The organism is Georgenia soli, from assembly GCF_002563695.1.
Classification (GTDB): Bacteria; Actinomycetota; Actinomycetes; order Actinomycetales; family Actinomycetaceae; genus Georgenia; species Georgenia soli.
This window is the reverse complement of the sequence record NZ_PDJI01000004.1, coordinates 743,270-800,940: the sequence shown is the minus strand read 5'-3', so window position 1 is coordinate 800,940 and position 57,671 is coordinate 743,270. Positions and strand designations below refer to the sequence as shown.

Genomic DNA, 57,671 nt, shown 5'->3' with positions numbered 1-57,671 from the left:
CGAACGCCCGCACCTCGTCGAAGAAGACCTTCGTCGTCACGGGCACGAAGCTCGACCCGAGGGCGGACTGGCGCTCGAAGATCGTGCCGTCGGGCTCCCGGGCGGCGCGGTCGCGCAGGATCTTCGGGATCGACATGTCGGCGGTGAGATTGCCCCGGCCGGGCGTGGAGACCTCGTGCAGCGTGGTGGTCTGGGCCATCGTGTTCCTTCCTTGCGTCGCGTCAGCGGCGCGTGTGCGTCGGTCGGCGCGGGCGGTGCGTGTCAGCGACGCGGTTCGGGCTCGTCCAGCTCGTGGTCGACGACGACGGCCGAGTCACCGGCGGGCGCGCCCAGGATCTCGAGGTCGCCGCGCACCCGGCCGGCCGCCCGCAGGTCCGCCAGGGCCTGCTGGACGAGGGCGATCGACTCCGCGGGCAGCTGCAGGCGCGCCCGCGCGAACGTGGTGCGCTGGGAGACCTTCGCCTCCGACTTCACCTTGCGCAGGGCGGCCAGCGCGTCCCCGGTGGCGCCGATGAGGGCGGGGTCGCCGTCGGCGGCGGCCGCACGCAGCGGGGCCGAGGCCGGCCAGGGGGCCTGGTGCACGGACCCGGTGCGGTACCAGCTCCACACCTCCTCGGTGGCGAACGGCAGCACCGGCGCGAACAGGCGCAGGAACGTGTCGACGGCGATGGCCAGCGCGGCCCGGGCGGAGGCCGCCTCCGCCGGCGGCAGGGCGCCGTCGCGGTTGTACGCACGGTCCTTGACCAGCTCGAGGTAGTCGTCGCAGAACGTCCAGAAGAACGTCTCGGTGGTCTCGAGCGCGCGGGTGTGGTCGTAGGCCTCGAAGGCGGCCGTCGCGGTGTCGACCACGTCCGCCAGGCCCGCGAGCATCGCGCGGTCGATGGGGGCGGTGACCGCGGCCGGGTCGAGGACGAGGTCCTCCTCCCCGCCCATGGTCAGCGCGAACCGCGAGGCGTTGAGGATCTTGATGGCGAGGCGGCGGCCGATCTTCATCTGGCCGACCTCGAATGCGGCGTCCGTGCCCAGGCGGGCGGAGGCCGCCCAGTAGCGCACCGCGTCGGAGCCGTGCTCCTCGAGCAGGCCCATGGGCGTGACCACGTTGCCCTTGGACTTGGACATCTTCTTGCGGTCGGGGTCGAGGATCCAGCCCGAGATGGCGGCGTGCTTCCACGGGAGCGCGCCGAACTCGAGGTGGGCGCGGACCACGGTGGAGAAGAGCCAGGTGCGGATGATGTCCTGGCCCTGCGGGCGCAGGTCCATCGGGTAGACCCGCTCGAAGAGGTCCTGGTCGCGCAGCCAGCCGCCCGCGATCTGGGGGGAGAGCGACGACGTCGCCCACGTGTCCATGATGTCGACCTCGCCCACGAACCCGCCGGCCACGCCGCGCTGGTCCTCGGTGTACCCGGCGGGGACGTCGATGCTCGGGTCGACGGGGAGCTGGGCCTCGTCCGGGGTGAGGACGCGCTCGTAGTCGGGCTCGCCGTCGTCACCGACGGCGTACCAGACCGGGATCGGGACGCCGAAGAAACGCTGACGGGAGATGAGCCAGTCGCTGTTGAGCCCGTTGACCCAGTTCTCGTAGCGCACCCGCATGAAGTCGGGGTGGAAGTCGAGCTCCTTGCCGCGGGCGATGAGGTTCTCCCGCAGCTCCTTGCCGTTGGCCTCCGTGTGCGGGCGCCCGCCGTTGCGGATGTACCACTGGCGCGAGGTGACGATCTCGAGGGGCTTGTCGCCCTTCTCGAAGAAGTTGGTCTTGCGCTGCGTGGGGACCGGCTCGCCGACCAGGTCGCCGGAGGCCTTGAGCGCGTCGACGACCGCGGTCCGGGCCGAGAACGTCGTCTTGCCGGCCATCTCGCCGTAGGCGGCGCGACCGGCCTCGTCGGTGATCCAGTCCGGGGTGTCGGCGAGGATGCGGCCGTTGCGGCCCAGGACGGGGCGCGTCGGCAGGTCCAGCTCGCGCCACCACTGCACGTCCGTGAGGTCGCCGAAGGTGCAGCACATCGCGATGCCGGCGCCCTTGTCCATCTCCGCCGCCGGGTGGGCGAGCACGGGCAGCTCGACGCCGAAGATGGGCGAGGTGACCGTGGTGCCGAAGAGGTCCTGGTAGCGCTCGTCGTCGGGGTGGGCGATCAGCGCCACGCACGCGGGCAGCAGCTCCGGGCGGGTCGTCTCGATGTGGACCGGGGAGCCGTCCGGCTTGTGGAAGGCGACCTTGTGGTAGTGGCCCGGGTAGTCACGGGCCTCCAGCTCGGCCTGGGCGACGGCGGTCTGGAACGTGACGTCCCACAGCCCCGGCGCCTGGGCCTGGTAGGCCTCGCCGCGGGCGAGGTTGCGCAGGAACGCCGCCTGCGCGACGGCCTGGGCGTCCTTCCCGATGGTCTGGTAGTGGTGCTGCCAGTCCACGCTGAGGCCGAGGTGTCGCCACAGCGCCTCGAACTGCTGCTCGTCCTCGGCGGTGAGGCGCTCGCACAGCTCCACGAAGTTCCGGCGGCTGACCGGCTTCTGGTCCGCGGCCTTGACCGACTTGCCCTCGCCGCCTGTGTGCGGCGGGGTGAAGTCGGGCTCGTAGGGCAGCGAGGGGTCGCAGCGGACGCCGAAGTAGTTCTGCACGCGGCGCTCGGTGGGCAGGCCGTTGTCGTCCCAGCCCATCGGGTAGAAGACCGCCTTGCCGCGCATGCGCTGGAAGCGCGCGACGACGTCGGTGTGGGTGTAGCTGAACACGTGGCCGACGTGGAGCGAGCCCGAGACGGTCGGCGGCGGGGTGTCGATGGAGTACACCTGCTCGCGGGTGGCGCTGCGGTCGAAGGTGTAGGTGCCCTCGCTCGTCCACGCGTCGTTCCAGCGGTCCTCGATCCCGTCGAGGCTGACCTTCTCCGGTACCGACGGCGCGGGGAAGGTCTCGACGTCGACGGAGGGGGCCAGGGATGCATCGCTCATGGTGACCGATTCTTCCACGACGGCGGACGTGGCCGTCGTCACGGTCCACGACCTCAGCGGCGGGCCAGGGCGATGAGCCTGTCGAGGATGCGGGCGCCGTCGGTCCGGATGCCGTCGTGGGCGTAGTCGTTGCTCACCCACGGGCGTGCGTCGTGCAGCGCCTCGGCAGTGGCCATGGACAGGTCGAAGGGGACGAACATGTCGTCGAGGTAGACCGCCGCCGCGACCGGCGGGCCGTCTGCCGCGAGGGCCTCCGGGTCGTACAGCACCGGGAAGTCGTCCTTGGCGGCCAGCAGGTCCGCGGCGTCGGCGAGCGGGGCCAGGGCCGGGTCCTCGCGCAGCTGCCACGGGTAGACGTGCTCGCCGGTGAGGAAGAAGGGGATGGAGGTGTCGGCCGGGTCGGCGTCCTCGGCGAAGCCGTCGACGTGCTCCCGCAGCCGGTGCGCCGCCCACCGCGTCGCCCGGCCCTGGGCGTAGATCGCCTCGTGGAGCACCGCGTAGAGCGGGTTGGTGGCGTGGCTGAGGAGGGCACCGACGTCGGCGAGGACCGCCCGGCTGACCCGGCGCGTGCCGCCGACGGTGACGAACGGGTCCTCCAGCACGTAGTGCAGCGCGTCGAACCCCAGGTCGGCGCCGAGCCGGATGCCGATCTGCCGCACCCGGCGCGGGGTGAGCCGTTCACCGGTGGGCAGGAGCTCCACCGTGTCCGCGAGGTGCCGGGCGAGCAGGCGCAGGCTGGCCTCGTCGCCCGGGTAACGGGCGAAGTACTGCCGGTTGCGGCGGGCGGTGAGGGCGTAGGTGCGCCGGTAGACGTCCTCGGCGCCCGCGGTCAGCCCGGGCAGACCACCGGTGACCAGGGCCTCCCTGACCGCGTGCGGGGCGACGGAGAGGTACCGGGTGATGACGAAGCCGCCGAAGGACTGGCCCAGCAGCGACCACGGGGTGCCCCCGAGGAGCGCCTCGCGGAGCCGCTCGGCGTCGTCGACGATGGCGTCGGCGCGGAATTTGGCGAGGTAGTCGGCCTGCGCGCGGGCGTCGCCCCGCGCCGTCACGGTCAGCGCGTCGGCGGGCGTGGACAGCCCGGTGCCGCGCTGGTCCAGGAGGACCACGCGGTAGTCGCGCAGCGCCCGGTCGAGCCACCCCGTCAGCTGGGCCGGCCGGTCCGCCCGCCCCCCGGGGCCGCCCTGGAGGTAGAGCAGGTGCGGGAGGTCCTCGCCGCCGTCGCGGACGATCTCGCGGGCGAAGATCGTGATCCGCTCGCCCGCGGGGTCGGCGTGGTCGAGGGGGACGGCCAGCCGGTGCTCGAGCACGCGGTGACCGTCGCGGCGGTGGTCGGCGGTCTCCAGCGCGCTCACCGGCCGGGCCTCACCGTCGGCGTGGGCACGACGACGTCGGGCATGGCGTCGGAGAAGCGGGCGATGGTGGCCTCCGCGCGGCGGACGCGGGCGAGCGCGTGGCCGGGCAGGACGTCGTCGAGGAAGTCGTAGCTGTCGGCGGTCGCACGCGCTGCGCGGTCCCCGGTGCGGGCGGCCGCGACCGTGGCGTCCCACCAGTCGGCGATGTCGCCCCAGCCGGGAGCGGCGAGCGACCCGCCGAAGTGCTGCACCGCCAGGGCGGAGCACAGGACCGCGAACCGGAGCCGCCGCTCGAGGTCCCACCCCTGCAGGGTCCCGCCGATCAGCGCGGCGGCGAAGACGTCGCCGGCGCCGGTGGCGTCCAGCGCCCGCACCCGCAGGGGGGAGACCTCGACCTGCGAGCCGGTCGCGGAGTCGACGGCCAGCGCCCCCTCCGCCCCGAGCGTCACCACGACCAGGGGGACGTGCTCCGCCAGGGCGCGGGCAGCCGCGACCGGGCTGTCCGTGCGGGTGTAGGCCATGGCCTCGACGGCGTTCGGCGTGAACGCGTGGCAACCGTCCAGGGTGGTGAGACGGTCCGGGTCCCAGGTCTCGGAGGGGTCCCATCCGCCGTCCGCGAAGACGAGCGAGCCGGCGGCCGCGGGGGCGCGCCACCAGGGTTCGCCGTCGTCCCCGGGGTTCGTGATGTCGGCGACGACGGCGCGGGCCGCGGGAGCGGACGCCATCAGCGTGCCGGCCGGCTCGGGGTCGTCATGGCCGTGGCTGACCATGGCGCGGTCCCCGTCGAGGGCGAGGGAGACGGTGACCGAGGTGTGCCAGTGCCGGTAGCGGCGGGACGCGGAGAGGTCTACGCCCTCCTGCTGGGACAGGACCGTCCAGAGCCAGTCGGCGTAGGCGTCGTCACCGAAGCCCGACGCCAGGCCGGTGCGCATGCCGAGGCGTGCGGCGGCGACGGCGAGGTTCGCGATCCCGCCGGGGGCGGTGCCCATGCCCTCCGCCCAGACCTCGGTGCCCGGGACCGGTCCGCTCGGCATGCCGGTGAAGATCAGGTCGAAGAAGACGGGGCCGGTGACCAGCAGGTCGAGGGGGTCTGAGGGGGCGGGGCTCATGGTGCCTACGATCCTGCCATCCCGCTAGCGTGGGCCAGGTGATTCTGACGATCCTCGGCGGGGGCGGCTTCCGCGTCCCGCTGGTCTACGAGGCGGTCGCTGCGGCCAGGGACAGGGTCCCGGTGGACGAGGTCGTCCTGCTCGACGACGATCCGGATCGCCTGGCGGTCATGGCCGACGTCCTGCGTCAGGTCGGCGGGCACGGCCAGGCGGCGGGCGGTGCGTACACGGCGGGAGCGCCGCGGGTCCGGGCGACCACGGACCTCGACGAGGCGCTGACCGGCGCCGACGTCATCTTCTCCGCCGTCCGGGTCGGCGGGACTGCGGGGCGCACCCGGGACGAGCGGGTGGCGCTGGGGGAGGGGCTGCTGGGCCAGGAGACGGTCGGGCCGGGCGGGCTCGCGTACGCGCTGCGCACCGTCCCAGAGGTGGATCGGATCGCGGCCCGGATCGCGGAGCTCGCGCCCCGGGCGTGGACGATCAGCTTCACGAACCCGGCGTCGATCGTCACCGAGGCGATGCGGGCCCGGCTGGGCGACCGGGTGGTGGGCATCTGCGACACCCCCATCTCCCTGGTGCGGCGTGCCCTGCGTGCCGTCGGCCTCGACGCCCGGGCGTTCGACCGCGGCGACGTGACGATCGACTACGCCGGGCTCAACCACCTCGGCTGGCTGCGCGGCATCCGTGCCGGCGGCGAGGACCTGCTGCCCGCCCTGCTCGCCGACGACGCCGCCCTCGGGGGTCTGGAGGAGGCCCGTCTGATGGGGGCCGGCTGGCTGCGGGCGCTGCGCGCCGTGCCCAACGAGTACCTGTACTACTACGACTTCACCCGGGAGGCCGTCGCCGGCATCGCGGCGCAGGAGTCCACGCGCGGGGAGTTCCTGCTCGGCCAGCAGGCCCGGTTCTACGAGGCTGCCGCCGCCGAGCCCGGTCGGGCCGCCGAGCTCTGGCGCACCGCGCTCGCCGAGCGCGAGGCCACGTACATGGCCACCGAGCGCGAGGCCCAGCAGGCGGGGGAGCGGGCCGAGGAGGACCTCGGCGGCGGGTACCACGAGGTCGCCGTCGACCTGATGGCCGCCCTGCTCGGCGGCGAGGAGCACCGCATGATCCTCGACGTCGCCAACACAGGCGCCGACGGCCAACCCCTGGTCGCCGGCCTGCCCGCCGACGCGGTCGTGGAGGTCCCGGTGCACGTGGACGGCGAAGGGGTGCACCCGCTGCCCGTCGAACGCCCCCTGGAGCCGGCGATGCTCGCGCGGGTCCAGGCGGTCAAGGCCTCGGAGCGGCTCGTCATCGAGGCGGCCCGGACGCGTTCGCCGCAGACGGCCTGGCTGGCGTTCGGCATGCACCCGCTCGTCGACTCCGCGGAGGTGGCGCGGCGGCTCGTCGACGCCTACCTCTGACCGCAGTTCGGGGCGATGGTCCCCGGCTCGTCGGGCGGGTACCGCTGACGGTCGCTGCGTGAGGGGTGACGGGAGCCGGGCTGGGCGCTCTGTGGCGGGCACCCTGTCGGGGACGCCGGACGCCGGACGCCGGACGCCGGGCGCTCTGTGGCGGGCACCCTGTCGCGGGACGCCGGACGCCGGACGCCGGACGCCGGGCGCCGGGCGCCGGGCGCCGGATGCCGGGCGCCGGACGCCGGGCGCCGGGCGCCGGACGCGACCGGGACCCAGGTCCCTTTCGTCCCCGTCCTGCACGAGTTGTGCTGGTAGGGAACGGCCGCGGAGTGCGCTCCGCCCCTGGAGCGCCACGCGCGAGGTCAGGGAGGGACCGGCCATGAAGATCGCCTACTACCACGCGTCCCGGTTCGGCAACGGTGCCGCGGTGGCGGCAAGGTTCGCGGAGCTGATGGCCGAGAGAGGCGTCACGGTCGACGTCCAGCACATGCGTGACGCCGACCCGAAGCACCTGCCCGCGGCCGACGTGTACGTCTTCAGCGCGCCTGGGTTCATGGGCAAGCCCCGCCGCACCGCGCGCAGCTTCGTCGGGCGGGTGCGGCTCGAGCCGGGGGCCCGGTACGCCATCCTCACCACCGAGGCCGCGGTGAAGCCGGACAAGAACGGGCAGATGCCAGACCCGGCGAAGCTGGAGCACTGGCAGCAGGTCATGCCGACCATGCGGAAGCTCCTCGAGGGCAAGGGCGTGGAGGTCGCGGAGGGCACCGTCAAGGTCACCGACCTCAAGGGGCCCCTCGAGGACGGCTGGGAGGAGAAGGTGCGCGCCTTCGCCGACCAGATCTCCTCGATCCAGAGCTCGGCGGCCTGAGCTCGGCCCTCACGTGGGGTCCGCCGTCGTCGCTGCCCTCTTCTCCGGCTGCGGGCCGCACGGCGCTGCGAGAAGGTGGGAGGACGGCGCACCGCGCACCACGACTGAGGAGGAGACGCATGACCATTCATCACTGGGCCCGTGACAGCGAGGCTGAGCAGTCCGACGACTTCCGGCGGGTCCTGTGGACGGGGCAGCACAGCCAGCTCGTCACCATGACGATCGAGCCGGGCGGCGAGATCGGTGAGGAGACGCACCCGGACAACGACCAGATCCTCAGCTTCGTCTCCGGGTCGGCCAGGGCCGTGATCGACGGCGAGGAGCAGCTCGTCGCCGCGGGTGACATCGTCGCCGTCCCGGCCGGCGCCCGGCACAACTTCATCAACGTCGGACACAGCCCGCTGGTGCTCTACACGATCTACGGGCCGGCCCACCACGCCGAGGGCGCCGTCCACGCCACCAAGGAGGAGGCGGACGCCAAGGAGGAGGCCGGGGAGGACGAGCCGCCCCAGAAGTAGCCGTCGGAGGGGGAGCACGCGCCGGCCTGCCAAGATGGCCCCATGAGTCTGACGATCGGTTACGCAGCAGCCCTGGAGCAGTTCGCGCCCATGGAGGCCGTCGAGTACTCGGCGCTCGCCGAGGAGCACGGCTTCTCGGGGGTGATGGCGGCCGATCACTTCCAGCCGTGGACGCCGACCCAGGGGCAGGCCGGCTTCGTGTGGAACGTGCTGACCGCCGTGGCGGAGCGCACCCGCGGAGACCTGGGCCCGGGCGTCACGGCGCCGACGTTCCGGTGGCACCCGGCCATGGTCGCCCAGGCGTCCGCGACCCTCGCGGCGATGTACCCCGGCCGGCACTGGCTCGGGCTCGGTTCGGGCGAGGCGCTGAACGAGCACATCGTCGCGGAGTACTGGCCCGAGGCGCCCGAACGGATCAACCGGATGTTCGAGGCCATCGAGATCATCCGGAAGCTCTTCACCAACTCCCTCGCCGGCAAGGACACCAAGCACTCCGGGACCTTCTACAAGCTCGAGTCCACGCGGCTGTGGTCGATGCCGGAGGAGGCGCCGCCGATCCTGGTGGCCACCGGCGGCCCCGTGACCGCGAAGCGTGCGGGCAAGCACGCGGACGGGCTCATCACCGTGGGGGCGCCGCTGGAGAAGATCGGTGGGCTGTTCGAGAAGTTCGCCGCCGGGGCGAAGGAGGCCGGCAAGGACGCCGACGCCATGCCGAAGGTGCTGCAGCTGCACCTGTCCTGGGCGCCGACCGACGAGGAGGCGCTCGCGAACGCGATGGACCAGTGGCCCAACGGCGGGATGAAGTTCCCCAAGGCGGACATCCGCTCCCCGTTCGACTTCGCCGCCATGGCCAAGCTCGTGCGCGAGGAGGACTTCGCCGGCCGCATGGTGATCTCCGCCGACCCCGACGAGCACCGTGCCGAGATCCAGCGCTACGTCGACCTCGGCTTCGACCGCATCTACCTGCACAACGTCGGGCGTAACCAGCGTGAGTGGCTCGAGGTCTTCGGCCGCGACGTCCTGCCCAAGCTCGCCCGATGAGCGCCGACAACATGCTGCTGGCCCAGGCGCCCGACGGCGTCCCGACCATCACCCGCGGCGACGACCTGGCCGCCATCCTCGTCCCCGTGCTCGAACGGATGTCCTGGCCGGACGGGTCAACGGGGCTCGCGGACGGGGACGTCGTGGTTGTCTCCTCGAAGATTGTGTCGAAGGCCGAGGGACGGCTGGTCGCGGCGCGTGACGAGGCGGAGCGCGACTCGGTGATCGAGGGGGAGACGGTCCGTGTGGTCGCCGAACGGGCGCGGCCGGACGGCACGACGTTGCGCATCGTCGAGAACAAGCTGGGCCTGGTGATGGCCGCCGCCGGGGTCGACAACTCTGACGTCCCCCAGGGGACGGCCCTCCTGCTTCCCGAGGACCCGGACGCCTCGGCGCGCCGGCTCCGACGCGGGCTGCACGCCCGCACCGGCGTCCGGCCGGCCGTGCTGGTGACGGACACTGCGGGGCGGCCGTGGAGACGCGGGGTCGTGGACATGGCTATCGGCGCCGCAGGGGTCGACGTCCTCTCCGACATGCGGGGGAGCACTGACGCCTACGGGCGCGAGCTTCGCACCACGGTGATCGGTGTGGCGGACGAGATCGCGTCTGCCGCCGAGCTCGTCAAGGGCAAGGTGTCGGGGCGGCCGGTGGCCGTCGTGCGCGGGATGGGGCACCTCGTGACGCCGGATGACGGCGAGGGGGCGGCGTCGCTGATCCGTCCGCCGGAGGAGGACATGTTCCGCCACGGCGTCGCGGACGACTGAGGCGCATACCTACTCGCTGGTTTTTTCGTCCCTGTCCCTGGGTCCTGCTCGACCGAGGTTAGCCATCTCGGTGTGCCGGTCCGACAGTCCTCCTCCACCGAGATTCAGCCATCTCGGCGTGCCCGGTCGTGTTCCCGCCGTCCGAGCTGACGCGCAGCGCAGCGCCTCAGAAAGGCGGTGGGGCGTCGTCCTTGTCGTGGTGCGTGGGCTCCGGAGTGGCGTGCCGGGGTGGGCGGATGGCGATGAGGGTGGTGGTGCCGTTGGTCTCGCGGCGGTAGGTGTGGCCGGAGGGGGTGGTCCAGACGAAGATGCCGGGTTCGGGCTGGGTGACGTGGAAGGCGCCGACGGTCTTGGTGGTGTGGTCGCGTTTGCACATGGAGCCGAGCTGGTGGAGGGCGGTGGTGCCGCCGGCGGACCAGGCTTTGGTGTGGTCGATCTGGGCGCGGCGGGCGGGGACGGTGCAGGCGGGGCGTACGCAGGTGGTGTCGCGGGCGCGGACGAGGTGAAGCGTTCGGGTTTGTGTGCCGCATCGTTTCTTGCGAGGAAGGATGCAGGTATGCCGAAGCAGTACGACGCCGCGGCGAAGGAGCGCGCGGTGCGGATGGTCAGGGAGCAGGTCCCGGAGTACGGGTCGATCACCAAGGCGTGCGAGGCGGTCGCGGCGCGTCTGGGGATGTCCCGGGAGACGTTGCGGGGGTGGGTGCGTCAGGGCGATGTCGACGCCGGCGCCCGGGACGGGATGACGACCCAGGAACGCGAGGAGATCAAGGCGCTCAAGGCGCGGGTGCGGCGCCTGGAGGAGGACAACGCGATCCTGAGGTCCGCGGCGACTTTCTTCGCGGGGGAGCTCGACCCCCGAAACCGATGATCATGGAGTTCATCCGCTCCCAGCACGCCCAGGGCCGCTCGGTCGAGTCGGTCTGCCGGGTCCTGTCTGACCAGGGCCTGCAGGTCGCCGCGCGGACCTACCGGGCCTGGCGGGCCCGGACCTCCCTGGCGCCGCGGGAGCTGGCGATGGCGTACCTGGTCAACGCCATCCACTCCCTGGCGTTCGTCCTGGACCCCACCACGGGCCGGTACCGGCTGCTGCCCGAAGGCCTGTACGGGCGGCGGAAGATGACCGCCCTGCTCCGGCGGGGCGGCCTGGAGGTCTCCTACGGGCGCGTCGACGCCGCGATGCGGGCCCTGGGCCACCACGGGATCAGCCGGGCCCGGCGCCACCGCACCACCGTGCCGGGCAAGGACGGCAAACGGGCCGGGGACCTGCTCAACCGGGACTTCACCGCGCCGGCGCCGAACCTGGTGTGGGTCACCGACTTCACCTACGTGCGGACTTGGGAGGGGTTCGTCTACGTCGCCTTCATCGTCGACGTCTTCGCCCAGCGGATCCTGGCCTGGCACGCCCAGCGCACCAAGGTCACCGACCTGGTGATGGTCCCGCTGCGCATGGCGATCTGGCAGCGCGACCGCGAGGAGCGGCCCGTCTCGCGCGGGCAGCTGATCCACCACTCCGACGCGGGCAGCCAGTACACCTCGATCCGGCTGACCGAGCACCTGGCCGTGGAGGACATCGCGCCCTCGATCGGCACGGTCGGCGACGCCTACGACAACGCCCTGATGGAGTCGATCATCGGCCTGTACAAGACCGAGTGCATCGCCACCACGGTCTTCCACGACGGGGCGTACAAGACCCTCGGCGACGTCGAGTTCGCCACCGCCGGGTGGGTCGCCTGGTACAACAACACCCGGTTGCACTCCAGCATCGGGATGGTCCCGCCCGTCGAGCACGAGCAGGCCCACTACGCTGCCCTCGAGCCCGAGGCCCAGCCAGTATGAGAGCGGCACGAAAACCCGAACGCTTCAAGGTCCTGGAGGGCGGCGGGGGGTCGGTAGCGGGTGCGGCCGAGGTCGGTGACGACGCCGCTGAGGGGGTCGGTGATCAGGCGGCGCCAGGTGCCGCCGGCGGCGAGGGCGCGGGCGATGTCGGGGGTGATGGGGCCGTACCCGTCGAGGTGGGCCGCCTCGGCGGGCTCCGGGTCGTCGGCCGCGTCCGTGTCGGCGGTGTGCGGGACGGCCGGGTCGTCGCCGGTCGTGGCGGCCAAGCCGGCACCGGGGTCGGTGTCCGGTCCGCCGGGGGACACGCCGCTCCCGCGGCCGCTGGCGGCCGTGCCTTCGGGGTCGGCGGTGGGCAGGGCTGTCCCCTCGGGCTGGGTGTCGGGTGGCAGGACGGTGGCGAGGGGGACGGTGACGTGGACGGTGATGTCCGGGACGGCGAAGCGGTCGGGGTGGCGCAGCAGGAGCTGGTGCAGCGGTGGGTACTCCACGGTGCCGGGCGGCCCTCCCGGGACAAGACCGGGCGGAGCCGGGGACGGCGTCGGCGGCGGCTGACCGTCACCGCCGGCCGTGGTCCCGCAGGTCGGCACGGCCGCGCCGGTGCCGGTGCCGGTGCCAGGGCTGCAGGGGGTGCTCTGGCCGACGGCGGTGACGTCGGCGCCCGGGGGCGGACTCGTGCTCTCGGTCGTGGACGGCGGCGGGGTGGCCGGGACGCCGACGTCGTCGCTGCTGTTGTCGTCGGCGGCCCCGTGGTTCTCGGCGGGTTCGGGGCCGGTGTGGCCGGTCAGGAGGGCGGCGTGGGTCAGGGCGAGGAGGGCGTCGGCGCGGAGCTGGTCGATGGTGCGGGGGTCGCCGTCGTGCTTGGCGGTGTGGGCGATGGCGTCCAGGGTCAGGTCGACCTGGACGCAGTCCTGGGCGGGCAGGACGGCGTAGATCGAGCCCATCCCGTCGGGCAGGGCCCGGGTGTGGTTGACGTGCCGTTTCGCCCGGGCGCGGGCGTGGCGGGCCTGGGCGTCGGCGGGGTCGACCTGGACGAGGGCCTTGGCCAGGTCGCGGCGGACCTGGGCCACGGTGCGCCCGTCGGCCTCCTCCAGCACGTCGTGCTCGACCTGGACGGCGACGGGGACGGGGGAGGTGGCCAGGGTGGTCACGATGGCCCGGGCCTTGGGGTAGTCCACCACCCCGGCGGCCACGGCGGCGGCGGTCTCGGTGAAGGTGCGGGTCAGGCCGTGCCCGACGGTGATGAGGGTGCGGGCCTCCTGGCGGGAGACGGCCAGGCGCATGGCGATCTCCTCGGCGGTGACGTCCACCGGTTTCTCGACCGCCGGGTGGGCGAAGAAGGTCGCCGCGTCGGACAGGCCGGCGGCGGCGCGGGCGACCTGCCCCGCGGCCCAGCTCTCGATGCGGCGGTGGGCGGCGAGGACCTCGATCCCCGCCGCCCGCCCCAGGGTGCGGGTCTGCGTGCCGGTCAGCACCGCGGCCAGGTCGGGCCCGGCGCGCATCCCGGCCAGGGCCGCGATCCCGACCCCGAGCACCGAGACGTCCTCCCCCGGGTCGAACACCGTCTCCATCCGCCGCCGCAACGCCCGCGACCACGCCGGCCGGACCCCCTCCGCGGCCCCCACGCCATCGCCGTCGGCATCGCCATCGGCGGCGTCGCCGGCCCCGGCGACCTGGCACGCGGTCCCGCCGGTGCCCGTGCCGGGCTCGTCGGCGGCGTCGTTGCCGTGACCGGCGTCGTCGTCCGGGAGGGCGCCGGCGCGGGTGAACCCGGCCGGGGCCAGGCCCGCCAGCACGGCCGCACCCTCGGCGTCGCGCGTCGGCGTGGCCGTGGCCGGGGAGTCGTCGGGACCGATCAGGTCCGCCAGCACCTCCTGCGCCCACGGGTCCCCGGCCTCGAGCAGCACCCCCAGCCCCGCCAGCCCCACGGTCGACAGCTCCCGCGCCCGGGCCACGCGTTCCTCCGCGCCCGCCCGCCCGGCCAGGGCCCGCAGATGCGCGCACGGGCCACGCCACCCGTCCTGCGGGCAGCACCACCCGCCGCCCTGCCGACCCCGCTCCGCATCCATGTATCGAACACTAGTGCGACCTACTGACATCGGCCCCGACAAGGCGGTCCGCTGTGGAAACGGTGGAGGTTCAGGGCATCGTCCTCGAGCCCATGGCCGGTCAGCGGGCCATGGCCAGCTCCATGGCGCAGCGATCCGCTACGACGGCCGTCCCGGCGGGGCTGACGTCCTGAGGTAACCGGCCCGGTTGGTCGCGATGTGCTCCATCAGCATCCCGCGGGGGCGACAGAGCGGTTACGCGCCGACGTAGGCGTCGCCGAGCCGGAGCGACGGGCGTTTCACCTGCGTGACGGCGCGGTCCATCACGAGGAGATCGTGGCTCCCCGCGCGGACCCGCTGCGCGTCGACCCCGTACACCTCGCTGACGAGCTCGCCGGTGAGGACCGCCGCCGGCGGACCGGCGGTCACCACCCGCCCGCCTGACATCACGATCACCTGGTCCGCGTACCGCAGGGCGTGGTTGAGGTCGTGGAGCGCGGCGAGCACGGCCACCCCGTCCGCAGCGAGGTCCCGGGCCAGCGCGAGGACGTCGAGCTGCGCCGCCACGTCCAGGTGGTTGGTCGGCTCGTCGAGCAGGAGCACCTCGGGCTGCTGCGCGAGCGCCCGTGCCAGGTGCACCCGTTGACGCTCCCCGCCCGAGAGCGTTGAGAAGTCTCGGCCGGCGAGGTCCGAGGCACCCGCGCGTGCCAGCGCCGTCTCGGCGATCTCGACGTCGGAGGCAGAGTCGGCACCCCACCGGGATCGGTGCGGTGTCCGCCCCAGCAGCACGACGTCGAGCACATCACGCGACACCGGCGCCGAGGAGTCCTGCTCGACCAGCGCCATGCGCCGCGCGCGCTCCCGGTGCGTGAGCCGGCCGAGGTCGGTGCCGTCGAGCATGACGGCCCCTCCGGCCGGCAGCGCTCCGACGAGGGCACGGAGCAGGGTCGACTTGCCGGCCCCGTTCGGCCCCACCACCGCGGTCACGGCTCGGGCGGGCACCTGGGCGTCCACCCCGTCGAGGATGGTGACGCCGTCGAAGCCCACACGGACGCCGGCGATAGCCAGGTCGCTCACGAGGCGGCCCTTCGCCGCAGCAGGACCGCGAAGACGGGCGCCCCGACCACCGCCGTCAGGATGCCCACCGGCAGCTCGCGCGGCTCGAAGAGGCTGCGGGAGGCCGTGTCGGTGAGCAGGAGGAACGTCGCCCCGGCCAGGGCGGCGACGGGCAGCAGCCGATGGTGGCGCTCGCCCACCAGCAGGCGCACGGCGTGCGGCACCACGAGCCCGACGAACCCGATGGCGCCGGCCACCGAGACGAGCAGACCCGTCAGCAGCGCCGTCGCCCCGAGCAGGACCCAGCGGGTGCGCGTGACGGCGACGCCGAGCGAGGCGGCGGAGACGTCGCCGAACGTGAAGGCGTCGAGCGTGCGTGCCTGGCCGGCGAGATACGTGCCGACCACGGCGGTCGCGCCGAGCGCGGTGAGCGCCTCCGGCCACGTCGCGCCTCCGAGGGAGCCCATGAGCCAGGTGAGGATCTCCCGGTAGGAGTCGCCGGTCGAGGACCAGAAGATCACGAAGCTGACGACGGCGGACCCGGCCTGGGCCACCGCCACGCCCGCCAGCACTGTACGCACGGGGGAGAGCCCGCCGCCGCGGCCGGTGGCGAGCGCGAGCGTGAGCACCAGGGCAGCCACGGCGCCCACGAACGCGGCGACCGGCAGAGCGGCCGCGAGTCCCAGCACGAGCACCAGCACGGCGCCGACGGACGCCCCGGACGACACACCGAGCAGATAGGGGTCGGCGAGGGGGTTGCGCGTCAGGGCCTGCATCACGCCGCCGCACAGGGCCAGCCCGGCGCCGACGGCGGCGGCCGCGACGACCCGCGGCGCCCGACCGGACCACACGATGGCGTCCTGGATCTCCGACAGCGGGTTCGCCGGGCACCAGCCCCCGGCCGGGGTCGAGACCCCGGCGCACAGGTGGTGCCAGGCGGAGGTCCACACCTGCGCCGTCGAGATGTCGGCCTGGCCGAGCGTCAGCGCCCAGCCGGCGACGCCGGCCAGGACGACGGCGAGCGCCGAGAGCGCGAGGCCCATCGGCGCGCGACCCCGGCCCGTGCGCCGCGGTGCGGGCGGACGGTGCTGCGTGCCCGTACCCGCGCCCGGGCCCGACACCCGGGATCCCCGAGGAGCCGGCGGCGCCGGGGCGGCTGGCCGCGTCGCTGTCACGGTGTCACCCCGAGCTCCGCCAGCTGCTCGGCAAGATCGGTCACGGCCGGCACGTTCCGCACGCCCGCCTCGGTCGCGGGGAACGGCACGACCAGGTACCGCTCCTCCTGCACGGCCGGCAGCGTCGCCGTGACCGGGTTCCTTTCGAGCGTCGCCCTCTTGTGCTCGGCGGTGTTCCAGGTGGCGTCGACCAGCACGATGACGTCCGGGTTCGCCTCGGCCACGGCCTCCCAGCCGAGCGACGTCCACGTGTCCTTGACCTCGCCGGCGACGTTCTCCAGCCCGACCGCGTCCATGATCATCTGCGGGGCGCCGATGCCGGCGCCGACGTACGGGACGTCCTCCCCCGAGGAGTACCACAGCGCGGTCAGCCCCGCGTCGGAGCGCACGACGGAGTCGAGCTCGGCGCGCTGCTCGGCGACCAGGTCCGCCGCTGCCTCGTCCGCCCCGAGAAGGCGCCCTGCCTCCGCGATCTCGTCGAAGACGAGGTCGAACGTCAGCTTCTCCGGCCGGTACGCCGGGCCCTTGCACGCCGACGGCGAGACGTACGTCGCGACGCCGAGGCCCTGGAACATCGCCCGCTCGCCCGCCCCGTCAGCGCTCAGGTTGGACTCCCAGCCGGCGTAGATCAGGTCCGGCTCGAGCTCGAGGACGGCCTCGGTCGACGGGTTCTTCTCCGCCAGCACCGGCACGTCCGTCGCGGCGGCAGCGAGGTCCGCCGGCACCGGGCCGTCGGCGAACGCGGTGCCCACCAGCCGGTTCCCGGCGCCGAGGGCGAGCACCATCTCGGTGGCGGAGGACTTGATCGTGACGATCCGCTCGGGCGGGGCCTCGAGCGTCGTCTCGACGCCGCACGAGGTGGCGGTCACCGGGAAGGCTTCCGCGACGTCGTCCGGGGCTCCTGAGCCGCCGGGCCCCGATGTCGCTCCCGCCGGCCCGGCCGCCGTCCCACCGGCGCCGAACGTGTCGGAGCCCGCGCACGCGGCGAGGGACCCGCCCAGGGTGAGGCAGGCGACGAGGGCCAGGGTGCGTCGTCGGAAGGACGCGGTGCGCCTTGGACGGAGAGGGCCTCGTCGCGGGGAGGTGGAGGGGCCCGGAGGGGTGGCGCGTCGTCCGGACGACCGGTGCGGCGCGGACAGCTGGCGCGGGGCGGTGGGCACGCGGTGGGGGACGGCGGGCACATGGCGTGGGGTGGGCACGAGGGCGCTCCGGAGGTCGTCGGGCTGGTCGCCGCAGTCACTGCGCTGCGCATCGGCGGACGGTGACCCACGTCCAGGCCCACGCTCCGGGTCAGTGCCGACCCGAGGTCCACCGCCATCCTAGTGGGCGCCCACCCTGCATTCGCGCCCGCAGACGGACGGCTCGGGGCACCATGGGCACCTGGACCGCCGGCAGCGTCGCCGGGGGTGTCAGGGCCGCACCGCTGTCGCCCCCGATGGAGGACCCGATGACCGTCCGGAAGATCGCGCTGACCCAGACCCCGTGGACAGGCGACAAGGAGTCGATGATCGCCCGCCACGAGGACTGGACGCGCCAGGCGGCCGCCCAGGGAGCCGAGGCGATCTGCTTCCAGGAGCTCTTCTACGGTCCCTACTTCGGCATCACCCAGGACACGAAGTACTACTCCTACGCCGAGCCGGTCCCCGGCCCGACCACCGAGCGGTTCGCCGCCCTCGCCAAGGAGCTGGGGATGGTGATCGTGCTGCCGATCTACGAGGAGGAACGGCCCGGCATCTACTACAACACCGCGGTCATCGTCGACGCGGACGGCACCGTCCTCGGGAAGTACCGCAAGCACCACCTGCCGCACCTGCCGAAGTTCTGGGAGAAGTTCTACTTCCGGCCCGGCAACCTCGGCTACCCCGTGTTCGACACCGCCATCGGCAAGGTCGGCCTCTACATCTGCTACGACCGGCACTTCCCTGAGGGCTGGCGCGAGCTGGGGCTGAACGGCGCCGAGATCGTCTTCAACCCCAACGCGACCGCGCCCGGCATCTCCAACCGCAACTGGGAGCTCGAGCAGCCGGCCGCCGCGCTGGCCAACGAGTACTTCGTCGCGGCGGCCAACCGCGTGGGCGCCGAGACCAACGAGTACGGCGACGAGGCCGTGAAGTTCTACGGCAGCTCCTACGTGGTCGGGCCGGACGGGATGTTCGTGGGGGAGTGGGCCTCGAGCACCGAGCCCGAGCTGAAGATCTGGGAGATCGACCTCGACCTCATCCGGGAGGTCCGCGACCGCTGGCAGTTCTACCGCGACCGCCGCCCGGACTCCTACGTCGCCGTCACGGCGCCGTGACGGAGCCAGGCCCGTGAAGACCCTCGTCACCGGTGGCACCGTCGTCAGCTCGACCGGCCGCTCGGAGGCCGACGTCCTCATCGACGGCGAGACCATCGCGGCCGTCCTGCCGCCGGGCTCGACGGTCCTGGGTTTCGACGTCGCCGCCAACGTCGACACGGTGATCGACGCGACCGGCAAGTACGTCATCCCGGGCGGGATCGACGCCCACACCCACATGGAGATGCCCTTCGGCGGCACCTTCGCCTCGGACACCTTCGAGTCCGGGACGACGGCGGCAGCCTGGGGCGGCACCACCACGATCGTCGACTTCGTGGTCCAGTACCCCGGCCAGCACCCGGTGGAGCAGTACCAGGCCTGGCACGGCAAGGCCGACGGGAGCTCCGCGATCGACTACGGGTTCCACCAGATCCTCTCGGACGTGCAGGACTCCACCCTCACGGCGATGAACGAGCTGATGGACGAGGGCGTGACGAGCTTCAAGCTCTTCACCGCCTACAAGGGCGTCTTCCTCTCCGACGACGGCCAGATCCTCAGGGCGATGCAGCGCGCCGCGGACACGGGCGCGATGATCATGGGCCACGCCGAGAACGGCTCCGTCATCGACGTGCTGGTCCAGCAGGCGATCGAGCGCGGGGACACGGACCCGATCTACCACGGCCTCACCCGGCCGTGGCAGGCGGAGGCGGAGGCCACCCACCGGCTCATCATGCTGGCCGACCTCACCGGCGCACCGCTCTACATCGTGCACGTCTCGGCCAGGCAGGCCGCCGACCAGATCGCCGCCGCCCGCGCGCGGGGGCAGAACGTCTTCGGCGAGACGTGCCCGCAGTACCTCTACCTCTCCCTCGAGGAGCAGCTCGGCGCCCCCGGCTTCGAGGGCGCCAAGTGGGTGTGCTCGACCCCGCTGCGCTCGCGGGCGGAGGGCCACCAGAACCACCTGTGGCACTCGCTGCGCACCAACCACCTCCAGGTCGTCTCCACCGACCACTGCCCCTTCTGCATGAAGGACCAGAAGGAGATGGGCGTGGGCAACTTCTCCAAGATCCCCAACGGGATCGGCGGGGTCGAGCACCGGATGGACCTGCTGTACCAGGGCGTCGTCACCGGCGAGATCACCCTCGAGCGGTGGGTGGAGCTGTGCTGCGTCACCCCGGCGCGGATGTTCGGCCTGTACGGGCGCAAGGGGGTCATCGCCCCCGGGGCCGACGGCGACGTCGTCGTGTACGACCCGAACGGGCACACGAGCATCGGGGTCGGCAGGACCCACCACATGAACATGGACTACTCCGCCTACGAGGGGTTCGAGGTCGACGGGCACGTCGACACCGTCATCTCCCGCGGCGCGGTCGTGGTCGACGGCGGTCAGTTCCACGGCCGGCCGGGCCACGGGAAGTACCTGCGCCGCTGCCTGTCCCAGTACCTGGTGTAGAGGAGGCCCGGCCCGTGGACTTCGGTGTCGTGCTGCAGAACAACCCCCCGGCGTCGCGGGTGGTGGACCTGGCCCGCCTGGCGGAGACGCACGGCTTCTCGCACGTGTGGACGTTCGACTCCCACCTCCTCTGGCAGGAGCCGTTCGTCGTCTACAGCCAGATCCTGGCGCACACCCGCAAGGTGGTGGTCGGGCCGATGGTCACCAACCCCATCACCCGGGACGTGACCGTGACGGCGTCGGCCTTCGCCACGCTCAACGAGATGTTCGGCAACCGGACGGTCTGCGGGATCGGGCGCGGGGACTCCGCGGTCCGCGTCCTCAACGGCCGCCCCGCCACGCTCGCCCAGCTGCGCGACGCGGTGCACGTCATCCGGGAGCTCGGCAACGCCCGCCCGGTGGAGATCAACGGCTCCAGCGTGCGCTTCCCGTGGACGCTCAGCTCCCGGCTCGAGGTCTGGGTGGCCGGGTACGGTCCCAGGACCCTCGCCCTGACCGGCGACGTCGCGGACGGGTTCATCCTCCAGCTCGCCGACCCCGACGTCACCGCCTGGACGATCCGGGTGGTGCGCGAGGCCGCCGAGCGGGCCGGGCGCGACCCGGACTCCCTGCAGTTCTGCGTCGCCGCGCCCATGTACGTGGGGGAGGACCGCCCCCACATGCACGACCAGACCCGCTGGTTCGGCGGCATGGTGGGCAACCACGTCGCCGAGCTCGTCGCCCGGTACGGCGCGGACTCGGACCTGCCACGCTCGCTGACCGACTACATCGCCGGCCGCCGGGGCTACGACTACAACCAGCACGGCCGGGCCGGGAACACCCACACCGACTTCGTGCCCGACGAGGTGGTCGAGCGGTTCTGCCTCCTCGGCCCCTGGCCCGAGCACGTGGCCCGCCTCAAGGAGCTCGCCGCGCTCGGCGTCACCCAGTTCGCCGGCTACCTCATGCACGACAACAAGGAGGAGACGCTGCGCGAGTACGGCGAGCACGTCATCCCCGCGCTGCGGGCCCACGTCCTGGCGAAGGCATGAACCATGAGGAGACGACCATGACCACCGCCCAGACCACCACGTCCCCGCCCGCCACCTCCGTGGTGGCGCACTGGGTGGACGGAGGGCCGTTCGCCGGCACCTCCACCCGTTCCGGGGAGGTGTTCGACCCGGCGACCGGTGAGGTGGCCCGCCGGGTCGCGCACGCCTCGGCGGAGGACGTCGACGCCGCCGTCGCGTCGGCGAGGGCCGCCTTCCCCGCCTGGCGGGACACCTCCCTCGCTCGCCGCACGCAGGTGCTGTTCGCGTTCCGCGAGCTGCTCGCCGCACGCCGGGAGGAGCTCGCGGCGGTCCTCACGGCCGAGCACGGCAAGGTGCTCTCCGACGCCCTCGGCGAGGTCAGCCGGGGCCTCGAGGTGGTCGAGTTCGCCTGCGGGATCCCGCACCTGCTCAAGGGCGCCACCTCGGAGAACGTCTCCACGGGCGTCGACGTCTCGTCGGTGCACCAGCCCCTGGGGCCGGTGGCGATCATCTCGCCGTTCAACTTCCCGGCCATGGTGCCGATGTGGTTCTTCCCGATCGCGATCGCCGCGGGGAACACGGTGGTGCTCAAGCCCTCGGAGAAGGACCCGTCGGCCTCGCTGTGGATGGCGGAGCGCCTCGCCGAGGCCGGCCTGCCGGCCGGGGTGTTCAACGTCGTGCAGGGCGAGAGGACCGCCGTCGACGCCCTGCTGACCCACCCCGACATCAGGGCGGTCTCCTTCGTCGGCTCCACACCGGTGGCGCGGCACGTCTACGAGACCGCCACCGCCCACGGCAAGCGGGTCCAGGCGCTCGGCGGCGCCAAGAACCACATGGTCGTCCTGCCCGACGCCGACCTCGACCTCGCCGCGGACGCCGCCGTCAACGCCGGGTACGGCTCGGCGGGGGAGCGGTGCATGGCCGTCTCGGCCCTCGTCGTCGTCGAGCCCGTGGCCGACGAGCTCGTCGCCAGGATCGCCGAGCGCTCGCGGGCCCTGCGGGTCGGTGACGGACGGCGGGGCTGCGACATGGGCCCCCTTATCACCCGCGCCCACCGCGACCGGGTGGCCGGGTACGTCGACGCCGGCCGGGAGGCCGGCGCCGAGGTGGTGCTCGACGGGCGCGGCGTCGAGGCCGACGGCGGGGCGGACGGCTTCTGGCTCGGCCCCACGCTGCTGGACCGGGTCACCCCGGCGATGAGCGTGTACACCGACGAGATCTTCGGCCCGGTCCTGTCGGTGCTGCGGGTCGGCAGCTACGAGGAGGCGGTCGACCTGATCAACGCCAACCCGTACGGCAACGGCACCGCCATCTTCACGGCCGACGGCGGAGCCGCCCGCCGGTTCGCCGGCGACGTCGAGGTGGGCATGGTCGGCATCAACGTGCCGATCCCCGTCCCGGTGGGGTACCACTCCTTCGGCGGGTGGAAGAGCTCCCTCTTCGGCGACTCCCACGCCTACGGCCCCGACGGCGTCCACTTCTTCACCCGCACCAAGGCGATCACCACCCGGTGGCCCGCCCCCAGCCACGGCGGCATCAACCTCGGGTTCCCCCAGCACACCTGAGGCCCGAGCAGTCCGCAGCACCGAGCAGTCCGCCACCGAGCGGTCCGCAGGACCGAAGGAGGAGCGAACCGTGACCGCACCCCAGGACGTCCGGGCCGGCCGGGCCCGCGAGCTCGACCGCGCCCACATCTTCCACTCCTGGTCGGCGCAGGCGGGGCTCGACCCGATGACTGTCGTCACGGGCCGGGGCTGCGAGGTCGTGGACGAGGACGGACGCACCTACCTCGACTTCTCCTCCCAGCTGGTCAACCTCAACATCGGGCACGGGCACCCCCGGGTGGTGGCCGCGATCCAGGAGCAGGCCGGGCTGCTGGCCACCGTGGCGCCCGGGTACGCCAACCTCGCGCGCGGCGAGGCGGCCGAGCGGATCCTCTCCCACGCCCCGGACGGCTTCACCAAGGTGTTCTTCACCAACGGCGGTGCCGACGCGAACGAGAACGCCATCCGGATGGCCCGGCTGCACACCGGCCGGGACAAGGTGATCTCCTTCTACCGCTCGTACCACGGCAACACGGGCGCCGCGATCGTCGCGACCGGCGACTGGCGGCGCGTCCCCAACGAGTACGCACGCGGCCACGTGCACGTCTTCGGGCCGTTCCTGTACCGCTCGGAGTTCTGGGCCAGCACCGAGGCCGAGGAGTGCGAGCGGGCGCTCCACCACCTCGAGCGGGTCGTCCAGGCCGAGGGCCCGAGCTCGGTCGCCGCGATCCTTCTCGAGACCGTCGTCGGCACCGGCGGGGTGCTCGTCCCGCCGCCGGGCTACCTCCCCGGCGTGCGCGAGATCGCGGACCGGTACGGGATCGTGCTGATCCTCGACGAGGTGATGGCCGGGTTCGGGCGGACCGGCTCCTGGTTCGCCCTGGACCAGCACGACGTCGTGCCCCACCTGATCACGTTCGCCAAGGGTGTGAACTCCGGGTACGTCCCCGCCGGCGGCGTGATCCTCAGCGCCGAGATCTCGGCCACGTTCGACGACAGGGTCTTCCCCGGCGGGCTCACCTACTCGGGGCACCCGCTCGCCATGGCCTCGATCGTCGCCGCGCTCGACGCCATGGCGGAGGAAGGGGTCGTCGAGAACGCCGCCCGCATCGGCGAGGACGTGCTGGGCCCCGGGCTGCGGACCCTGGCGGCGCGCCACCCCCTCGTCGGAGAGGTGCGTGGCACCGGCGTGTTCTGGGCGCTGGACCTGGTGCTGGACAGGTCGACCCGGGAGCCGGTGCCGGCGGCGGAGGTCGTGGCCATGCGGGCCGCGCTCGCGGCCCGGGGGCTGCTGGCGTTCGTCGCCGACAACCGGATCCACGTGGTCCCGCCTTGCGTGGTGACCGACCAGGAGGTCGCTCGGGCGCTGGCGATCTACGACGAGGTCCTCACCGACGCCGAGGAGCGCCTGCTGGGGTGAGCGCCGTGCTGACTCAGTGCCCGCCCGGCACCCAGAGGTCCACCCACACGAGGCGGTGGTCCGACGTCGGGAACGGGTACATGCCGGTCAGCTCGGAACCGGCCTGGTCCGCCATCGGCCAGAACACGCCCGAGCCGCGGACGACCAGGTTCTTCGACGGCAGCGCGTAGTCGACCCGGAGGTTGCCGGGCGCGTCGTCGGCGAAGTCCGCCGTGTCCAGGGCGGCGTCGCCCTCGTGGTGGTTGTTCGCCCCGCCCTGGACGGCGGCGGCCTCGACCGCCCCCTGCGACGTGGGCCGCGGGTCGCGGATGCGCGGGTGGTCGAGAAGCTGGTCGACGGCGCCCGGGACGGAGTCGCCGTCGTGCGGGTCGGCGTTCTGGTCGCCCACGACCACGAAGCGGCTCCCGGGCCGCAGCCCGCCCTCGGTGCCCTCGTCGTCGTAGATGTAGGCGCTGTCCCGGCGGCTGCCGACGTAGTCCGCCCAGAACCGGATCTCGTCGTGGTTGCGCAGGCCGTTGCGGTCCTCCGGCCCGTCGAACGTCGGCGGCGTCGGGTGCGACGCGAGCACGTGCACCGTCCCGCGGCCGGTCTCCACGGGGACGTCCCAGTGCGACTTGCTCGACAGCGGAAGGACGTCCAGCTCCTCGGGGCTGTACCAGTCGGCCGGCTCGTCGGTGGTCGGGTCGTCCGGCAGGAGCGCGCCGGGCATGTCCTTCCAGCGGAAGTCCTGGAAGGTGCGCACGCTGTCGGCGTCGATCGGGTAGCGCGAGAGCACGACCATCCCGTACTGGCCGGGGAACTCGCCGAACCCGAGCGCGTCGTCGGCCGTGCCCGTCCGGCCGTCGTTGTTGAGGTCGTAACCGGAGTCCACCCCGGTGTTCACCGGCGCGGTGAAGGCGTACGGGTAGCGGACGGGCGACTCGCCGTGCTGGGACACCTCGAGGTACTTCTGGCGGAACAGGTCCACCGCCGCGCCGTCGTCGTCGTGGTCGAACTCGTTGAGCAGGACGACGTCGGGCCGCGTGGTCTGCAGCACCTGGGCGATCGCCCGGGCCTGCGGGTCCGTGCCGTCGGCGAGGTCGGCCACCAGGCCCCCCTCGGACGGGCGGTTCAGCGAGACGTTGTAGGTCGCGACCCGCAGCGGCGAGCGCTCGGCGCGGTTGGTCCCCACGGGGTCCGGGTCTGCCGACGCCGGCGCCCCGAGCGCGAGCACGCCCGCCGCGGCAGTCGCCGCGGCGGCCAGTCCGCCGACCCACCGCCCATGTCCTCGCATGTGACCACCGTAACAACGCCCGCCGCGGAAAGGGAGGGGTTGCGGACCGCTGTGGACAGTTCGGTCAGCCCGCCGCGATCTCCGCGTCCCGGTCCACCGCCGCCTGGATGCCGCGCACGACGGCCGCCGAGAACCCCGCGTCCTCCAGCGCGACCGTGCCGGCGACCGTCGTGCCGCCGGGGGAGGAGACCATGTCGGCCAGCTGGGTGGGCGCGACGCCCTTCTCCAGGAGCGTGCGCGCGGTGCCGAGCATGGTCTGCGCGGCGATCCGGGTGGCCTGGGCCTTCGGCATGCCGTTGCGGACCGCGGCCCGGGCCAGCGCCTCGACGAACAGGGCGGCGTACGCGGGGGCGGAGCCGGCGATCGCGGAGTAGACCGGGAACAGGCGTTCGGGCAGCACGAGGGCGGACCCGACGGTCTCGAAGAGACCGACCACGGCGTCGACCTGGTCCTCGGTCGTGGCCGCGTTGCCGCACACGGCCGCCATGCCGGCCCCCACCATCGCGTTGACGTTGGGCATCACCCGCACGACGCTCTGCCCGGGGGCGAGCATCGAGCCGAGCGTGTCCAGGGTCAGCCCGGCGGCGAGCGAGACGACGAGCGAGTCCAGGTCGGCGAGGGTGTCCGCGAGCGGCTCCAGCACCTCCGCGAACAGGTACGGCTTGACCGCGACCACCACCACCCCGCCGGGCCCGGTGCGCTCGACGAGCTCGAGGTTGTCGGCCGCCGCGTCCACGCCCGTCTCGCGCGCGAGCGCCTGCGCCGAGCGGCCGTGGGCGCTCGTCACCGTCAGGTCCTCGGGCGGCACCGTGCCCTCCGCGACGATCCCGCGCACGATGGCCCCGGCCATGTTGCCCGCCCCGATGAACCCGACCCTCATGTCCGCTCCTCCGCTCGACGAAAAGGCCAAGTATGTCGTCCGCGTTAGACTGCGGACCACAGGCGTCGACCCGGCCATCACCGGCGAGCCTCCGGAAGAACAGGGTCCGGCCGTCCCGCGCGAGCGGCTCCGCGGCAGGCCCCCAGTAGAACCGGACGGGAGGGCCCGTCACAGCCTGCTCGAGCGGTCGCGTCCGCCGCCACGGCGGAGGGCGGGGCAAGCGAGGTGGTACCGCGGCAGCGCGAGGGGACCGGCTACGGCCGGCGACCGGGCGCCGTCGTCCTCGCAGCTGTTGTCACCGCAACGACCGAGGAGCACCATTGGCCGACCAGCCGCAGCGCTACCCCCTGCACCGACCGGGCGAGACGGTCGCGTCCTCACCCAGCTTCCCCGCCCTGGAGCAGGAGGTGCTGGAGTACTGGGAGCAGGACGACACCTTCGTCGCCTCCGTCGAGAACCGTCCCGCCGGCAAGGACGGCGAGAACGAGTTCGTCTTCTACGACGGCCCGCCCTTCGCCAACGGCCTGCCCCACTACGGGCACCTGCTCACCGGGTACGTCAAGGACGTCGTCGGCCGCTTCCAGACCCAGCTCGGCCGCCGGGTCGAGCGGCGCTTCGGCTGGGACACCCACGGGCTGCCCGCCGAGCTCGAGGCGGAGCGCCAGCTCGGCATCAAGGACAAGTCCGAGATCGAGGCCATGGGCATCGAGGCCTTCAACAAGGCTTGCCAGGACTCCGTGCTGCGCTACACCGACGAGTGGCAGGAGTACGTCACGCGCCAGGCCCGCTGGGTCGACTTCGAGCACGACTACAAGACCCTCGACGTGACCTTCATGGAGTCGGTCGTCTGGGCGTTCAAGCAGCTCTACGACAAGGGCCTGGCCTACGAGGGCTACCGCGTCCTGCCCTACTGCTGGAACGACCAGACGCCGCTGTCCAACCACGAGCTGCGCATGGACGACGACGTCTACCAGAACCGCCAGGACCCCTCGGTCACGGTCGGCGTGCGGCTGGAGACCGGCGAGCTCGCCCTCATCTGGACGACGACGCCCTGGACCCTTCCCTCGAACCTCGCCGTCGCCGTCGGCCCGGACATCGACTACGTCACCGTGCGCCCCGCCGAGGGGCCGCTCGCGGGGGAGCGTGTGCTGCTCGCCCGGGCCAGGCTCGCCTCCTACGCCCGCGAGCTGGGCGAGGAGCCGGAGGTCGTCGCCACCGCGAAGGGCTCCGAGCTGGCCGGGCGCCGCTACGCCCCGATCTTCGACTACTACGTCGACCACGAGGCCCCGGGGCCCAACGCCTGGACCGTGCTCGCCGCCGAGTACGTCAGCACGGAGGACGGCACCGGCCTGGTGCACCAGGCGCCCGCCTTCGGCGAGGACGACATGGCCGTCTGCGCCGCCGCGGGCATCGGGACGGTCGTGCCCGTCGACGACGGCGCGAGGTTCACCTCCGAGGTCCCCGACTACGCGGGCACCCAGGTCTTCGAGGCGAACCGGGCGATCGTCGCCGACCTCCGGAACGGCACCGGCCCGCTGGCCCGGCTCCCCGAGGACCGGCGCGCCGTGCTGGTGCGCCACGAGACGTACGACCACTCCTACCCGCACTGCTGGCGGTGCCGCCAGCCCCTCATCTACAAGGCGGTCACGTCCTGGTTCATCCGGGTCACCGAGTTCCGCGACCGGATGGTCGAGCTCAACCAGGACATCACCTGGGTGCCCGAGCACATCAAGGACGGGCAGTTCGGGCACTGGCTCGCCGGCGCCCGCGACTGGTCGATCTCTCGCAACCGGTACTGGGGCACCCCGATCCCGGTGTGGGTCTCGGACGACCCGGCCTACCCGCGCACCGACGTCTACGGCTCCCTCGCCGAGCTCGAGGCGGACTTCGGGCGCCTGCCGCTGGACCGCGACGGGAAGCCGAACCTGCACCGGCCGTTCATCGACGAGCTCACCCGGCCCAACCCGGACGACCCCACGGGGAGGTCCACGATGCGCCGCATCCCGGACATCCTCGACGTGTGGTTCGACTCCGGCTCCATGCCCTACGCCCAGGTCCACTACCCGTTCGAGAACCGGGAGTGGTTCGAGCACCACTACCCGGGTGACTTCATCGTCGAGTACATCGGGCAGACTCGCGGGTGGTTCTACACGCTGCACGTCCTGGCCACCGCCCTGTTCGACCGGCCGGCGTTCCGCACCTCCGTCTCGCACGGCATCGTGCTCGGCTCCGACGGGCGCAAGATGAGCAAGTCCCTGCGCAACTACCCGGACGTCAGCGAGGTGCTCGACCGCGACGGCTCCGACGCGATGCGCTGGTTCCTCATGGCGTCCCCGGTCGTGCGCGGCGGCAACCTCATCGTCACCGAGGAGGGCATCCGCGAGAACGTCCGCCAGGTGCTGCTGCCGCTGTGGAACACCTGGTACTTCTTCGCCCTCTACGCCGGCACCCTCGACGGCGGGGCCGGCTACCTGGCCAAGGGCGTCGACCTCACCGACCCGGAGGCGGTCCGGTCCCTGCACGTGATGGACCGCTACCTCCTGGCCCGCACCCGCGATCTCGCGACCGGCGTGCGCGAGCAGATGGAGGCCTACGACATCCCGGGCGCCTGCCAGGCGGTGCGCGAGCACCTCGACCTGCTCACCAACTGGTACGTGCGCACCTCGCGCGACCGGTTCTGGTCCGAGGACCGCGGTGCGTTCGACACCCTGTACACCGCCCTGGAGACCCTCACCCGGGTGATGGCCCCGCTCGCACCGCTCGTGACGGAGGAGGTGTGGCGCGGCCTGACGGGGGGACGCAGCGTCCACCTGACCGACTGGCCCGAGCTGGCGACGGCGGAGGGCACCGAGGACGAGGACCGGCGGATCGTCGAGGCCATGGACGCCGTCCGCGAGGTCGTCTCGGTCACCCACGCGCTGCGCAAGGCCGCGAAGATCCGGGTGCGCCAGCCGCTGCGGCGCCTGACCGTCGTGGTCGACGACCCAGCGGCCCTCGAGCCGTTCGCCGCCCTGGTCGCCTCCGAGGTCAACGTCAAGGAGGTCGAGCTCCTGAGCCCGGCGCAGTCGGACATCTCGGTGGTGCACGAGCTGAAGGTCCAGCCCCGCGAGCTCGACCCCGCCAAGCGCCGGCAGACCCAGCAGATCTTCGCCGCCGCGCGGGAGGGCCGCTGGCACGGGCCCGACGGGGACGGGGCGATCGCCGTCGAGGGTCTGCAGCTCGACGGCGCACCGCTGACGCTGGTGCCCGGCGAGTACGAGCTCGCCACGGTGATCGACCTCGGCGCGCAGGCCGACGGTGCGGCCGACGTCCTGCCCGCCGGCGGCTTCGTGGTCCTGGACCTCGCGGTCGACGACGAGCTCGCCGCCGAGGGCTACGCCCGCGACCTGGTCCGCCAGGTCCAGGACGAGCGCAAGGCGTCCGGCCTGTACGTCGCCGACCGGATCCGCCTGGAGATCACCGTGCCCGCCGAGCGCGTCGACTGGGTCGAGACCCACCGCGACCTCATCGCCCACGAGACTCTCGCCCTGGAGGTCGCCGTCGTCGCGGGCGACGGCGAGGGACCGCGGGTCGCCGTCACGAAGCTGGAGGCCTGATGACCGAGCGCAGCCCCGAGGAGGCCGGGCAGAAGCCCCCCGCGCGCAGCCCCGAGGACGCCGAGCGGGAGGCCAGGGAGCGGATCGACGCCCTCATGGCCGCCGCCGACGCACCGGAGGAGGGCGAGGCGGCCGGCGCCGCCGAGCGGGAGGCCGAGGAGGAGGACGAGCACGACGCCGGGCTGCGCGCCCTGCTCGGCTCCTCCCTCATCGCCGGCCCGGACCCCGAGATCGCCGAGGAGATCCTCGCCGAGGGTGAGGACACCTCCCGCGAGAGCGCCGACGCCGCCGCGCTGGCCGACGCCCACGCGGAGGAGCAGGTCCGCCGCATCTACGAGGAGATCCTCGCCCGGGCGCCCGAGCACGACGTCCAGCCCAGCCTCGACCGCGTCCGCGACGTCCTCGAGCTGCTCGGCGACCCGCAGCGGGCCTACCCGGTCATCCACCTGACCGGCACCAACGGCAAGACCTCCACCGCGCGGATGATCGAGCGGCTGCTGCGGGAGAAGGGCCTGCGGACCGGGCGGTTCACCTCCCCGCACCTGCACACCGTGCGCGAGCGCATCGCCCTGGACGGTGCGCCGATCAGCCCGGAGCGTTTCGTCGCCACCTGGGAGGACGTCGCGCCGTACGTGGCGATGGTGGACGAGCGTTCGCTGGCGGCGGGCGGCCCCCGGCTCAGCTTCTTCGAGGTCTTCACCGTCATGGCCTACGCCGCGTTCGCCGACGCCCCGGTGGACGTGGCCGTCGTCGAGGTGGGGATGGGCGGGCGCTGGGACGCCACGAACGTCGCCGACGGCACCGTCGCGGTCCTCACCCGCATCGAGCGCGACCACGAGCGCTGGCTCGGCCACGAGCTGACCGAGATCGCCGAGGAGAAGGTCGGCATCGTCAAGGACGGGGCGACGGTCGTCGTCGCCGAGCAGCACGACGACGTCGAGAGCGTCGTCCTCCACGCCGCCGCCGCCCGCGGTGCCCGGCTGCTGCGCGCCGACGGCGACCTCGGCGTCGTCGACCGGCAGGTGGGCGTCGGCGGGCAGATGGTCACGCTGCGCACCCCGGGCGGGGTGTACACGGACGTGTTCGTCCCGCTGCACGGCGCGCACCAGGCCGACAACGCCGCCCTCGCCCTGGCGGCCGTCGAGGCGTTCTTCGGCGGCGGCGCGCTCGAGGCGGACGTCGTCGAGCAGGCGTTCGCGAACGTCGAGTCGCCCGGCCGTCTCGAGCTCGTCCGCCGCAGCCCCACGGTGCTCGTCGACGCGGCCCACAACCCGGCGGGCGTCGAGGCGCTGCGCGCCGCCGTGGAGGAGGCGTTCGACTTCAGCCACCTCGTGGGCGTCGTCGGCGTCATGGCCGACAAGGACGCCGAGGGCATCCTCGCCGGCCTGGAGCCGCTCCTCGCCGAGGTCGTCGTCACCCGCGCCCGCACCGACCGGGCCATGGACGTCGACGACCTCGCCGAGATCGCCCGCGACGTCTTCGGCGAGGACCGTGTGCAGGTGGCCGAGCGGCTGGACGACGCGATCGACACCGCCGCCGCGCTCGCGGAGGCGGACACGGAGGAGGCGGTGACCTCCACCGGCGTGCTCGTCGTCGGCTCGGTGCTCCTGGTCGCGGACGTCCGGGCACTCATGGGAAGGTCGTGACGCCGCCGTCGCCAATTCGTGACCGGGCCGGACCACGGGCGGCAAGATGGGGCACGTGGTCCGGCACGGACCGTCCCCGGCTATTCGAAGGAGCACGTCGGTGAAGAAGCTCATCAACGACCCGCAGAACGTCGTCATCGAGTCGGTCCGCGGCTTCGGCCTCGCCCACCCCGACCTCGTCCGCGTCAACGAGGACCCGCTGTACGTCAGCCGCGCCGGGGGAGCGGTCCAGGGCAAGGTCGGGCTCGTCTCGGGCGGCGGCAGCGGCCACGAGCCGCTGCACGCCGGCTACGTCGGCATGGGCATGCTCGACGCCGCCGTCCCGGGCGCCGTCTTCACGTCCCCCACCCCGGACCCGATCTTCGAGGCGACCAAGGCGGCCGACGGCGGGGCCGGGGTCCTGCACATCGTGAAGAACTACACCGGGGACGTCCTCAACTTCGAGACGGCCGCCGAGCTCGCCGAGGCGGAGGACATCCAGGTCCGCTCCGTCGTCGTCAACGACGACGTCGCCGTGGAGGACTCCCTCTACACCGCCGGCCGCCGCGGCGTCGCGGGCACCGTGCTGGTCGAGAAGATCGCGGGCGCCGCCGCCGAGCGGGGCGACGACCTCGACGCCGTCGTCGCCGTCGCCCAGCAGGTCATCGACAACGTCCGCTCCATGGGGGTCGCGCTGACCGCCTGCACCGTGCCGCACGCCGGCAGGCCGTCCTTCGACCTCGAGGAGAACGAGATCGAGATCGGCATCGGCATCCACGGCGAGCCCGGCCGGCACAAGATCCCGATGGCGGGCGCGAACGAGATCACCGAGCGGCTGCTGGACCCCGTCCTCGACGACCTCAAGATCGGCTCGGGCGAGAAGGTGCTGCTCTTCGTCAACGGCATGGGCGGCACGCCCCTGTCGGAGCTGTACCTCGTGTACAACCACGCCCGCGAGGTCCTCGACGGCAAGGGCGTCGAGGTCACCCGCTCGCTCGTCGGCAACTACATCACGTCCCTGGAGATGCAGGGTGCGTCCATCACGGTGCTGCGCCTCGACGACGCGCTCACCGAGCTCTGGGACGCACCGGTCAACACCCCCGCGCTGCGGCGCGGCGTGTAGGAGGAGGAACACCCGCATGACTGCCACCACCCTCGGCGCCGACTGGGCCCTGGACTGGATCGAGCGCGCCCGCGCCGTGGTCTCGGCGAACCGCATCGAGCTCATCGAGCTCGACCGGGCCATCGGCGACGGCGACCACGGCGAGAACATGGACCGCGGCTTCACCGCCGTCGGCGCCAAGCTGGCCGGGGCGACGCCGTCGGCGCCGGGGGAGGTGCTCAAGACGGTGGCCACCACGCTGATGTCCACGGTGGGCGGGGCCGCCGGGCCCCTGTACGGCACCGCCTTCCTGCGCGGGTCCAAGCTCGCCGACGGCTCCCTGGACGCGTCCGGCGTCGCCGACGTGCTCGAGGCCGCCCTGGAGGGCATTCAGGCCAGAGGGAAGGCGGAGCCGGGGGAGAAGACCATGGTGGACGCCTGGCTGCCCGCGGCGCAGGCCGCGCGCTCGGCCGCCGAGAGCGGTGCCGGGCCGGTCGAGGCGCTGCGGGCCGCCGCGGACGCCGCCGCCGCGGGCTCCGACGCCACCATCCCGATGGTCGCGCGGAAGGGGCGCGCCAGTTACCTCGGCGAGCGCTCGGCCGGGCACCGCGACCCGGGCGCCCAGTCCTCCGCCCTGCTCCTGGCCGCCGCCGCCGAGGCGGCCGAGGCGCTGTGAGCGCCGCACCGGCCACCGCGCTGGTGATCGTCTCCCACTCCGCACGCCTGGCGGAGGGCGTGGTCGAGGTCGCCGCGCAGATGGCCCCCGACGTCCTGCTCCGTGCCGCCGGCGGCACCGACGACGGCGGCATCGGCACGAGCTTCGACGCGGTCGAGACGGCCGTGACCGAGCTCCTCGGCACTGACGGGGTGGACGGGGTCACGGTGCTCACCGACCTCGGCTCCGCCACCATGACCGCCGAGTCGGTCATCGAGGCCCTTGAGGACGACGCCGCAGCCCGGGTGAGCCTGGCGGACGGCCCGCTGGTGGAGGGTGCCGTCGCCGGTGCCGTGGCCGCCCAGGGCGGCGCCGACCACGCGGCCGTGGCCGGCGCTGTGGCCGAGGCGGCGGGCAGCTTCGGCGCCCGGGACGTCGTCGGGACGACGGCGGACGCCGCCGTCGCAGGGGCCGGCGAGGCCCCCGGGGGCGGCAGGGCCGGCACGGCTGACGAGGCCGGCGGTTCCGGCGAAGGGCTCCGCCGTACGTTCACGCTCACCAACGAGGTCGGCCTCCACGCGCGGCCGGCGGCCCTGCTCGCGCGGCTGGTCGCGGGCTACGACGCCACGGTGACCGTCAACGGCGTCGACGGTGCCAGCGTCCTCTCGCTCATGGGCCTGGGCCTGGAGAAGGGCGACGAGATGCTCGTCACGGCCAGCGGGCCGCAGGCCGCGGAGGCGCTGGAGGGCGTCGCCGGGGCGGTGGCCGACGGGTTCGGCGAGCAGCCGACCACTTAAGTAGCCTGGCGGGGTGAGCACCACCCCGCCGGGCGCCCCCGGTACCCCGGCCGAGCAGGAGATCCGGCGTCCCGGCTCGGCGCGCCAGATGTTCGCCGTCACGGTCCTGATGAGCGAGCTCTTCGTCGTGCTCTTCGCGACGCTGGTGGCCCACGGGCTCCAGGTCGCCGACCGCGGCGTCGTCTGGGGCGTCGGGGGTGCGGCCATGGTCGCCTGCGCGGTGGCCACGGCCCTCGTGCGGCGCGGCCGCGCCGGGTACGTGCTCGGCACCGTCGTGCAGGTCCTGCTCGTCGTCTCCGGGCTGGTGCTGCCGACCATGTTCGTCATCGGCGGGATCTTCGCCGTCCTGTGGATCGTGTCCATGCGGGTCGGCGCGCGTATCGACGCCGAGCGCGAGGAGCGCTACCGCGCCGAGCTCGCCCACCGGGCGGGGCAGACCGGGACCGCGCCCGCGGACCGGTAACCTGCCTCCACGTGACTACTCCCCAGCCTGAGCGCACCCTCGTCCTGGTCAAGCCCGACGGCGTCGCCCGCCGCCTCACCGGCGAGGTCCTGCGCCGCATCGAGGCCAAGGGCTACAGCATCGTCGCGCTCGAGCAGCGCATCGTCGGTGCCGACCTGCTCGCGCAGCACTACGCCGAGCACGAGGGCAAGCCCTTCTTCCAGCCCCTCGTCGACTTCATGATGTCCGGACCTGTCGTGGCCGCCGTCGTCGAGGGCCACCGCGCCATCGAGGGCTTCCGCTCCCTCGCGGGCACCACGGACCCGACCACCGCCGCCCCGGGCACCATCCGGGGCGACCTCGGCCGGGACTGGGGCACCGCCGTCGTGCAGAACCTCGTGCACGGCTCGGACTCCCCGGAGTCCGCGGCGCGCGAGATCGGGCTGTGGTTCCCCCGCCTGTGACCGGCCGCGCGCCGTCCACACGGTGACGGCGCCCCGGCGCCGGAAGGCAATAGGCTGCCCCGCGTGCACCTGAAGACGCTGACGCTGCGAGGGTTCAAGTCCTTCGCGTCCGCGACGACGCTGCACCTCGAGCCCGGCATCACCTGCGTGGTCGGCCCGAACGGGTCGGGCAAGTCCAACGTCGTCGACGCGCTCGCCTGGGTGATGGGCGAGCAGGGCGCGAAGACGTTGCGCGGCGGGTCGATGGCGGACGTCATCTTCGCCGGGACCTCCTCGCGCGCCCCGCTCGGGCGCGCGGAGGTCTCCCTCACGATCGACAACACCGACGGGCTGCTGCCGATCGAGTACACCGAGGTGACGATCTCGCGCACCCTGTTCCGCTCCGGCGGGTCCGAGTACGCGATCAACGGCACCGCGTGCCGCCTCCTCGACATCCAGGAGCTGCTCTCCGACACGGGCCTGGGCCGGGAGATGCACGTCATCGTCGGCCAGGGCCGGCTGGACTCCGTCCTCCAGGCCACCCCGGAGGAGCGGCGCGGCTTCATCGAGGAGGCCGCCGGCGTCCTCAAGCACCGGCGCCGCAAGGAGAAGGCGCTGCGCAAGCTCGAGGCGATGGCGGCCAACCTCGCCCGGGTCACCGACCTCGCCGCGGAGATCCGCCGCCAGCTCGGCCCCCTCGCCCGGCAGGCCGACGTCGCCCGCCGCGCCCAGGTGGTCCAGGCGGACCTGCGCGACGCCCGCGCCCGCCTCCTCGCCGACGACCTGGTCCAGCTCACCGCCACCCTCGCGCAGGAGGAGGCCGACGAGACCGCGCTGCTGCAGCGCCGGAAGGCCGTCGAGGCCGCGCAGGAGGAGGCGCGCGGACGGCTCACCGAGCTCGAGCAGGCCGCGGCCGCCGCCGCGCCCCGCCTCGGGCAGGCCACCGACGTCTGGTACCAGCTCTCCGGGCTCCGCGAACGGCTGCGCTCCCTGCAGAGCGTCGCGGCCGAGCGCTGCCGGCTCCTCGGTTCCCCGACGGCGCGGCCCGCCCGCACCGGCGCGAGGCCGGAGGAGCTCGAGGCGCAGGCCGCCGCCGTGCGGGAGCAGGAGGAGGCGCTGCGGGTCGAGCTCGACGCCGCCCGGGTCGAGCTCGAGACGGCGGTGCGTGAGCGCACCGAGGCGGAGGAGGCCGAGCGGGAGACCGAGCGTGCGCTGGCCGCCGTCCACCGCGGTGTCGCCGACCGTCGTGAGGGGCTGGCCCGGCTGACCGGCCAGGTCGGCGCCCGGCGCTCCCGGCTCGAGGCCGCCGAGGCCGAGCTCGGCCGGCTGCGCGAGTCGCTCGCCGCCGCCGAGGAACGGGCACGCACCGCCCAGGCGGAGTTCACCGCCCTGGAGCAGCAGGTGGCCGGGGTCGAGGAGGGCGAGGAAGGCCTCGACGAGGCCCACGAGGCGGCGCTGGCGGAGCTCGAGGACGCCGAGCACGCCGTGGCCGAGCTCGTCGAGGCCGAGCGGGCCGCGCAGGCCGACCGCAGCACCTGGACCACCCGCCGGGACACCCTCGAGCTCTCGCTGCGCCGCAAGGACGGCACCGGCGCCCTGCTCACCTCCGGCCTGCCGGGCGTGCTCGGGCCGGTCCCGGAGCGGCTGAGCGTCGAGCCGGGCTGGGAGAACGCCGTCGCGGCCGCGCTCGGCGCCTCGGCGGACGCCGCGGTGGTCGAGTCGGTCGACGTCGCCGTGGACGCCGTGCGCAAGGTCCGCGAGGACGACGCCGGACAGGTGCGCCTGGTCGTCGCCGGTCCGGGACCGTCCGGCGCGGGGCCGGCCGGCGCGGGGACCGGCGGTGGCGGCTCCGACGCTGCCGCGCCCGACGGGTTGGGTGCCGGCGCCCCGGCCGCCGCGCCAGACGGCGCCCGGTGGGCGCTGGACCTGGTGACCTCGGCCGAGACCGACCTGCGCCCCGCCCTCGCCCGCCTCCTCGCGGACGTCGTGGCCGTCGAGGACCTGGCCGAGGCGCGCGCCGCCGTCGCCGCCGACCCGTCCCTGACCGCGGTGACCCGCACGGGTGACGTGCTCTCCGCCGTCGTGGCCCACGGCGGCGCCCCGAGCGCCCCCAGCGTCCTGGAGCTGCACGCCGCGCACGAGGAGGCCGTCGCGGAGCTGGAGGCCGCCTCCGCCCGGCACGAGCAGGCGCGGTTCGCGCTCGGGCCCGCCCGCGAGCGGGTCGAGGTGGCGCAGCGCGGGGTCCGGGCCACGCTCGACGACCTGCACGCCTCGGACGCCCGGCTCGCCGCCGTCGCCGAGCAGCTCGGCCGCCTGGGCTCGACGCTGCGCGGCGCGCAGGCCGAGGCCGAACGCGCCCGACCGGCCATCGAGCGCGCCGAGGCCGAGATCGCCGAGCACGCCGCCGAGCTGCAGGCGCTGTCCGAGCGGCTGGAGATCGCCGGACGGGAGCCGGTGCAGGCCGAGGCGGACCTCGCCGGGGCCACCGAGGCCCGCGACCGCGCCACCGAGGCAGCCCGGGCCCTGCGTACCCGCGAGACGGACGCGCGACTCGCCCTGCGCACCGTGGAGGAGCGCGCGAAGGCGCTCGCCGGCCGGGCCGCGGCCCTGGCCGCCGCCGCCGCGGAGGAGCGGGCCGCCCGGCGGCGCGCCGCGGAGCGGGAGGCCCGCCGTGTCGCGCAGGCCGCCGTCGCCGTCGAGGTCCGCGACGGCGCCGCCCGAGCAGCCGCCGCCATCGACCGGTCCGTGGCCGCCGCGGCGGCCGAGCGTGAGCGGGCCGAGGAGGAGCGCACCCAGCGCGAGCGGGCCATCGCGGGCGTCCGGGCCGAGCTGGAGGAGATCGGCGCGGAGCTCGCCGCCCTGACCGACGTCGCCCACCGCGACGAGGTGGCCCGGGCCGAGCAGCGCCTGCGCATCAGCCAGCTCGAGGAGAAGGCCGTCGCCGAGCTCGGGCTGGACCCCCAGGTCCTCGTGGACGAGTTCGGCCCGGACCGGCCCGTACCGTCGACGGCCCCCGTCCCGGAGGGCGAGGAGCCGCCGCCGCCCCGGCCGTACGTGCGCGAGGAGCAGGAGAAGCGGCTGCGCGCCGCCGAGCGCGACCTCGCCCGCCTCGGGAAGGTCAACCCCCTGGCGCTCGAGGAGCACGCGGCCCTGGCCGAGCGGCACAAGTTCCTCACGGACCAGCTCGCCGACCTCAAGAAGTCCCGGGCCGACCTGATGGAGATCGTCCGGGAGGTCGACGAACGGGTCGAGCGCGTCTTCTCCGAGGCGTTCGCCGACACCGCCCGGCAGTTCGAGGACGTCTTCCCCCGCCTGTTCCCGGGCGGCGAGGGCCGCCTGGTGCTCACCGACCCGGACGACATGCTCACCACCGGCATCGAGATCGAGGCCCGGCCCGCGGGCAAGAAGGTCAAGCGGCTCTCGCTGCTCAGCGGCGGCGAACGGTCGCTGACCGCGGTCGCGCTGCTCGTCTCGATCTTCAAGGCCCGGCCCAGCCCGTTCTACGTCATGGACGAGGTGGAGGCCGCGCTCGACGACGTCAACCTCGGACGCCTCCTGGAGATCTTCACCGAGCTGCGCGACAGCTCCCAGCTCATCGTCATCACCCACCAGAAGCGCACCATGGAGGTCGCCGACGCGCTGTACGGGGTGACCATGCGCGGCGACGGCGTCACCACCGTCATCTCCCAGCGGCTGGAGAAGGAGCCGCAGCCGGCGTCGTGACGAACGTCACCGTCCAGGCGCAGCAAGAGGCAGGACCTCGGGCGGCGGGCCACTGCCACGACGGCATACTGGACATATGACCGGAGCATTCGTCGGAGGGTTCGTCTCGGTCCTGTGCGCGCTGGCGGTGCTCCTCGCGCTGCTCGCCGGGCGCCGGCCCGAGAACGGCTGGTCCGCCTGGCTGCGGGAGTCGCTGGCCGCGTGGCGCTCGGACGAGCTCAAGGGGGCGGACCTGAGGCCGCGCCGGTCGGACGTGCGCGACACGCCGGTGGAGGACATCTTCAGCCTCGGCGCCCCCGAGGACCGGCCCGCCTACGCGCGGCCGGAGGAGCTCGTGGCCCGGCTGGACGAGGTCCGCGGGCACGCGAGGAACGTGACGCGACGCTGACCCACGGTCGCCGGGGTCGGGGACGGTGGGCCAGACTGGGGTCGTGACCGACCTGACCTGGATCCTCATCGTCGTAGCCGCCCTCGTCCTCGTCGGCCTGGTGGTCGGCGCCGTCTCGCTCACCAGCGGCCGACGCCGGCGCGGCCCGTCGGCGACCCTCCCACCGGTCGACGTCAGCCCCTACGAGGTCGACCAGCCGCCGGCCGAGGGCGCCACCGCCACAGCCACCGCCACGGCACCTCCCGTGGAGGAGGCCACGCCGCCGGCGCCCACCCTCGAGCGTCCCGAACCGGTCGCCGGGCGCATGCAGCGGCTGCGGGCGCGCCTCGCCGGCTCCGGCCGGGTGGGGCAGACCCTCCTGTCGATCCTCTCCCGCGGCGACCTGACGGAGAGCGACTGGGAGGAGATCGAGGAGACGCTGCTCCTCGCCGACGTCGGCATCGGCCCGACGACCGAGCTCATGGACACGCTGCGCACCCGGACGAAGGTGCTCGGCACCACGGACCCGGAGACCGTGCGCGGCGTGCTGCGCGAGGAGCTCCTCAAGCTCGTCGACCCCGCCATGGACCGCACGCTGCACGTTGGGCCCGTCGTCGGTGACGACGGCGAGCCGCACCCGGCCACCGTCCTGGTCGTCGGCGTCAACGGCACCGGCAAGACCACCACCGTCGGCAAGCTGGCGCGCGTCCTCGTCGCGGAGGACCACGACGTCGTGCTCGGCGCCGCCGACACCTTCCGTGCCGCGGCCGCGGACCAGCTGAGCACCTGGGGCGCCCGCGTCGGCGTCGAGGTCGTCCGCTCCGACCGCGAGGGCGCCGACCCCGCCGCCGTCGCCTTCGACGCCGTCAAGCACGGCCGCGAGATCGGCGCCGACGTCGTCATGGTCGACACCGCCGGCCGGTTGCAGAACAAGGCCGGCCTCATGGACGAGCTCGGCAAGATCAAGCGCGTCATGTCGCGGCAGGCGCCGGTGCGCGAGGTCCTTCTCGTCCTCGACGCCACCACCGGGCAGAACGGTATGCGCCAGGCCCAGGTGTTCGCTGAGGTCGTCGACGTCACCGGCATCGTCCTGACCAAGCTCGACGGCACCGCGAAGGGCGGCATCGTCGTCGCCGTCCAGCGTGAGCTCGGGGTGCCCGTCAAGTTCGTCGGGCTCGGCGAGGGCCCGGACGACCTCGCGCCCTTCGAGCCCGAGGAGTTCGTCGACGCGCTCCTCGCCTGACCGCGAAGGGCGCGCGAGAGGTCATCTCCTCCACGAGCGGTCAAGTTCTCGGCGACTGGTCAAGTTCTCCGTGAGTGGTCATCTTCTCCCTGACCGGTCAGGTCCTCCACGACCCCGAGGAGTTCGTGACCACTCAGGGAGGAGATGACGTCTCGTGCTCGGCGGAGGAGATGACGTCTCGTGCTCGGGGAGGAGATGACGTCTCGTGCTCGACGGAGCGGATGACGTCTCGTGCTCGAACGGAACGAACGACGTCTCGCAACATGATCGTCACGCAGCGGCGAGATCTGTCACGTGGCAGAAACACGACGGGCCGTCCGCCGTAACGTCGCCGCAGGACCGTGGTCCCGGACCAGCCGACCGAGCTGGTGAGGGAGGAACCATGGAGCTGGACACCGGAGCCACCGCCTGGATGCTGACATCAGCGTCTCTCGTGCTCCTCATGACCCCCGGGGTGGCGCTGTTCTACGGCGGCATGACCCGGTCGAAGTCCGTGCTGAACATGATGATGATGTCCTTCGGCGCGATGGCCGTGATCGGCGTGGTGTACGTGCTGTGGGGCTGGTCGATGTCCTACGGCAGCTCGGTGGCCGGGATCTTCGGCAACCCGTTCCAGCACTTCGGCCTCGCGGGCACCATCTACGGCGCCGACGGCGGGTACCTCATGGACGCCCACGGCGTGCCTGTCGTCGTCGGCGTCGCGTTCCAGGTGACGTTCGCGATCATCACCACCGCCCTCATCTCCGGCGCCGTCGCCGACCGCACCCGGTTCACCACCTGGATGGTCTTCGTCGCCCTGTGGGTGACCCTGTCCTACTTCCCGATGGCCCACATGGTGTGGGGCGGCGGGCTGCTCAGCGGCGACGGGCCCTTCGCCTCGATCGCCGCGCCGATCGACTTCGCGGGCGGCACGGTGGTCCACATCAACGCCGGTGTCGCCGGTCTCGTCCTCGCGCTGATCATCGGCCGCCGCAAGGGGTTCGGCACCGTGCCGATGAGGCCGCACAGCCTGCCGCTGACCATGCTCGGTGCGGCCCTGCTGTGGTTCGGCTGGTTCGGCTTCAACGCCGGCTCCGCCTTCACCGCCGACGGCACCGCCGGCCTCGCGTGGGTCAACACCACGACCGCCACCGCCGCCGCTGTCCTCGGCTGGCTGGCCACGGAGAAGGTCCGCGACGGGCACGCCACCTCGCTGGGTGCGGCCTCCGGCGCCGTCGCGGGCCTGGTCGCCATCACGCCCGCCGCCGGCTCCCTGTCCCCGGTCGGGTCGATCGCCCTTGGAGCGGTCGCCGGGGTGCTTTGCGCGCTCGCCGTCGGCCTGAAGTTCCGCCTCGGCTACGACGACTCCCTCGACGTCGTCGGCGTCCACCTCGTCGGCGGCCTCGTCGGGACCGTCGGCATCGGCTTCCTCGCCACGGAGACAGGCCTCCTCTACGGCGGCGGCGCGAGCCAGCTCGTGGTCCAGGTCATCATCGCCGTCGCCGCCATGGTGTTCTCCGGCGTCGTCACCGCCGCGATCGGGTTCGTGTTGAAGGCCGCCATGGGCTGGCGCGTGAGCGAAGATGTGGAGGTGAGCGGCATCGACCAGGCCGAGCACGGTGAGTCCGCCTACGAGGCCCTCGGGGTGGGACGTTTCAGCACGGACACCGGCGCCGGTGCACCCGCACCGGTGCGGCGGTCCACGACGGAGGCACACGCATGAAGCTCGTGACAGCGGTCGTCCAGCCCCACCGGCTCGACGACGTCAAGAAGGCCCTCGAGGCGACCGGGGTGCACGGCATGACCGTGTCCGAGGCGAGCGGCTACGGCCGGCAGCACGGGCACACGGAGGTCTACCGGGGGGCCGAGTACACGATCGAGCTCGTGCCGAAGGTCCGGGTGGAGGTCGTCGTCGACGACGGCGACGCCGACGCGGTGGTGGACGCGGTGGTCGGGGCGGCCCAGTCGGGCCGGATCGGTGACGGCAAGGTCTGGACCGTCCCGGTCGAGGACGTCGTCCGGGTGCGCACGGGCGAGCGCGGCGCCGACGCCCTGTGACGTGACGGGCCCGGCGCACCTGCCCCTGCTGGTGGACCTGCGCCGGGCCCGTCTCGCCGTCCCGCCCCCCGCGCCGGGCGCCGGGCCCGACGCCGGAGCCGCCTACCGTCGTCGGCTCGCCGACCTCACCGACGAGGCGCTGACCGAGCTGTGGCAGCGCGCGGCCGCGACGACCGGGCAGGATCTCGGCCACGGCGTGGCGCTGACCGCCGTCGGCAGCCTCGGCCGCCGCGACGGCGGACCGGTCGCCGACCTCGACCTCCTGCTCGTCCACGACGGCACGCGCCCGGCCGCGGACGTCGCCCGGCTCGCCGACGCGCTGTGGTACCCGCTCTGGGACGCGCGGCTCGACCTCGACCACTCCGTGCGCACGCTGGAGGAGTGCCGGCGCGTCGCCTCCGCGGACCTGCCTGCCGCGGTCGGGCTGCTGCACCTGCGCACCGTCGCCGGTGACCCGGCGGTGGGGGAGCGTGCGCAGCAGGCGGTCCTGGCCGACTGGCGCTCCGGCGCGCGGCGGCGCCTGCCCGAGCTGCTGGACTCGGTCGCCGCCCGCGCCGAGAAGTTCGGCGAGGTGGCCTACCTCCTCGAGCCGGACCTGAAGGAGGCGCGCGGGGGTCTGCGTGACGCCGTCGTCGTCGGTGCGCTCGTGGCGAGCTGGCTGAGCGACCGGCCGCGCGGCGGGCCCGACCTGGACCGTGCGCACGCCGACCTCCTCGACGTCCGGGACGCGCTGGCGCTCGCCACCGGGCGCCGGACCACCCGGCTGGTGCTCGCGGAGCAGGACGACGTCGCGTCCCGGTGCGGGTTCGCCGGGACACCGCACCGCGAGGTGGTCGCCACCACGGCGTCGGGGCGGGCCGTCACCGACGCCGCCGACCAGCTGCTCGCCCACGTGGCGGGCGCCGCCCGGGTGGTCTCGGCGGCCCTGGACGCCACGGCACGCCGCGCGCGGCAGCACCTCGACGCCCGTCGCCCGCGGATCGTCCGCCCGCTGGTGGTCCGTGGCCGGGCGAGGGCGCCGCGCCTGCCCGTCGTGGCGGAGGGCCTCGTGGAGCACGAGGGCGAGATCGTGCTCGCCGGCGGGGCCGACCCGGCCACGGACGCCCTGCTCGCCCTGCGCGCCGCCGCGGCCGCCGCGCGGACCGGCCTGCCGCTCTCGCCGTCGATGCTCGACCCCCTCGGCCGCACCGTCGCCCCACCCGCTCCCTGGCCCGCCGAGGCCCTGCACCTGCTGCTGGAGCTGCTCGCCTCCGGCCGCGCGCAGGTGCCCGTGTGGGAGGCGCTCGACCTCGCGGGCGTGGTCACCGCGTGGTTCCCCGAGTGGGCCGCGGTGCGCAACCGGCCCCAGCGCAACCCGCTGCACCGGTTCACCGTCGACCGCCATCTCGTCGAGACGGTCGCGGGGATCCCGGCGACCGGCGCGGAGGCGGGGGGCGTGCTCCTGCTCGCCGCGCTCCTGCACGACATCGGCAAGACGGCGGGCTCCCGCGACCACGCGGCCGAGGGTGCCGCCGTCGCCCGGGAGATCCTCGGGAGGCTCGGCGTCACCCCGGTGGCGCGGGACGACGTCGTCGTCCTGGTCCGCGAGCACCTGACCCTCCCGGCCGTGGCGACCACCCGTGACCTCACCGACCCGGCGGTGCTGGCGGAGGTGGCCGGCGCCGTCGACCGCAGGCCGGACCTGCTCGCCCTGCTGCACCGGCTCACCGAGGCCGACGCCCGTGCCGCGGGGCCCCAGGCGTGGACGTCGTGGCGGGCCGAGCTGGTGAGTACGCTCACGGAGCGGGTTGGCGCGCGGCTCCGGGCGTTACCCTGATCGTCAGCCACGTCCGCCCGAAAACCACGAGGTACGCCTTGTTCGCCAACCTGTCCGACCGGCTCACCGCCTCCTTCAAGCAGCTGCGCGGGAAGGGCCGTCTCTCCGAGGCCGACATCGACGCCACCGTCTCGGAGATCCGGCGCGCCCTGCTCGAGGCCGACGTCGCGCTCCCCGTGGTCCGCGCCTTCACCGCGAACGTGCGCGAGCGGGCCAAGTCCGCCGAGGTCTCCGCCGCGCTGAACCCCGCGCAGCAGGTCATCAAGATCGTCAACGCCGAGCTCGTCGAGATCCTCGGCGGCGAGGCCCGCGACCTGCGCTTCGCCAAGCACCCGCCGACGGTCATCATGCTCGCCGGTCTGCAGGGTGCTGGTAAGACGACCCTCGCCGGCAAGCTCGGCCTGTGGCTGAAGGAGCAGGGCCACACCCCGCTGCTCGTGGCCTCGGACCTGCAGCGCCCGAACGCCGTCACCCAGCTGCAGGTGGTGGGCGAGCGGGCCGGTGTGCCGGTGTGGGCGCCCGAGCCGGGCAACGGCGTCGGCGACCCGGTGGCCGTGGCGCGCTCCGGCGTCGAGCACGCGCGGGAGAAGCAGTACTCGGTCGTCGTCGTGGACACCGCCGGCCGTCTCGGCGTGGACGCCGAGATGATGCAGCAGGCGGTCGACATCCGCGACGCCACCGATCCCGACGAGATCCTCTTCGTCCTCGACGCGATGATCGGTCAGGACGCCGTCACCACCGCGAACGCCTTCGCCGAGGGCGTCGGGTTCAGCGGTGTCGTGCTGTCCAAGCTCGACGGCGACGCCCGTGGTGGTGCGGCCCTGTCGGTGCGCGGGGTCACCGGCAAGCCGGTGCTCTTCGCCTCCACCGGCGAGAAGCTCACCGACTTCGAGCGCTTCCACGCCGACCGGATGGCCTCCCGCATCCTCGACATGGGCGACATCCTCACGCTCATCGAGCAGGCCGAGAAGACCTTCGACGCCGCCCAGGCCGAGGAGATGGCCGCGAAGCTCGCCGGCGACGGCGACTTCACCCTCCAGGACTTCCTCGCCCAGCTCGCCCAGCTGAAGAAGATGGGCTCGATGAAGAAGATGCTCGGCATGCTGCCGGGCATGGGCCAGATGCGTGAGCAGCTGGAGAACTTCGACGAGCGCGAGGTCGACCGCGTCGAGGCGATCGTGCACTCCATGACGCCGGCCGAGCGTGCGAACCCCAAGATCCTCAACGGCTCCCGCCGGCTGCGCATCGCCAAGGGCTCCGGCACCACCGTGGCCGAGGTCAACTCGCTCATGGAGCGGTTCGAGCAGGCCAAGACGATGATGAAGCAGATGGCCCGCAGCGGCGGCCGCGGCATGCCCGGTATGGGCATGATGCCCGGCGGCGGCAAGAAGTCGAAGGGCCGCATGGCCCCGCCGCCCAAGAAGGGCAAGAAGGGCAAGTCCGGCAACCCGGCGAAGCGCCGCCAGCAGGAGCTGGAGGCGGCCCAGCGCGCGGCCCAGCAGCCCTCCGCGCCGTCGGGGTCGGCGTTCGGTCTCGGCAAGCAGCCGCAGAACCAGGAGATGCCCGACCTCGAGGAGCTCCAGAAGTTCCTGCGCTGAGCCGGTGGCCCGGCCGCGGTGACATGGCGGCACGGTGACCCGGTGACCGGCGGGCGGACCGAGTGCACAACGGTGCAGGAACGGTGCGACTACTGCACCGTTTCTGTAGCACTGACGGCGTGAGAGCCTTCTGCCCATGAGCGAGGTTCTCCACCTGACCGGCACGATCCTCGTCGACGACGACACCGAGCTGGACGAGGCCTGGGTCGTCGACGGGCGCCTCAGCCTGCGACGGCCGGACAGCGCCGGGCCCGCCCGCGAGCTGACGGGGTGGGTGCTGCCCGGGCTGGTGGACGTCCACTGCCACATCGGGCTCGGTGCCGACGGCGTCGTGACCGAGGAGGACGCCGTCCTGCAGGGCAAGGCGGACCGCGACGCCGGCACCCTGCTGGTCCGCGACGCCGGCTCTCCCATGGACAACCGGTGGGTGCAGGAGCGGGCCGACCTGCCGCGGCTCATCCGGGCCGGCCACCACCTGGCGCGGCCCAGTCGCTACCTGCGCCACTACGGCCTCGAGCTCGACGACGTCGCCCAGCTTCCGGAGGCCGTCGCCGACCAGGCGCGCTTCGGGGACGGCTGGGTCAAGATCGTCGCTGACTGGATCGACCGCTCCCTCGGCGCAGACGCCGACCTCACCCCGCTGTGGCCCGCCGACGTGCTCAGGGACGCGATCGCCGCCGCGCACGAGAACGGCGCGCGGGTCACCGCCCACACCTTCTCCCACGAGGCGATCGACCCGCTGCTCGACGCCGGCGTCGACGGCATCGAGCACGGCACCGGGATGGACGCCGACCACATCGCCGAGGCCGCCCGCCGCGACATCCCCGTCACGCCGACCCTCCTCCAGGTGGGCAGGTTCACCGACATCGCCGACCAGGCGGGCGCGAAGTACCCGGTCTACGCCGAACGCATGCGTCGGATGCACGCCCGCCGGTACGAGCACGTGCAGGCGCTGCACGCGGCCGGTGTGCCGTTGCTCATGGGGTCGGACGCGGGGGGCACGATCGCCCACGGCTCGCTGCCGGCCGAGCTCGCGGAGGTCGCGCGCGCCGGCGTCCCCGCCGCCGACGTCGTCGGGTTCGCGAGCTGGCGCGCGCGCAGGATCCTCGGGGTACCGGGGATCGAGGAGGGGGCGAGCGCCGACGTCGTGGTCTACGACGCCGATCCCCGGGAGGACGTCGACGTCCTCGCCCGGCCGTCCGCAGTCGTCCTGCGCGGCCGGCGGTACTGACGCCGCCTGGACCGGTGAGTGACCCGCGAGGACCGACACCGGTGACTGACCCGCGCGACGACCGAGCGCGGCGGGTGAGACTGCCGATGTGGTCGTGACGAACGACCAGATCAGCAGGCCAGTCGACGGGGCGGTGGCGGACGGGCCCGACGGCGGAGCCGGGGCGGTGTCGGACTGGCCGGGCGGGGGAGCCGGGGGAGTGGCGAAGCGCACGTCGGGCCGGGTGCTCCCAGGGGTTGGGGGCACGTCCGCTGTTCTGGCAGAATGACCCGCTGTACTCAGCCCGCCCGGCCCCTCTCACCGGACGACGCTGCGTCCTGCGACCAGACGGAACGCCGCATCCCACCGGCAGCCCGCGCGGTCCACCCACATCGAACCAGGAGTGACCACCTAGTGGCAGTCAAGATCCGTCTCAAGCGCATGGGCAAGATCCACGCGCCGTACTACCGCGTCGTCGTCATGGACTCGCGCAAGCGCCGCGACGGCCGTGCGATCGAGGAGATCGGCAAGTACCACCCCACCGAGGAGCCGTCGCTGATCGACATCGACTCCGAGCGGGCCCAGTACTGGCTCTCCGTGGGCGCCCAGCCCACCGAGCAGGTCGCCGCGCTCCTCAAGGTCACCGGTGACTGGCAGAAGGCCAAGGGGCTCGAGGGCGCCGAGGGCACCCTGCGCACCAAGGACTCCTCCGACGAGTCGGCCGCCGAGGCGCGCGCCGCCGCCGTCAAGGCCGCCGAGGACGAGGCCGAGAAGCGCAAGGCCCGGGCCGCCGAGGCCAAGGCCACCGAGGCACCGTCCGAGGAGCCGGCGGAGGAGTCCGCTCCCTCCGAGGACGCCTGATCCAGGTGCTGGCCGACGCTCTCGAGCACCTCGTGCGTGGCATCGTCGACCACCCGGACGACGTCCGGGTGAGCAGCCGGTCCCTGCGGCGCGGGGAGCTGCTCGAGGTCCGCGTGCACCCCGAGGACCTCGGCCGTGTGATCGGACGCTCCGGGCGCACCGCCCGGGCCCTGCGCACCGTGATCGGTGCGTTGTCCACCTCCGGCCCCGTGCGGGTCGACGTGGTGGACACCGACCGCCGCTGAGCCAGCCGAGCCAGACCCGGTCCGCCCCGGCGGACCGGGTCTGCGTGCACCCGGGGCCGGTGAGCCCCATGAGACGAGGAGATCCACGTGCTGCTGACCGTCGCCGTCGTCGGCGCTCCGCACGGCCTGCGCGGCGAGGTCCGCCTCGACGTGCGCACCGACGACCCGGACCGCCGGCTGGCCGCCGGCAACGTCCTGGAGACCGAGCCCGCCGACGCGGGCCCGCTCACCGTGACCCGCACCCGGACGACGCCCGACGGCGCCGTCTACGTCATGTTCGCCGAGGCGCGCGACCGCACAGCCGCGGAGTCGCTGCGGGGCATCCGCCTGGTGGTCGAGTCCGACGAGGACGAGCACGACGACGAGGGCTGGTACCCCCACGAGCTCGTCGGGCTGCGGGCCGTCCACGTGGACGGGCGCGAGCTCGGCACGGTCGCCGCGCTCGAGCACCTGCCCGCCCAGGACGTCCTCGTCGTCGACGAGCCGGGCGGCACCCAGGCGCGCGTGCCGTTCGTCGAGGAGCTGGTCCCGGACGTCGACCTCACGGCGGGGACCGTGACGCTGGACCCGCCGCGCGGCATCTTCGCGGGCGACCCCGCCGAGTGGGACGAGAGCCTCGACGACGACGAGCCGGCGGCCGAGGGCCGCCCCGGCTCCGGCGTCGGGGCCTGAGATGCGCATCGACGTCGTCAGCATCTTTCCCGGCTACCTCGACGCGCTGGACCTCTCGCTCGTCGGCAAGGCACGCCGCGACGGGCTGCTCGACCTGAGGGTCCACGACCTGCGGGACTGGACCGGCGACCGCCACCGCACCGTCGACGACACCCCGTTCGGCGGCGGCGCCGGCATGGTCATGCGCCCCGACGTGTGGGGCCGTGCCCTCGACGACGTCCTCGAGGGCGCGTCCGGGCGCCAGGTGCTGCTCGTGCCGACGCCGTCGGGCGAGCGCCTCACCCAGCGCACGGTGGAGGACCTCGCCACCTACGACCAGCTCGTGCTCGCCTGCGGGCGCTACGAGGGCATCGACGCCCGCGTGGCCGAGCGCTACGCCGCCGGCGGCGTCGAGGTCCGCGAGATCTCGCTGGGGGACTACGTGCTCAACGGCGGGGAGGTGGCCGCCCTCGTCGTCGTCGAGGCGGTCGCGCGGCTGCTGCCCGGCGTCGTCGGCAACCCCGAGTCCCTCGTGGAGGAGTCGCACGGCGCGGCCGGCCTGCTCGAGTACCCGGTCTACACGAAGCCGCCGACGTGGGCGGGGCTCGACGTGCCCGAGATCCTCCTCTCGGGCCACCACGGCAACATCGCCCGCTGGCGGCGGGACCGGGCGCTCGAGCGGACCGTTCAGCGCCGCCCCGACATGGTGGCGGCGCTGCCCGCCGCGCAGCTCGACAAGAACGACCGTGCGGTCCTCGCCCGCCACGGCTGGTTCGTCCCCGCGGGGGCCACCGGTCCCGTGCGCGTGGACGTCCGCCCGGGCCGCCCGGACGACGCCGGCGCCCTCGCCGAGCTCGCGGCGGTCACCTTCCCGCTCGCCTGCCCGCCGCACCTGGACGAGGACGACGTCGCCCAGTTCGTGGCCACCCACCTCGGCCCCGAGCACTTCGCCGCCTACCTCGCCGACGAGGAGCGCTACCGGGTGGTCGTCGCCGAGGGCCCGGACGCACCGGTGGGCTACACGCTCCTCGTCCTGCCGCTGACCTCTGACGAGCCGCCGTCCGCCGACGACGTCGCCGCCCTGGTCACCGCGCGGCCCGCCGCCGAGCTGAGCAAGTGCTACGTCCTGCCCGACCTCCAGGGCTCGGGACTGGCCGGCGCCCTCCTGACGGCGACGCTCCGCACGGCCGCGGCCCACCGGGTCGACGGCGAGCCGGTCGCCGCGGTCTGGCTGGGCACGAACCGGGCGAACCGGCGGGCGCAACGCAGCTACGCACGCCACGGGTTCGTCACCCTCGGCACGCGCCGGTTCCGGGTGGGGGAGAGCCTCGAGGAAGACCTCGTCATGGCGGTGGAGCTCGCCGACGTGCCGCAGACCACACCGACACCGGCGGCGACGCGTTAGCCCCGTCGCCGCGCGCTGTGGCAGACTAGGACGGCCCTGCGCCGAAGACCAGCGCCGTCGGACCTGCCACAGGGGGTCCACACGGCCCGCGGACCAGGGCGACCCGATGACCGAACGGCAGCCCGCGCTGCCCAGACCATCGCGCGTGACCTGTGGCACGAGCGGGAAGAGACCACCATGCAGACCCTGGACATCGTCGACGGCGCCTCGCTGCGCGACGACATCCCCGCCTTCCGCGCCGGCGACACCCTCAAGGTGAACGTCAACATCGTCGAGGGCAACCGCTCCCGTATCCAGGTCTTCCAGGGCGTGGTGATCGCCCGCTCCGGCCACGGCATCCGCGAGACCTTCAAGATCCGCAAGGTCAGCTTCGGCGTCGGCGTCGAGCGTACGTTCCCGGTCCACTCGCCGTCGATCGACTCGATCCAGGTCGTCACCCGCGGTGACGTCCGCCGCGCGAAGCTGTACTACCTGCGCAACCTGCGCGGCAAGGCCGCCAAGATCAAGGAGAAGCGCGAGACCACCGCTCGCTGACCTCCGCCGAGTGCCCGGTACGCCCCAGGCGTACCGGGCACTCGCACGTCCAGGCCTTGTAAGGTCGACCCAGGTCCCTCTGGGCCGGCAGCGTCCTGGCAGAGCAGTGCCAGAGGGGAGCGGATCGTTTGACCACCGACAGCACCGACGGGCGTGCGCGGGGCGACGACGCCCACGAGGCCGCGGCCATGCCGCCGAGCTACCCGCCGAGGTCCGCACCGGGGCCCGAGCGCGCACAGCAGGGGTCGGTCGGCGGCAGGACGGCCACCAGCCGGGGCGGGTGGTTCCGCGAGACGCTCACCGTGATGGTGTCGGCACTGATCCTCTCGGTCCTCATCAAGACCTTCCTCGCCCAGGCGTTCTACATCCCGTCCGGCTCGATGGAGAACACGCTCGAGCTCGGTGACCGGGTCATGGTCAACAAGCTCGCTCCCGGCCCCTTCGAGCTCGACCGCGGTGACATCGTCGTCTTCGTCGACCCGGGCGACTGGCTCGGCGAGCTGCCGCCGGACACCCGGCCAGCGTGGCAGCGCACGGCCACCCAGGTGCTCACCTGGATCGGCCTGCTGCCGCAGGACGCCGGCCACCACCTGATCAAGCGGATCATCGGGACGGGTGGCGACACCGTCGAGTGCTGCGACGCCCAGGGACGCCTCATGGTCAACGGCGAGCCCATCGACGAGCCCTACCTGAAGCCCGGCACCGAGCCGAGCGAGATGGAGTTCTCCGTCACCGTGCCCGAGGACCACGTGTGGCTCATGGGCGACAACCGCTCCAACTCGGCCGACTCCCGGGCGCACCTGGGAGACCCGGGCGGGGGCAGCGTGCCGGTGAAGAACATCGTCGGACGCGCCTTCGTGGTGCTGTGGCCGGCGGACCGGATCACGCTGCTGGACAATCCGGAGAAGACGTTCGCCCACGTCCCGGAGCCCTCGCCGTGACGACCACCCCCGCCCGCCGCACCCGGCGGCCGAAGCCCACCCGGGTCCTCGAGACCGCCCTCCTCGCCGAGCTCGGCGACGGCGCCCTCGTCGCCGGGATGGACGAGGTCGGCCGCGGGGCCCTGGCCGGGCCCGTGAGCGTGGGCGTCGCCGTCGTCAGCGCCGCCACGTCGAGGCGGATGCCCCGCGGGCTGGCCGACTCCAAGCTGCTCACCCCCCAGGCTCGCGAGGAGCTCGTCGCCCCGGTGCGGGCCTGGTCCACGGCCTCCGCGGTGGGGCACGCCTCGGCCGCGGAGATCGACGCCCTGGGGATCATCGCGGCCCTCCGCCTGGCGGGCCGTCGCGCGCTCGCCGAGCTGGCCGGCGTGGGCGTCGTGCCGGGGCTGATCATCCTGGACGGGGTCCACGACTGGCTCGGCGAGCCCGCGCAGGGCGAGCTCTTCGCCCCCGAGCCGCCCGCCGTCCTCGTCCCGGGCACCGGCGAGGAGGTCTTCACCCCGCCGGTCCGTACCCAGGTCAAGGGGGACGCCCGCTGCGCGGTGGTCGCGGCGGCCAGCGTGCTCGCCAAGGTTGCCCGCGACTCCCTGATGGTCGAGCTGCACGACTCCCACCCGCAGTACCACTGGGCCGGCAACAAGGGGTACAGCTCGCCGGAGCACGTGGCGGCGCTGGCCGAGCAGGGCCCGTGCGAGCTGCACCGCCGGTCGTGGCGGCTGCCCGGTGTCGGGGGCGCGGGCGTCGGTGCCGACGACGAGGGCCGGCCGCTCGTGGCGACGCCGGAGGAGGCGGAGGACCACGACGCGTCCGAGGTGGCGGGCGCGGGCGTGCTCGTGGGCGGGGCATGATGGTCCCGTGAGTGCCGAGGATCTGGAGAACTACGAGACCGAGCTCGAGCTGGACCTGTACCGGGAGTACCGGGACGTGGTGGGCCTGTTCAGCTACGTCGTCGAGACGGAACGGCGCTTCTACCTCGCCAACAACGTGGACGTGCAGGTGCGCTCCGCCGGCGGGGAGGTCTTCTTCGAGCTCACCCTCACCGACGCCTGGGTCTGGGACGTGTACCGCTCGGCCCGCTTCGTGAAGTCTGTGCGCGTCGTGACGTTCAAGGACGTCAACATCGAGGAGCTCGCGAAGCGGGAGCTCGAGCTGCCGTAGCCGCGGACCGTCCACAGGCCCGCCGCCTGCCACGCCGTCCACACCCGCCCGTCCCCCAGCTCCGCCCCACCGCCCCGCAGCGGGAGCGTACGGGCGGAGGTGGTCGACGTGAGGGCGAAGGACGCGGTGGGCAGGTACGGCGAGAAGGTCGCCGCGCGGTACCTGGACGAGCACGGCATCGAGGTCGTCGAGCGCAACTGGCGCTGCCGGTACGGCGAGATCGACATCGTCGGCCACGACCGTGCCGCCGACGAGCTGATCTTCGTCGAGGTCAAGACCCGCAGGGGCACCGGGTACGGGCACCCCGCCGAGGCCGTGACGCGCGCCAAGCTCTCGCGTCTGCGCCGCCTGGCGGGGCTCTGGCTGGGCGCGCACGAGGTGCGGGCGCGGGGCATCCGTATCGACGTCGTCGCGGTCCTGCTGTCCTCGGGCCGCCCCGACGTCCAGCACCTGCGGGCGGTGGGCTGACGTGGGCCTCGGTCGGACGTGGACCGTCTCGCTGCTGGGGCTGACGGGCCATCTCGTCGAGGTCGAGGCGCACATGAGCTCCGGCCTGCCGGCGTTCACGCTCGTCGGCCTGCCGGACACCGCCGTGAACGAGGCGCGTGAACGGGTCCGCTCGGCGGTGACGAGCTCGGGGGTGACGTGGCCTGCCCGTCGCACCACGGTCAACCTCTCCCCGGCGTCCCTGCCCAAGTCCGGGACCGGGCTGGACCTGGCCCTCGCCGTCGCGGTCCTCGTCGCCGCGGGGCTGCCGGGCCGGGAGGCGGCGGCCCGGACCGTCCACCTGGGCGAGCTCGGCCTGGACGGGCGTCTCCACCCGGTGCGGGGCGTCCTCCCGGCGGTCGTCGCCGCGGTGGCGGCCGGTCGGACGGAGTTCGTGGTGCCGGCGGCCAACGCCGCCGAGGCCTCGCTCGTGCCCGGCGCCCGGGTCCGCCCGGTCACGCACCTCGCCGAGGTCGTCAGGGACTACGGCGGCGAGGCGGTGCTCCCGGACCTCGGCCGGACGGCCGAGAGGACACCGGCCGGTCCGGCCGGGGGCGCGGCACCGGACCCTGACCTCGCCGACGTGCAGGGCCAGGACGAGGCCCGGTTCGCGCTGGAGGTCGCCGCCGCGGGCGGGCACCACCTGTTCCTCCTCGGTGCTCCCGGCACGGGCAAGACCATGCTCGCGGCCCGGCTTCCCGGGCTGCTGCCGGACCTGGGGGAGGCGGAGGCCGTCGAGGTATCGGCCGTGCACTCCGTGGCCGGCACGCTCGACCCCGCCGCCGGCCTGCTGCGGCGCCCGCCGTTCGAGGACCCGCACCACACCGCGACCCCCGCGGCCGTCATCGGCGGGGGCAGCGGCTTCCCGCGCCCCGGTGCCGCCACACGCGCGCACCGCGGCGTCCTGCTCCTGGACGAGGCGCCGGAGTTCTCCCCGCGGGTGCTGCAGACGCTGCGCCAGCCGCTGGAGCACGGCGAGCTGGTCCTGCAGCGCGCCGCGGGGTCGGCGAGGTACCCGGCGAGGTTCCAGCTGGTGCTCGCCGCGAACCCGTGCCCCTGCGGCAAGGCGGTCGGCAAGGGTCTCTCGTGCACGTGCAGCCCGGTGGAGCGGCGCCGGTACCTCGGCCGCCTCTCCGGACCGTTGCTCGACCGCATCGACATCCAGGTCGACGTCGCACCCGTCACCCGTGCGTCGCTGGCGCTCGCGGCGCCGCCGGAGGACTCCGCCACGGTCGCGGCCCGGGTCGCCGGCGCGCGCGCCCGGCAGCGGGCGCGGCTCGCTGCGACCCCGTGGCGCACCAACGCGGAGGTTCCCGGCGCGTGGCTGCGCGGCGGGGACGCGGAGCTGCCCGCCGACGTGCGCGTGGCCCTCGAACGGGCCATGGACCGCGGTGCGCTCAGCATGCGGGGGCTCGACCGCGTCCTGCGGCTCGCGTGGACCCTCGCCGATCTCGCCGGGCGTGACCGGCCCACGACCACCGACGTCGGCACCGCGCTGGCGCTGCGTACCCGAGGAGGAACGGATGGTTGACCTGCCCTTCGACGTCGACGACCCGAGGTTGGCGGCGGCCGCGTGGAGCCGTGTCGCGGAGCCGCCGGACCAGCACGCCGGGGCGCTGGTCGACAACCTCGGCGCGACGGAGGCGCTGGGGTGGCTGACCGCCGTGGCCGCCGGTCGCGTCGACCCCGGCGGAGAGCCCTGGGTGCGCGCCGTCGCGGGGTGGGTGCCGCGCCTGGAGAACCTGGACATCCGGCGTGAGCTCGACACGCTCGACCGGCTGGGCGGGCGGCTCGTTCTTCCCGGCGATCCCGACTGGCCCACGCCCCTCGACGACCTCGGCGTCGAGCGGCCCCTCGCCCTGTGGGTCCGTGGCGGTGCGATCGTCCAGGGCCGGGCGGTCGCCCTCGTCGGGGCGCGGGCCTGCACCTCCTACGGCGAGCACGTGGCCGCCGACATGGCGGTGGGGCTCGCCGAGGCGGGGACGACGGTGGTCTCCGGCGGCGCGTACGGGATCGACGCCGCCGCGCACCGGGGCACCCTCGGCGTGGACGGGGTCACGACCGCGGTCCTCGCCGGTGGTGTCGACCGGCTCTACCCGGTCGGCAACACCAGGCTGCTGGAGGCGGTGACGACCTCGGGCGCGGTCGTCTCGGAGGTGCCGCCCGGGTCCGTGCCCTCCCGCAACCGCTTCCTCGCCCGCAACCGGCTGATCGCCGCCCTCGGGGCCGCGACCGTCGTCGTCGAGGCGGCCTGGCGTTCCGGGGCGCTGAGCACCGCGTCGCGGGCCGCCCAGCTCTCGCGCCCGGTGGGGGCGGTGCCCGGGCCGGTCACGTCCATGGCCTCGGCCGGGTGCCACCGGCTGATGCGCGAGCAGGGGGCCGTGTGCGTCACCGAGGCGGCGGAGGTCCTCGAGCTCGTCGGGGTGGCCGGGGAGCACCTGACGGACGACGACCGACCGGTCCCCGCCGGCCTGCTCGACGACCTCGACCCGGCCGCCCGGCGGGTGCTCGACGCCCTCCCCCTGCGCGGCTCGGCGCCGGTCACCAACGTCGCCCGGGCGGCCGGCCTGCCGGCGACGGAGGTGCGCGCCGCCCTCGGGCACCTCGAGCTCGCCGGACGGGCGCGGCGCACCGGGTCCACGTGGGCCCGGTCGCGGTGAGGGCCGGGCGGCACCGTCACGACGACCCCCGCACCACCGTGGCGACGAACCCGGCGTCGCCGGCGCGACGCACCGGCCCGGGGCTGCGCGGGAACCCCGGCGCCCGAGCGTACGGTGGGGAGCGTGGAGGGGGCGGAGGCGGTGCTCGAGGCGTTCGGCCGGCACCTGCGTCTGCAGCGCAACCTCAGTCCGCACACGGTGCGGGCCTACCTCGGCGACGTCACGTCGCTCCTGGCCCACCTGCAGCAGCACGACGTGGCCCTCACGGACCTCGACCTCACCGTCCTGCGGTCCTGGCTCGTCGGGCAGCAGCGCCGGGGCATGTCACGCTCGACGCTCGCGCGCCGCGTCGCCGCCGTCCGGACCTTCTGCACCTGGGCGGCCCGCGCGGGACACCTCAGCACCGACGTCGGTGCCCGGCTGCGCAGCCCCCGCCCGGACCGGCACCTGCCGGTGGTGCTCGGTGTCGAGGACGCGGCCGGCCTGCTCGGGACGGCCGAGGAGCGTGCACGCGACGACGACCCCGTCCATCTGCGCGACTGGGCCGCGCTCGAGCTGCTGTACGCCACCGGCGTCCGGGTGAGCGAGCTGGTCGGCATCGACGTCGACGACCTCGACGACGCCGAGCGCACCGTGCGCGTGAGGGGCAAGGGCGACAAGGAGCGGGTGGTCCCGTTCGGGCTCCCGGCTCTGCGGGCCGTCACCGCCTGGCGGGAACGGGGACGGCCGAGGCTCGGCAACCCCGCCAGCGGCCCCGCGCTCTTCCTGGGCGCCCGTGGCGGCCGACTCGACCCGCGCACCCTGCGCGGCGTGCTGCACCGGCTCACCGCCGTCGCCGGCGTCCACGACCTCGCCCCCCACGGCCTGCGGCACACCGCGGCCACGCACCTGCTCGCCGGCGGCTCCGACCTCCGCACGGTCCAGGAGGTCCTGGGGCACAGCTCCCTCGCCACGACGCAGCGCTACACGCACGTGACCCCGGAGCGCCTCCGCGCCGCCTACACGCAGGCGCACCCCCGGGCCTGAGCGCGCGGGGGTCTCAGCCGGCGAGGTCCATGTTCTCCGGCAGCAGCCGGACGACGACGTCGGCGCCGAGGAGGCGGAGCGGGTCGACGTACGCGCGCGGACCGGTGCGCGCCCCCAGGTGCAGGCAGGTGGTCAGCTGGAGCACCAGGCAGTGGCCCGGCTCCAGGTGCCCGATCGTCTCGCCGGCGGTGACGCGCTGCCCCTCGCGCACGGCCGGGCGCACCGGCTCGTAGGTGGTGCGGACGCCGTCGGCATGGTCGATCGAGATCACCGGCCGGTCCACCACGGTCCCGGCGAAGGCGACCACGCCGTCGGCGGCCGCGAGCACGGGGGCGCCCACGGCGAGCTCGAGGTCCACCCCGCGGTGGCCGCGGGCCCAGGGACTCGGCGGGCCGTCGAAGGCCCGGACCACGGCGGCCGGGTCACCGGTGGGCCAGACGTACCCGGACCCGGCGGGGGAGCGGCCGGCGTCCACCGCCGAGGGGGAGACGGCCGCGGCACCGACGGCCCCGTCGCCGGAAGCCGTGCCACCGCCGTCGCCGCTCGCCGCGGGCGGGTGGCCGCCGTCGGCGCTGGGGACGACGGCCCCCGTCGGTGCGGGTGCCGCATGGACGCCGGTGGCAAGGGCGAGGGCGGAGACGAGACCGAGGACGACGGCCGCGCCCCGTCTCTGCGCGGAGAGCCGACGGCCCGTGGCCCGTCGCCCGGGGCGGGCAGCGCGGGACGGGCGCGGCGCCGGACGGGCGGTCGTGAGCTCAGTGCGGTCAGAACGGACGGTGTCTGTCTCGGGTGCGGCAGCCATGGCGGCCACGCTGCCCGGGCGCCGGCCACGGTGCGCGCGACAGCCGGGGCACCTGTGGAGGACGTGGCAGCTCGGCCACCTGGGGACAACTCGCGCGCCGCATCGCCGGGGACCGCCGCTGACGTGACCGCTGCCGCACCCGCGCCCGTGCGGGGACCGGCGGGTCATCGGCTAGCATGGTCCTCGCAACCGGCACCCGTCGGTTGACATCGCGTGCCCGCACGTCGTCGCACCAGCCCGCCGCCCGGCGGGACCGAGGTCGACGAGGCGAGAGGTGCAGCGGTCCCGCCCTGCG

At 74.0% G+C, this 57,671-nt stretch carries 50 protein-coding genes (1 of these 50 cut by a window edge); 38 read left to right on the top strand and 12 right to left on the bottom strand.

All coding sequences use genetic code 11. The features are described from left to right. The 4 genes from ATJ97_RS04995 to ATJ97_RS04980 all read right to left on the bottom strand — a co-directional run. Positions 1 to 199, bottom strand: partial view of an AMP-dependent synthetase/ligase gene (locus ATJ97_RS04995; protein ID WP_170037122.1) — the start only. 1,622 nt of this gene lie to the left of the window's left edge; 199 of the gene's 1,821 nt are visible here — the first part of the coding sequence; it begins with the start codon at positions 197 to 199; its stop codon lies beyond the left edge, outside the window. 62 nt (positions 200 to 261) lie between these two features. Continuing rightward, positions 262 to 2,937: a valine--tRNA ligase gene (valS, locus tag ATJ97_RS04990; protein WP_098485243.1), complete on the bottom strand. Its 2,676-nt coding sequence runs from the start codon at positions 2,935 to 2,937 to the stop codon at positions 262 to 264. Positions 2,938 to 2,990: 53 nt separating this feature from the next. After that, complete coding sequence (locus ATJ97_RS04985) at positions 2,991 to 4,292, bottom strand: alpha/beta fold hydrolase (protein ID WP_098482792.1); 1,302 nt, start codon at positions 4,290 to 4,292, stop codon at positions 2,991 to 2,993. After that, positions 4,289 to 5,401: a carbohydrate kinase family protein gene (locus tag ATJ97_RS04980; RefSeq protein ID WP_098482791.1), complete on the bottom strand. Its 1,113-nt coding sequence runs from the start codon at positions 5,399 to 5,401 to the stop codon at positions 4,289 to 4,291. The genes ATJ97_RS04985 and ATJ97_RS04980 overlap by 4 nt, the downstream gene beginning before the upstream one ends. A 38-nt stretch (positions 5,402 to 5,439) precedes the next feature. On the opposite strand from ATJ97_RS04980, the gene ATJ97_RS04975 reads away from it, so the two are divergent. The 5 genes from ATJ97_RS04975 to cofE all read left to right on the top strand — a co-directional run bounded on the left by ATJ97_RS04975 (position 5,440) and on the right by cofE (position 9,989). Beyond that, on the top strand, positions 5,440 to 6,804 hold the full coding sequence (locus ATJ97_RS04975; RefSeq protein ID WP_098485242.1) for a family 4 glycosyl hydrolase: 1,365 nt from the start codon (positions 5,440 to 5,442) through the stop codon (positions 6,802 to 6,804). A 373-nt stretch (positions 6,805 to 7,177) separates the two neighbouring features. Then, positions 7,178 to 7,666, top strand: coding sequence for a flavodoxin family protein (locus tag ATJ97_RS04965; protein ID WP_098482790.1), 489 nt, complete (start codon positions 7,178 to 7,180; stop codon positions 7,664 to 7,666). A 119-nt stretch (positions 7,667 to 7,785) separates the two neighbouring features. Continuing rightward, positions 7,786 to 8,184, top strand: a complete 399-nt coding sequence (locus ATJ97_RS04960) for a cupin domain-containing protein (protein WP_098482789.1) — start codon at positions 7,786 to 7,788, stop codon at positions 8,182 to 8,184. A 42-nt stretch (positions 8,185 to 8,226) separates the two neighbouring features. Further along, positions 8,227 to 9,225: a TIGR03557 family F420-dependent LLM class oxidoreductase gene (locus ATJ97_RS04955; protein ID WP_098482788.1), complete on the top strand. Its 999-nt coding sequence runs from the start codon at positions 8,227 to 8,229 to the stop codon at positions 9,223 to 9,225. Continuing rightward, positions 9,222 to 9,989, top strand: a complete 768-nt coding sequence (gene cofE, locus ATJ97_RS04950; RefSeq protein ID WP_245862147.1) for a coenzyme F420-0:L-glutamate ligase — start codon at positions 9,222 to 9,224, stop codon at positions 9,987 to 9,989. Before ATJ97_RS04955 ends, cofE begins: the two co-directional genes overlap by 4 nt. A gap of 166 nt (positions 9,990 to 10,155) precedes the next feature. Here cofE and ATJ97_RS04945 read toward each other — a convergent pair whose 3' ends face one another. Then, the gene (locus ATJ97_RS04945) at positions 10,156 to 10,365 is read right to left on the bottom strand and encodes a hypothetical protein (protein ID WP_098482787.1); all 210 of its coding nucleotides are present in this window, start codon (positions 10,363 to 10,365) and stop codon (positions 10,156 to 10,158) included. Between the two features lie 180 nt (positions 10,366 to 10,545). Between ATJ97_RS04945 and ATJ97_RS04940 the strand changes: the two genes are divergently transcribed. After that, a protein-coding gene (locus tag ATJ97_RS04940; protein WP_098482786.1) for an IS3 family transposase occupies positions 10,546 to 11,825 on the top strand; the annotation gives its coding sequence in 2 pieces (ribosomal slippage) (positions 10,546 to 10,819 and positions 10,819 to 11,825; 1,281 coding nt in all). Here ATJ97_RS04940 and ATJ97_RS04935 read toward each other — a convergent pair. The 4 genes from ATJ97_RS04935 to ATJ97_RS04920 all read right to left on the bottom strand — a co-directional run bounded on the left by ATJ97_RS04935 (position 11,789) and on the right by ATJ97_RS04920 (position 16,970). After that, entirely contained in the window at positions 11,789 to 13,891 is a 2,103-nt protein-coding gene (locus ATJ97_RS04935; protein WP_143426875.1) for a DUF222 domain-containing protein, read from the bottom strand. The genes ATJ97_RS04940 and ATJ97_RS04935 overlap by 37 nt on opposite strands. Positions 13,892 to 14,125: 234 nt before the next feature. Continuing rightward, a complete protein-coding gene (locus ATJ97_RS04930; RefSeq protein ID WP_098482784.1) occupies positions 14,126 to 14,947 on the bottom strand; it encodes an ABC transporter ATP-binding protein in 822 nt (273 codons plus the stop codon). Further along, positions 14,944 to 15,969, bottom strand: coding sequence for a putative F420-0 ABC transporter permease subunit (locus ATJ97_RS04925; protein WP_098482783.1), 1,026 nt, complete (start codon positions 15,967 to 15,969; stop codon positions 14,944 to 14,946). The genes ATJ97_RS04930 and ATJ97_RS04925 overlap by 4 nt, the downstream gene beginning before the upstream one ends. A gap of 128 nt (positions 15,970 to 16,097) precedes the next feature. Next, the gene (locus ATJ97_RS04920; protein WP_245862144.1) at positions 16,098 to 16,970 is read right to left on the bottom strand and encodes a putative F420-0 ABC transporter substrate-binding protein; all 873 of its coding nucleotides are present in this window, start codon (positions 16,968 to 16,970) and stop codon (positions 16,098 to 16,100) included. A gap of 578 nt (positions 16,971 to 17,548) precedes the next feature. Here ATJ97_RS04920 and ATJ97_RS04915 point away from each other — a divergent pair. From ATJ97_RS04915 to ATJ97_RS04895, 5 genes are all read left to right on the top strand, one after another. Continuing rightward, positions 17,549 to 18,397, top strand: a complete 849-nt coding sequence (locus ATJ97_RS04915; RefSeq protein WP_098485239.1) for a nitrilase-related carbon-nitrogen hydrolase — start codon at positions 17,549 to 17,551, stop codon at positions 18,395 to 18,397. A gap of 13 nt (positions 18,398 to 18,410) precedes the next feature. After that, positions 18,411 to 19,829 carry a dihydropyrimidinase gene (hydA, locus tag ATJ97_RS04910; protein WP_098482782.1) on the top strand — a complete coding sequence of 473 codons (1,419 nt, stop codon included), beginning with the start codon at positions 18,411 to 18,413 and terminating at the stop codon, positions 19,827 to 19,829. A gap of 14 nt (positions 19,830 to 19,843) precedes the next feature. Further along, positions 19,844 to 20,860, top strand: a complete 1,017-nt coding sequence (locus tag ATJ97_RS04905) for a TIGR03842 family LLM class F420-dependent oxidoreductase (protein WP_098482781.1) — start codon at positions 19,844 to 19,846, stop codon at positions 20,858 to 20,860. Positions 20,861 to 20,877: 17 nt separating this feature from the next. Beyond that, positions 20,878 to 22,404: a CoA-acylating methylmalonate-semialdehyde dehydrogenase gene (locus tag ATJ97_RS04900; protein WP_098482780.1), complete on the top strand. Its 1,527-nt coding sequence runs from the start codon at positions 20,878 to 20,880 to the stop codon at positions 22,402 to 22,404. A gap of 70 nt (positions 22,405 to 22,474) precedes the next feature. Beyond that, a complete protein-coding gene (locus ATJ97_RS04895) occupies positions 22,475 to 23,803 on the top strand; it encodes an aspartate aminotransferase family protein (RefSeq protein WP_098482779.1) in 1,329 nt (442 codons plus the stop codon). Positions 23,804 to 23,816: 13 nt separating this feature from the next. Here the strand turns inward: ATJ97_RS04895 and ATJ97_RS04890 are convergent, their stop codons facing one another. Together ATJ97_RS04890 and proC are read right to left on the bottom strand one after the other, a co-directional pair. Next, positions 23,817 to 25,076 (bottom strand): endonuclease/exonuclease/phosphatase family protein, encoded by a 1,260-nt coding sequence (locus tag ATJ97_RS04890; RefSeq protein WP_098482778.1) that lies wholly within the window; start codon positions 25,074 to 25,076, stop codon positions 23,817 to 23,819. A 64-nt stretch (positions 25,077 to 25,140) separates the two neighbouring features. Beyond that, on the bottom strand, positions 25,141 to 25,956 hold the full coding sequence (proC, locus tag ATJ97_RS04885) for a pyrroline-5-carboxylate reductase (protein ID WP_098482777.1): 816 nt from the start codon (positions 25,954 to 25,956) through the stop codon (positions 25,141 to 25,143). A gap of 320 nt (positions 25,957 to 26,276) precedes the next feature. On the opposite strand from proC, the gene ileS reads away from it, so the two are divergent. The 27 genes from ileS (at position 26,277) to ATJ97_RS04750 (ending at position 56,574) form a co-directional block, all read left to right on the top strand. Beyond that, positions 26,277 to 29,552 (top strand): isoleucine--tRNA ligase, encoded by a 3,276-nt coding sequence (gene ileS, locus ATJ97_RS04880; protein ID WP_098482776.1) that lies wholly within the window; start codon positions 26,277 to 26,279, stop codon positions 29,550 to 29,552. Continuing rightward, positions 29,552 to 31,198 carry a bifunctional folylpolyglutamate synthase/dihydrofolate synthase gene (locus ATJ97_RS04875; RefSeq protein WP_098482775.1) on the top strand — a complete coding sequence of 549 codons (1,647 nt, stop codon included), beginning with the start codon at positions 29,552 to 29,554 and terminating at the stop codon, positions 31,196 to 31,198. The genes ileS and ATJ97_RS04875 overlap by 1 nt, the downstream gene beginning before the upstream one ends. 100 nt (positions 31,199 to 31,298) lie before the next feature. Continuing rightward, positions 31,299 to 32,300 carry a dihydroxyacetone kinase subunit DhaK gene (gene dhaK / locus ATJ97_RS04870; protein WP_098482774.1) on the top strand — a complete coding sequence of 334 codons (1,002 nt, stop codon included), beginning with the start codon at positions 31,299 to 31,301 and terminating at the stop codon, positions 32,298 to 32,300. Positions 32,301 to 32,316: 16 nt separating this feature from the next. Further along, positions 32,317 to 32,955, top strand: coding sequence for a dihydroxyacetone kinase subunit DhaL (dhaL, locus tag ATJ97_RS04865; RefSeq protein ID WP_098482773.1), 639 nt, complete (start codon positions 32,317 to 32,319; stop codon positions 32,953 to 32,955). Beyond that, positions 32,952 to 33,731, top strand: coding sequence for a dihydroxyacetone kinase phosphoryl donor subunit DhaM (gene dhaM / locus ATJ97_RS04860; protein ID WP_245862142.1), 780 nt, complete (start codon positions 32,952 to 32,954; stop codon positions 33,729 to 33,731). Before dhaL ends, dhaM begins: the two co-directional genes overlap by 4 nt. Before the next feature lie 13 nt (positions 33,732 to 33,744). Next, the gene (locus ATJ97_RS04855; protein ID WP_098482772.1) at positions 33,745 to 34,194 is read left to right on the top strand and encodes a DUF4233 domain-containing protein; all 450 of its coding nucleotides are present in this window, start codon (positions 33,745 to 33,747) and stop codon (positions 34,192 to 34,194) included. A gap of 11 nt (positions 34,195 to 34,205) precedes the next feature. After that, on the top strand, positions 34,206 to 34,637 hold the full coding sequence (gene ndk / locus ATJ97_RS04850) for a nucleoside-diphosphate kinase (RefSeq protein WP_098482771.1): 432 nt from the start codon (positions 34,206 to 34,208) through the stop codon (positions 34,635 to 34,637). 63 nt (positions 34,638 to 34,700) lie between these two features. After that, the gene (gene smc / locus ATJ97_RS04845; RefSeq protein WP_098482770.1) at positions 34,701 to 38,339 is read left to right on the top strand and encodes a chromosome segregation protein SMC; all 3,639 of its coding nucleotides are present in this window, start codon (positions 34,701 to 34,703) and stop codon (positions 38,337 to 38,339) included. A 76-nt stretch (positions 38,340 to 38,415) separates the two neighbouring features. Continuing rightward, on the top strand, positions 38,416 to 38,727 hold the full coding sequence (locus ATJ97_RS04840) for a hypothetical protein (protein WP_098482769.1): 312 nt from the start codon (positions 38,416 to 38,418) through the stop codon (positions 38,725 to 38,727). Positions 38,728 to 38,770: 43 nt separating this feature from the next. Further along, a complete protein-coding gene (gene ftsY, locus ATJ97_RS04835) occupies positions 38,771 to 39,949 on the top strand; it encodes a signal recognition particle-docking protein FtsY (RefSeq protein WP_098482768.1) in 1,179 nt (392 codons plus the stop codon). 382 nt (positions 39,950 to 40,331) lie between these two features. Continuing rightward, complete coding sequence (locus tag ATJ97_RS04830) at positions 40,332 to 41,651, top strand: ammonium transporter (protein WP_098482767.1); 1,320 nt, start codon at positions 40,332 to 40,334, stop codon at positions 41,649 to 41,651. After that, a complete protein-coding gene (locus ATJ97_RS04825) occupies positions 41,648 to 41,986 on the top strand; it encodes a P-II family nitrogen regulator (RefSeq protein ID WP_098482766.1) in 339 nt (112 codons plus the stop codon). The genes ATJ97_RS04830 and ATJ97_RS04825 overlap by 4 nt, the downstream gene beginning before the upstream one ends. 1 nt (position 41,987) lies before the next feature. Then, positions 41,988 to 43,802, top strand: coding sequence for a [protein-PII] uridylyltransferase family protein (locus tag ATJ97_RS04820; RefSeq protein ID WP_098482765.1), 1,815 nt, complete (start codon positions 41,988 to 41,990; stop codon positions 43,800 to 43,802). 38 nt (positions 43,803 to 43,840) lie between these two features. Next, entirely contained in the window at positions 43,841 to 45,400 is a 1,560-nt protein-coding gene (gene ffh / locus ATJ97_RS04815; protein ID WP_098482764.1) for a signal recognition particle protein, read from the top strand. A 136-nt stretch (positions 45,401 to 45,536) separates the two neighbouring features. Further along, the gene (locus ATJ97_RS04810) at positions 45,537 to 46,631 is read left to right on the top strand and encodes an amidohydrolase family protein (RefSeq protein ID WP_098482763.1); all 1,095 of its coding nucleotides are present in this window, start codon (positions 45,537 to 45,539) and stop codon (positions 46,629 to 46,631) included. A gap of 393 nt (positions 46,632 to 47,024) precedes the next feature. Continuing rightward, positions 47,025 to 47,471: a 30S ribosomal protein S16 gene (gene rpsP, locus ATJ97_RS04805; RefSeq protein WP_098482762.1), complete on the top strand. Its 447-nt coding sequence runs from the start codon at positions 47,025 to 47,027 to the stop codon at positions 47,469 to 47,471. 5 nt (positions 47,472 to 47,476) lie between these two features. Further along, on the top strand, positions 47,477 to 47,716 hold the full coding sequence (locus tag ATJ97_RS04800; RefSeq protein WP_098482761.1) for an RNA-binding protein: 240 nt from the start codon (positions 47,477 to 47,479) through the stop codon (positions 47,714 to 47,716). Between the two features lie 87 nt (positions 47,717 to 47,803). Then, positions 47,804 to 48,388, top strand: coding sequence for a ribosome maturation factor RimM (gene rimM / locus ATJ97_RS04795; protein ID WP_098482760.1), 585 nt, complete (start codon positions 47,804 to 47,806; stop codon positions 48,386 to 48,388). Position 48,389: 1 nt separating this feature from the next. After that, a complete protein-coding gene (gene trmD, locus ATJ97_RS20800; protein WP_098482759.1) occupies positions 48,390 to 49,772 on the top strand; it encodes a tRNA (guanosine(37)-N1)-methyltransferase TrmD in 1,383 nt (460 codons plus the stop codon). Positions 49,773 to 49,949: 177 nt separating this feature from the next. After that, positions 49,950 to 50,306 carry a 50S ribosomal protein L19 gene (gene rplS / locus ATJ97_RS04785; RefSeq protein ID WP_098482758.1) on the top strand — a complete coding sequence of 119 codons (357 nt, stop codon included), beginning with the start codon at positions 49,950 to 49,952 and terminating at the stop codon, positions 50,304 to 50,306. 128 nt (positions 50,307 to 50,434) lie between these two features. Further along, positions 50,435 to 51,247, top strand: coding sequence for a signal peptidase I (gene lepB, locus ATJ97_RS04780; protein ID WP_245862140.1), 813 nt, complete (start codon positions 50,435 to 50,437; stop codon positions 51,245 to 51,247). Then, complete coding sequence (locus tag ATJ97_RS04775; protein ID WP_245862138.1) at positions 51,244 to 52,092, top strand: ribonuclease HII; 849 nt, start codon at positions 51,244 to 51,246, stop codon at positions 52,090 to 52,092. Before lepB ends, ATJ97_RS04775 begins: the two co-directional genes overlap by 4 nt. A gap of 7 nt (positions 52,093 to 52,099) precedes the next feature. Continuing rightward, complete coding sequence (locus tag ATJ97_RS04770) at positions 52,100 to 52,402, top strand: DUF2469 domain-containing protein (protein ID WP_098482757.1); 303 nt, start codon at positions 52,100 to 52,102, stop codon at positions 52,400 to 52,402. Positions 52,403 to 52,510: 108 nt separating this feature from the next. Beyond that, on the top strand, positions 52,511 to 52,870 hold the full coding sequence (locus ATJ97_RS04765; protein WP_098485235.1) for a YraN family protein: 360 nt from the start codon (positions 52,511 to 52,513) through the stop codon (positions 52,868 to 52,870). A gap of 1 nt (position 52,871) precedes the next feature. Continuing rightward, on the top strand, positions 52,872 to 54,419 hold the full coding sequence (locus ATJ97_RS04760; protein WP_098482756.1) for a YifB family Mg chelatase-like AAA ATPase: 1,548 nt from the start codon (positions 52,872 to 52,874) through the stop codon (positions 54,417 to 54,419). Continuing rightward, positions 54,412 to 55,548: a DNA-processing protein DprA gene (gene dprA / locus ATJ97_RS04755; RefSeq protein ID WP_098482755.1), complete on the top strand. Its 1,137-nt coding sequence runs from the start codon at positions 54,412 to 54,414 to the stop codon at positions 55,546 to 55,548. The genes ATJ97_RS04760 and dprA overlap by 8 nt, the downstream gene beginning before the upstream one ends. Before the next feature lie 123 nt (positions 55,549 to 55,671). Then, positions 55,672 to 56,574: a tyrosine recombinase XerC gene (locus ATJ97_RS04750; protein ID WP_170037120.1), complete on the top strand. Its 903-nt coding sequence runs from the start codon at positions 55,672 to 55,674 to the stop codon at positions 56,572 to 56,574. Positions 56,575 to 56,587: 13 nt separating this feature from the next. On the opposite strand, the gene ATJ97_RS04745 is transcribed toward ATJ97_RS04750, so the two are convergent. Next, positions 56,588 to 57,376 carry a M23 family metallopeptidase gene (locus ATJ97_RS04745; RefSeq protein WP_098482753.1) on the bottom strand — a complete coding sequence of 263 codons (789 nt, stop codon included), beginning with the start codon at positions 57,374 to 57,376 and terminating at the stop codon, positions 56,588 to 56,590. Positions 57,377 to 57,671: the final 295 nt, after the last annotated feature.

Excerpts from the sequence above, each read along its gene's own strand:
- valS (WP_098485243.1), bottom strand. The coding sequence starts at position 2,937 with ATGAGCGATGCATCCCTGGCCCCCTCCGTCGACGTCGAGACCTTCCCC.
- ATJ97_RS04980 (WP_098482791.1), bottom strand. The coding sequence starts at position 5,401 with ATGAGCCCCGCCCCCTCAGACCCCCTCGACCTGCTGGTCACCGGCCCC.
- ATJ97_RS04965 (WP_098482790.1), top strand. The coding sequence starts at position 7,178 with ATGAAGATCGCCTACTACCACGCGTCCCGGTTCGGCAACGGTGCCGCG.
- ATJ97_RS04960 (WP_098482789.1), top strand. The coding sequence starts at position 7,786 with ATGACCATTCATCACTGGGCCCGTGACAGCGAGGCTGAGCAGTCCGAC.
- ATJ97_RS04955 (WP_098482788.1), top strand. The coding sequence starts at position 8,227 with ATGAGTCTGACGATCGGTTACGCAGCAGCCCTGGAGCAGTTCGCGCCC.
- cofE (WP_245862147.1), top strand. The coding sequence starts at position 9,222 with ATGAGCGCCGACAACATGCTGCTGGCCCAGGCGCCCGACGGCGTCCCG.
- ATJ97_RS04945 (WP_098482787.1), bottom strand. The coding sequence starts at position 10,365 with ATGTGCAAACGCGACCACACCACCAAGACCGTCGGCGCCTTCCACGTC.
- ATJ97_RS04935 (WP_143426875.1), bottom strand. The coding sequence starts at position 13,891 with ATGGATGCGGAGCGGGGTCGGCAGGGCGGCGGGTGGTGCTGCCCGCAG.
- ATJ97_RS04925 (WP_098482783.1), bottom strand. The coding sequence starts at position 15,969 with ATGGGCCTCGCGCTCTCGGCGCTCGCCGTCGTCCTGGCCGGCGTCGCC.
- ATJ97_RS04915 (WP_098485239.1), top strand. The coding sequence starts at position 17,549 with ATGACCGTCCGGAAGATCGCGCTGACCCAGACCCCGTGGACAGGCGAC.
- ATJ97_RS04900 (WP_098482780.1), top strand. The coding sequence starts at position 20,878 with ATGACCACCGCCCAGACCACCACGTCCCCGCCCGCCACCTCCGTGGTG.
- ATJ97_RS04890 (WP_098482778.1), bottom strand. The coding sequence starts at position 25,076 with ATGCGAGGACATGGGCGGTGGGTCGGCGGACTGGCCGCCGCGGCGACT.
- proC (WP_098482777.1), bottom strand. The coding sequence starts at position 25,956 with ATGAGGGTCGGGTTCATCGGGGCGGGCAACATGGCCGGGGCCATCGTG.
- ATJ97_RS04875 (WP_098482775.1), top strand. The coding sequence starts at position 29,552 with ATGACCGAGCGCAGCCCCGAGGAGGCCGGGCAGAAGCCCCCCGCGCGC.
- dhaL (WP_098482773.1), top strand. The coding sequence starts at position 32,317 with ATGACTGCCACCACCCTCGGCGCCGACTGGGCCCTGGACTGGATCGAG.
- ATJ97_RS04840 (WP_098482769.1), top strand. The coding sequence starts at position 38,416 with ATGACCGGAGCATTCGTCGGAGGGTTCGTCTCGGTCCTGTGCGCGCTG.
- ATJ97_RS04830 (WP_098482767.1), top strand. The coding sequence starts at position 40,332 with ATGGAGCTGGACACCGGAGCCACCGCCTGGATGCTGACATCAGCGTCT.
- ATJ97_RS04825 (WP_098482766.1), top strand. The coding sequence starts at position 41,648 with ATGAAGCTCGTGACAGCGGTCGTCCAGCCCCACCGGCTCGACGACGTC.
- ATJ97_RS04810 (WP_098482763.1), top strand. The coding sequence starts at position 45,537 with ATGAGCGAGGTTCTCCACCTGACCGGCACGATCCTCGTCGACGACGAC.
- trmD (WP_098482759.1), top strand. The coding sequence starts at position 48,390 with ATGCGCATCGACGTCGTCAGCATCTTTCCCGGCTACCTCGACGCGCTG.
- rplS (WP_098482758.1), top strand. The coding sequence starts at position 49,950 with ATGCAGACCCTGGACATCGTCGACGGCGCCTCGCTGCGCGACGACATC.
- dprA (WP_098482755.1), top strand. The coding sequence starts at position 54,412 with ATGGTTGACCTGCCCTTCGACGTCGACGACCCGAGGTTGGCGGCGGCC.
- ATJ97_RS04745 (WP_098482753.1), bottom strand. The coding sequence starts at position 57,376 with ATGGCTGCCGCACCCGAGACAGACACCGTCCGTTCTGACCGCACTGAG.